The sequence below is a fragment of the Pseudomonas sp. HPB0071 genome, from assembly GCF_000478505.2.
GTDB classification, from domain to species: domain Bacteria; phylum Pseudomonadota; class Gammaproteobacteria; order Pseudomonadales; family Pseudomonadaceae; genus Chryseomonas; species Chryseomonas luteola.
The window spans coordinates 56,560-114,230 of record NZ_KI517369.1 but is presented as its reverse complement, the minus strand read 5'-3'; the positions used below and the strand labels follow the sequence as shown (position 1 = coordinate 114,230).

Sequence of the window (57,671 nt, the reverse complement as noted above, 5' to 3'; positions counted from 1 at the left end):
ACGCTTGGCTTTACGCTCAGCTACCTCTTCTTGCATATCAAGCATGCGGGCAAACATGAGGTAGCTGATCTGCTCAATCACGGTCAGGGGGTTGGTAATTCCGCCCGTCCAGAATTTTTCCCACAGTTTGTCAATGTCGTTACGAATCGTGCCAGTGAGCATGAGGTCTCTCAGTACTGCTTAAAAGTTAAGATTAGCCGCCAGGTCACGCATTGGAGCCTGGCTGGCGGTCAGGACGAATAAATGGCCTAAGTACAGCCACCAGCTCATCCACGTTGTCCGGGGTAAACACGCCATCGACCCCCTCATGGGACACACTGGTAAAGGGTGCCTCGTACAGGGTGTCAATCACGATTGTGCCGTGTTGAGCGATATAGTTTTTGAGTAGGTTCATAAAGCGAACCTGCTTGGCCGTTAGGGTCGGATGCGCGTGCAAGAACTGGGTAAAGTGCTTTTCAACCGCCTGGGGCTCGACACCAATAATCTCACGCACGGTGAGGTGCAGCTGGTCCGCTGTACGGCCATAGAATTCATTAAGGATGTCTAGCCGTACGCCTGGATGGCTGGTCAGAATGGTAGAGGTCAGGGTTTCCAACTCAACCCCAGCAATGGGCTCGCCTTTATGAATCTTTTGCAGGGTGGGGTTGGCGGCCAGCATGGCCTCAAGAATTTCCTTAAGGCGGCGCCGGTAGGCCATCGCCTCGTTAGCTCCGGCAATTTTAATCTTGCGCTCGACAACTTCTACCCCCGTATCGCCCGTTTTGGTAGTGGGCATGGCAAAGGCGCCGCCTCCCATTCCGGCCTGGCGATACTTCATGATGCCTCGCAGCTCCTTACGGGCGTATTCCAGCTTTTCGATACTGGGATTATCCCAGAAGTCAGCGCTGCGTACCTCGGCAATCACCTTGTCCTTTAGGCGTACTGCCTGGATATTGATGGCTAGCCGGTCCAGCTCAGCGAGCAGCAGTGTTTTCCCATCATCAAACGAGCTGGACTTTTCCACCAGGCTGCGCTCAATGCCTGCAATCAACCTGTCGAGCATGGTCGCATGCTTGTCGTGAAGCACACGCGCCGACATCAACGGGGCAATGGTATTGGCCAAGAGATGCTGGGTGTTGGCATCCAGCTTTTTCAAAAGGTCGGTCTGCTGTAGCTGATGCACAATGCGCAGCTCACGTCTGACCGCAATGCTCTTTTCCGGCAGGTCGCTAACGTCGGCGCGCAACAGTTCTGTAGCGGTGTCAAACGCTGCCGCGTGGTTATGCTGGAGCGCGGCCTTAGCCAGTTCCAGCCGCGCTTCAAAAGTGGTCTGCAGCAGCGACTTACTGGTGGACTCTTCGGCCTCCTGGTACTCCTCATTAAAAAAGGTGAAGTTGCTGTAGTGGTCAAAGATCAGAAATTCGGTCTTGTGTTTGTCCGCTCCAAAGAGATGCGGACGCAAACGCGTGCCTCGCCCAATCATCTGCCAGAACTTCACCCACGACTTTACTGACTTGGCAAATACCAGGTTCACGACCTCAGGCACATCAATGCCAGTGTCAAGCATGTCGACCGAAATTGCGATCCGAAAGTCGTTGTCGGGCTTTTTGAACTCTTTGATAAGGCTGTCCACATGCGGGACTTTGTTGTGAATGACCTTGCACACCTTGGCCCCATATTGCGGATAGAGCTTGCAAAACATCTTTTCCAGGTGCTCGGCATGATCCTGACGCTGCGCAAAGATGATGGTTTTGCCAACCAACGTACCGGTCTCATCTTTGATCCCGTTATCGATCAGGTTTTCCAGGATGATCTGGTCGGTGCTTTCGCTAAAGATACGTCGGCCAATGTCCTTGCCGGCAATGGTCGTGCGCTTGGCCTCCTCCTCACCTAGGTCCTCCTCTAGCTGACGCTTCTGCTCATCTGACAGGTCTTTATAGTGGATACCCTCACGCAGAAACTCAGTGGTGAGGTCTTTGACGCGAAATGGCACCAGGTAGGGCGGCTCATTATTGATGGCCGCGTCCAGGCCAAATTCGAACGTAGGGTCTGTGGCTTCGCAATCAAAAATATCAAAGGTGTTACGGCTGATAAACTTGACCGGCGTGGCGGTAAGACCTACCTGCAGGGCATCAAAGTAGTCGAATAGATCGCGGTACTTGTTGTAAATACTGCGATGGCTTTCATCCGCAATAATCAGATCGAAAAAGCCTACGTCCAGTTGCGCAAACCGATTTAGCATACCCGGATAGGTAGCAATGTAGACCCGCGCTGTTTGATCAATCTTGTTGGTTTCGCCAATCACGCAGCGCGGCTCACTGGGCAGGTTTTGCTTAAACGCCTCATCGGCCTGGATACGCAGCTCCTTGCGGTCGCACAGGAACAGCACGCGTTTGGCCCATCCTGTTCTAAGCAGGAGCTCGGCCAGCGCAATAGCCACGCGGGTCTTGCCTGTGCCGGTGGCTTGGATTATCAATGCTTTTCGGCGTTGATCTTGAAAATGCTTAGCAACCGTCTTGATTGCCTCAATCTGATAGGCACGATCGGCAATCCCCAGGTCCGGGTTAAACCGCTCCAGTTCAGCCTGGCGGTATTTTCGCTGGTAGATCAGGTACTCCAGGCTATCTTTGCTGTAAAAGCCATAGACAGGGCGATAGGTATTGTACTGTTTATCGTCCCAGATAAAGGTTTCATAGCCGTTGGTGTAAAAGATGACTGGCCGTTGGTGGCCCATCTGTTCAAAGCCGTCTGCATAGAGGCGTGCCTGCTCGCGGCCGGCCTGCAAGCTGACGTTTCCAGACTTTTTGGCTTCAACCACGGCCAAGGGCTCACCGTTGCTGCCCCACAGCACGTAGTCGGCGTAGCCCTTACCCGACACGTTATCCGGAAATGTTACTTCGACTTCCTGGCCTACCTGAGCCTTATCGTTGATATCCCATCCAGCCTGCAAGAGCATGGCGTCGATCAGCAGCGCGCGTGTCTTGGCCTCACTCCACTGAAGGCTGTTGGCAACCTGCTGGCTTTTCTGCTGGCGCTTGTGCTGATCAGGTTCAGACGGAGCCGTCAGCGCGCTTAGGTTACGAATACGTTCCTGTTCAAGCTTTTCCAGCACCCGCTGGAGCTCTTCTTGCTGCGCCTGCAACTCCTTTTCGTAGCTGGAAACAGACCTTTGTAGCTGGCTTACCGCAGCGAACGGATCTTTAACTTCAACAAAGTCAGAGATCTCATTTGTGGCCGCCCCGTAGTAGTTAACAGCCATATACTTGGCCAGTTCGTAAGCGGTTTTGAGTGCAAGCTTGGCGCTGTGCACATCCCCTTCCCCGCCATGAGCCGTGTCGTTGCCCTGAATACGTAGGAAATTGATCTGATAGACCAGCGATTTGCTAACGCAGTTGGTAAACACTGCATCTTTAACGAGTTCGTATAGCGTGGCCTGGGGGAGCCGCGGGAGCGACTCCTCCGTATAAATGGACTTTGTTAGCTCCTCGGCAAAGCTACGCAGCCGCGTGAGTGCACTGCCGGGATCAATAAACAAGACAGCCTCGGCCAGGCCACCTAGATTGGCCAGCACCTCGTTGCCTGGACGGAGAAACTCAAAGTTTTGTGATTTCATATGTGCGATCCTGTTCATAGTGATCCCATAGCCAGGATCGTGCCAGGTTTATTCAATACCGTATTTATCGAGCCAGTTACTAAGCGTCTGCTGGCTTTTTAAGCCAAGAAGAGCGGCCGCCCGGGTTTTGTTTTGCCCGGTAGTGGTGAGGGCTTTACGCAAGTAGTGTCTTGCGACTTTAGAGATTATTTGTTGTAAATCAATGCCTTGAGAGACATCAAAAGACATAACGTCCGTCTCGCGCTGGGGCAGAGTAAACAGCGCTTGTTCAAGATCTCCCGCAGAAATCAGGTCCCCCTGACACCAGAGCGCGGCGCGTAGCAGCGTAGAGTGTAGCTCCCGGACGTTTCCTCGCCAGGAGTGCTCAAGGATAAGATTTTTTGCTTCAGCGGAAATTTTCTTACCGTGCAGACTGCTGTCTTGCGCTCCGATACTGGCCAGTATTGCATCCGCCAACATCAGCAGATCGCCTTCCCGCTCGCGAAGGGCGGGCAAGTGCAACACGCCTACGGCAATTCGGTAAAATAAATCCTCCCGGAAGCGCCCTCGAGAGACCTCCAGCATTAGGTTTCGATGGGTAGCCGTAATCAGGCGCACATCTACCTTTTGCTCACGCGCCCCCCCTACAGGAACAAAGGTGCCCTCCTGCAGCACCCTTAATAGGCGAACCTGGACATCAGGGCTTAATTCGCCAAACTCATCAAGAAATAAAGTGCCGCCATGGGCTTGTTCAAATACGCCCAAACGATCAGCAATAGCCCCGGTAAAGGCGCCTTTTTTATGGCCAAACAGAACTGAATCAATCAGATCTGAGGGGATGGCTCCGCAATTAAGGGCTACAAACGGCTCTTTGTTTCGAGAACTGGCATTATGGATCGCTCGAGCAAAAAGTTCTTTACCCGTACCCGTCTCGCCAAAGATCAGCACCGGCACCTGTTTTTGCGCAAGGATATGAGCCTGGGATTTAAGCATTAGCATACGCGGGCATTGAGTGATTATGCTGGCGAAAGCGGCATCTACCGGCACGTCCTGCTCAGCCAACCAGGCCAATTTGTCGCTGCTCACTTTACGGGCAGCTGGGACATACTCTGCTGCAATCTCAAACGGAACGTCGACCTGTTCAACGCCTTGCTCAAGCGAGGACTGATAGAACCGGGCTGGCCAACGTGTTTTACCTAGGAGAATCCAGACAGCTTGCATCGCAGGGGTCCCAGGGCTCAAGAGAATGGATAAGTGAGCACCTGAGTCAGTGAGTCGTTGTAAATGCTTGCTAGAGGCCTGATAGATCTCACCAAAGTGGACCGGGGAGGAGAGCGGCTCGAAGTGGCCTCTAATGGAAACACTAACCCTCTGGTTCAACCACTCAACAAACTGATGCAGACGCTCTAGAGGATAAGCACACAGTAGCTCGACCTGGTCAAAGTCTTCTGCACACAGCGTTGACAGTATTGGTCCATTCGCGCCGCCGTCCATAGCCTTTAGGTCGTTACCACCCACCCAACTGATCAATACTTTTTGCTGGCTTTGCACTGTCCTTAACCCCTAAAGATCCTTTCGTAAACGGCGCAACGCCTGTGTCTTACAGCGTTTGTCTAGTGAACTAATTATCGCTGCTTGACGGTTAGGTTGGGTATCTAATTTAGGTTTAGTCGGCCGATTTGTAAAAACCTTGCGCCCTTTCGTCGCCTTTAAACCCATGTATCCGTTAGACGATATCTTGCTTTCTACTTTCTGAAAGTAAGCCGCTACTGCGTGAAAATAGCATTGCTGGACATCTATACAGGCGATTACCTAAACGTGCTCTTGCTACTTCAGAAAAGGAGCAGGATGCCGATTTAAAACTTAGAACAGCTATTTATTCAGGTCATGAAATAAGCCAGATCTTTTTAGTGATTAGCCAAGCTCAACTGTTTTTCTGGCGCACTACAACCCATTCATGACAAGAATCAACAGCTTAAAACTTTTCTACGCTTAACTAGATACTCCTCAGACCTCCTATGAATAAAATGATCGTAAGTCCGTGGCTTTCTGTTTCTCCTAATGGGCCAGAAACATGTGCTCATGACAGCGGACTGGAATTGGTGCACCTGCGTCAGGGTGAAATGGATGGCGCTTGCGGTCCATACAGTCTGGTCATGGCGTTGATCATGCTAGGAGCCATGTCCCGTGACGATGCATGCAACCTTCATGGACATGATGGCCGTACCCGTGAAGGAAAGTTCAGAGAGAAACTTCTTGAGTTTGGTAGCTTGGTCAGTGGAGGTACGGATGACATGGATTTGTGCCGGCTGGCAGCTAACTTCAAAGGTTTTGGAATAACCTGTGAAGTGTTAGATATTGCGCGTCGTAGAAAGACAACAGTTAATCAGATCGCTCAGGCAATCGATCTCTTTAGCGTGCCTATCTTGAAAGTTGAATGGGATAAATGGAGCGCTCATTGGGTAGTGGTGGTTGGCTATCAAGGGTATCAGCTTGATGAGACCCAAGAGCTTCAGGTGACACATCTGCTCTGCTTGGACCCTGGTAGTGAGGCACCGCGTGTGTCCCTATGGAATGCGGTGATCGAAGCATTTGATGAGCAAGGTCAGGCCGTAAACGAAGGGCATTACTACTGCCGTCACTGGGGATCTACCGGTGTGGTTAGTAACTGCCGCATCTCATCAAGCCTGATCATCGAGCGCGATTTCTAAACGCTCAGTTCAGCGTCTCCTAAAGCAACCATCTCTGAAGGCTTACGGTAAAGTCATGGACCGCGACACGTTAATCAGACACGCCCAACTAGAAATCTTTAATCGCTACCAGATACTTGTAGATTGCTCGGCACTAGAAGAAAGCGTACTCAAGCAAGTTTTAGAGAAACGCGAGTCTATTGGCAACTTAAGTAATCTTACGTTTGCCCGTTGGTGCGATCAGGTGTTAGGTGAAGGAATTCGAGTGCCTGTAGCCCGATTTGATCCTTATATGTCCGGTCAGACCCGCTTGGGTAACCTCTTGCAGGTCTATCATAGCCTTCACTTCAAGCCCCAGCCGCAAGGCGAGTTCTTACAGAGACATAGGCACTGGTACAGAGGAGTACGCTCCTTTCTGCTAGCGGCGCTGGGTGAGGTCAAGGACGTAGAGGGACACATCTTTAACTACCAGGGCGCGAGCAACCGTGACTATCGCTCCTACCTCAGTAGCCACGTCCTTCAAGCCCTAGCAGGCCTCTCAGAGCTGGGCCTCAATAGTGTGGTTGAGCTGGAAGAAATAAGATCAGATTCTAAGCGCGCACGTGAGCCTGTGCCTAAGATCATCTTTTATCAGAGCAGGTTTTCCAGGCCCCACTCTTTTGATTACCCCATCATTAACTTTTCGATATCAGAAATGCCGTTTGATATCTTGACGTTAGCGGAGGGTGATAGTGATTTTGAGGAGCCGAGCGATCCTACTCTCAAATTCAGTTGCCAGATAAAAGTCTATAGCGAAGAAGAAACGAATAGGGATGATATTTTTCATCTCTCTTGTTTTCTTCACAAGCTTTTTTTAGCGTTAGCTAAATCTGCAGATCATGTAGCACGCGGGATTCTTCGTGAAAAGCTGATTTTGGCGTTGCTCCTCACTTGGACAGCTCCATGTATGGCGACCAGGGAGCGAACAGACTGCTATAAATCCATGCTTATAGCGCCTGAAAATCTAGATTTGGGAAAGTTTACGCAAGCTACACAAAACTGTGACGCTTCTGCCGGCGCAATCATTGCTCATTTATTTTCCTTTCTACAAAAAAATCCATAAGACAAAGGACTTATTATTTAAGAGGTCAGCCTCTGCATTCTGAGCAGCTACAGCGCAATAACCAAAGAGATGTACTGGAGCGTGATTTAAGTAAGCAATTACTTGGCAGACTGTACTAGAAGCCAAACAGACTCCATTATCCAATGCAATGGGTTATGTTGCTCTGAAACTGACCTTCACGTTAGCACGGCAGAACGACCCTGTTTATAACGCTAACACTAGTGAAACGGCCTTATGGAGTAATATTATAATAATATTACTCCAGCCATAGACTACTTCCAGTAACCATCAGCCACAGCTATAGTGAAAGGAATCAAATAATGCCGTTACAAAACCGGGTAACCCCCTCTGGAGACCTTGTAGCGACCCTAGCACGGGACACGCTGATGGGTAATCGGGGCCGGCTGCACAATACTAGTCAGCAGATTATGCGCAGCTTTGAGCTCAAGCGTTGGATTACCTGCGACCTGTCTTTTAACGGTATCAAACGTCAGCTGATGAGTCCTAATAGCTACACCGAACTCTTTTTTCTTGATGAAGCTACCGCCTACGCATCAGGACATCGCCCCTGCGCCGAATGTCGACGCGGGGCTTATCAATATTTTATTAAGATCTGGCAGCGTACCTTTCCAAATGAGCCTAAACCCACCGCACAGATAATCGATGCACGTCTTCACGCTTCGCGCCTTGACTGCAATAGACAGAAGCGTCTGTGGAAAGCCAGCCTCGGATCCTTGCCTGAGGGTACGATCATTCGCTACAAGCAGGACTATGTCCTTCTTTGGCAAAAAGACTCTGGATCTGGTCATTTGAGGGTTATCGCCTCCTTGAAGAAAGATTTCCGCCCGAACAGGAGGTAGAAGTTGTGACGCCTGAGCTTGTGGTCAAGCTGTTTGCGGCCGGTCTAAACGCCACGTTTGAGATAAAGCTCCCTGAGGATAAGTCTATCCCTCAAGGCTAGAAATAAGGCTAACGTTGCTTTTTAAGGCATCAAAAGCTTAGGCAGCATGACCGCTTTTGCTCAGCAAGCCCTTTACATACGAATATTTATTATTAGACGGAATATCGCGCCTACCACTTAACGTCTGTGATGACTGCGGGCGCAGTTAATTATCTTCTAACCGCGCCTGCATTAACATATAACTCTTGATTAGCTATTCAGCGCTTGATCAGCCTTAAGTGTTTAGGCATTTTTCAAAGTCGGCCATCTGCACCTCTCCAGCTGTCTGTAACATATCCCGTGCCAGTGCTCGGCGTTTATCTAATAGCTCATCAAGGGTAGATTCAAAGGTAGGCATCTGCGTGTCCCGGATAGTGGGGTAGTACACATACACGTCCTTTTCTTGCCCAATGCGGTAGGCCCGATCCGTAGCCTGGTCTTCCTTGGCAGGGTTCCAGCAGCGAGTGAAATGAATGACATGGTTGGCGGCTTGTACATTGACGCCAAAGCCTACCGCAACAGTGGATAGGATGATCACTGAGAAGCCTGCGGTGGCTTGAAAGCCGTCAATCAACCGCTGTCGACTCTGCGCGCTTTGGCTACTGGTGCTGGTCTCTCCGTTGATAATGGTAGGTTTGAACCCAAACCGTTGCGCAATGGCGTGTTGCAACTCGCGCTGGATGTCGCGAAGCTCAGTAAAGATAATGACCTTATCACCGTTTCCGGATCGCTCGATAGCATCCAATTGGCTTAGCAACCATTGCAGCTTTGGTGAATGCGTTCGCAGCTGCGGATCGGGCTGTACGCTATAGGGATGGGCGCATACCAGCTTGAGCGTGTGTAGGAGGCCAAGCATTCCGCTCTCACGTGCCTGCAGGTGCTCTTGCAGCTGCTGCTTTTGGTTAAAGTCGGCAATAGCCCCCAGGTAGAGTTTGCGCTGAAGCAGATGCATGGGCAGGCTGCGGCAGTGCAGGTCTTCAATCTTGGCCGGGAGGTCCTTGGCAACGTCCTGCTTGGTACGTCGCAGGGTTTGCGGCTCAATCAATGCACGCAGTTGCTCTAGTGCCGCGGTATCTCGCTTAGGAGCGGTCTCGATGGGGCGTTGGTAGCTATGGCCAAACTGATTCAGGCTTCCCAGCAAGCCGGGTTGAATGAAATCAAACAGGCACCAGAGGTCAATCAAGCTATTTTCTACAGGCGTACCTGTACAGGCTACGCGAAACCGCGCCGGAATAGCCTTGGCCGTCTGAGTGATCAACGCGGCAGGATTCTGCTTCAGAAAGCGCTGCGTTTGCCGATATATCTGTATTCCGGCGTAAACATTGAGCAGACGCACACTTTGCAGGGCCTCCCTGGCTAGCAATCCACAGGAGCCTTTCAGGTGAGGTGGAAGCCAGGACTGGAAGCCTAAACAGGAAAACACTCACGCACGAGGCATGGCCGGTTGCCCGATCAACCGCTGCTGACGGCTTTTTACCATTTCAGGGAATATTCATGAGCGCTTCAGGCAGTATCGACATGCAGGATGCAGGCACCTTTACCCAACGCTTCTTTCTAGTACGGACACCCTTGTCGGTAATCAGGAACAACCTTATTGCGGTGGGCTGGAACAGTGTCCGGTTCGAGACGTTTCCATCGCCAAAGGCGATCAAGCAGCAGATCAATACGGTCTACGGCAAACATCGCCGCAACCAGCAGGCAGCCTATTTCGCCGCGCTGAGAGCGGGTGACATCATTGTGGTCCCGCTGAGCAAAAGCATTGCCTTTGGAATAGTAGCGGATGAGCGCCTTCTCTTTGATGAAGAAGCCGCTCAAAACGGCGGCCTGGCGAATCAGCGTCGAGTCAGTTTTCTTCGTGCGCCTGACTCGAACAGGCTCCTACTGATCCCCCGAGAGGCCTTCAAAGAAAGGTTTGTTCGCAGGCTTCGTGCCCCCGGTCTTATAGTGAACGACCTGACTGATCTTGAGGAGACCATCCGGGAACACTTTCAGGCAGCCCAGGCGGGGCAGTACTGTTCTATGGCGGAAGAAATGGAAGCCAAACTGGACAGCAGGGTTCAGGAATTCAAGAAGGAGCTGCTCAAGCGTATACGAAGTGGCAATACACACCTTAAAGGTGGGGGTATTGGTCTTGAACTGCTGGTTAAGGAGCTTCTAGAAGTCTCGGGATACAGCGCTAGGATCCTAAGCAAACAGCATTTCAGGGGTCGGGCTGACGCAGACATTCATGCCTCTCGAACGGATGCCTTTACACAGGTCGTCCATCATCTGCTGATTCAGGTCAAGCATCATCAGGGCGAGACTGGCGTGTGGGGACTTGAGCAGCTCAAAAAGATAAGGGAGCTTGAGGGTGACCTGTATGGCGACTATCAGTTGATGCTGGTCACTTCGGGCAGGATACCTTCCAGCGTTAGCAGTTATGCCGCAGAGCATGATATCCAGTGCATGGATGGAGAAGGTCTTGTAGATCTGATCCACTCAAGTCTTGCCCGATTATCAGAGGAGACGCTGTATAGCCTGGGTATCAGTTCGATTCCTCAGCTGCTGGACTAATGCAATCGGCCGCCTGGTCGACGGGCGGCCTTTCACATCTGATGACGCCAGATCAAGGAGTCCGTAATACTCAGAAGCTCACTGCTTCATGAGCTCCTGACCAGGCAGCCTGCTCCTGGCGTGCGGGTGATCCGGATCGAACAGACATCATGCTCGGCCTGCCCTGGAAGCTATGGCGCTGGTATCCTGACCGCGCCCTGAACAGCTTACGGCAAATGTCATGCATACCATCAAATCCTGTCCTCATATATTCAGTACTGAAAACGATGAGATGCAGGAAAGGCGGATCCAGTATCTGGAATCAGCGTCTTGCAATGCGGTTTCAGGCCCCGCGCAGGGTATCAGATGAAAAGATCAATGATGGTGCTGTCAAAAGATGACGGCTCCGCTGGGCTGCATCCTTGAGTCATAACGCTACCGGGTGAGCGCACCGGTGCGACTCCATTGGCACAAAGCCCTCTTCCTGGCGGTGCCTCCAGTAATGCTGAACCCTCTGCAAGCTCCTGCAATGAAGGGAAACAGTGCAATGCCCGAGAAGTCGGTGCCATCGCTTGGCTTAAGTTCGCATGACGAAGTGGCCAGACGCCCGGTTAACATGGGCTGAACACAGTAATCCTTGGCAACGGAACCAGCTGGGCCAGGCAGTCGCATAGCATTTGAATGACCACTTCCGTTGAGCAGGCCGGGGACCATGGCGAGGTCCAGGCAGAAGGCTGAGCCACTATCTGCCTGGTCAAGGTGTTTGGCTGTTTCTTCCCCGGTGGCAGGGACTACGCCCGCCGTCCTGCTTCAGCTGCGCTGGGAAAGCGACCAGATGCTCGTTGGCAACGATTACTCATGTAGGCAGTCAGCAGCTCAAGCGTATGACAGCTACATTGAGGTCCTTCCGGCTGAGCGGCGACCAGCCGCGTTCCACTAGGTAGAGCTGTTCAGATGATCCACCTCTTTAGCTCTTCCCGGTTTACCACATAGATCTGTTGGGCGACCGCACTGGCCGCAATGCTATCGGTGCTTAGCTGGTAGCGCTTGAGAACATAAGGTACCAGTGCTCCTCGGGTCGGAATAACCAGACGACCCTTTTCCATACCAAAGTCGGCTTCGATAATCTCCTTTTGCTCATCGCTCAAGCGGGTGTCTGGAGCGATGATGACATTGAGTTCTGTATTCCAGCCTTCGTCCTCGCTCTGACCATGCTCGGTGGGGTCCATCAGATCCGGCTCGCCCCGAAAGCGGCTAAGCACAAAGTCACGGTAGCCCCTGTTCTTCTCACAGTAGGCCCGGACATGCCAACGCAGCCCATCATAGACCAGGGTATGAGGCGCCATGACCCGGATTTCTCGAGTCGGAGCCGACATGGACACATACTCGGTTTCCAGCCTCAGCCCTTCCCGGCAGGCCTTGAGGATGGGCCTGAGCACCTCGGGACGAATGGTCCGGTCGGGTACATCAAGCTGCTCGACGTGCGAATAAGCGACCGCCAGGCCGCTGATATGCGGCGCCTTCTCACGGTTTTGATTGACCATGTGCAGGTAGGCGCCAGCACTGCCATCAATAAACCTTGGCCTGAACGTTTTCGAGGGCTTGTAGCCCTTCAAATGCCGATCATATGTAAGGTTACCAGGCGCATGCTCGGTCAGGTAGGTATTGATATCCTTTGACGCCTGCTGCCGACTGATACCAAAGCTCTGCATCAGGTGCCCTGTGGTCAGGCGGCCCTCCCACCAGGCAATGGTTTCGATCAGTCGGTACCGCAGGGCCAGGTCCCAGCGGATCTGGTCCAGGGATTGTTGCCTTTTCATCACTTCCTCATCTGTACGAATTGTTTACCTGTGCATGTCTACACGATAGACGTGTCGCCTCAGGATACATATCGTTTGACTTAACGCAACGGCAGGAAGCAACATCTTGAGCAGTACAATGATGAAAAACAGCAACTCCACCTACGGCACCGGTAATCTTTTCATTGCGTTTGCACAGGCGGTGGCTGCACACGGCAGGGGTGAACAGGATCTGGCGCAGGCCATGGGTACCGCGGCGCTGGTGATGGACAATGGTGGAGACGAAGAACAGGTGATTGCTGCCCTGCTGCTTGGCCATGACCACAGGCATCAGCCCGCCCGTGTCTCGCGTATTCATCGTCAGTTTGGCAGCCGCGTGCTGCGCATTGTGCTGGAATGCGGTTTGCTTGTGCCCAGACAAGGCAATCCTGAGCCAGTGGACTCAGGCCTACTTATGGACCATCTGGCCGAAATGCAGCACGACTCCCTGCTGGTCAGTGTTTGCTCGGCCATTGACGGCGCGAACCGTTTGTTACATGCCCTTCATGCGGGCGATGCACGTTACAGGAGTGCCAACCACAGGCTGACCGCAGTTAGTTATTACGAGTCGCTTATCTGGGGTTTCTCAAAATATCCCCTGATACCGTACAAGGCACTTAGGGATGTTGTCACGCGGGTAATGCTCAAGGCAGGATAAATGACTCTGTCGCGCTTGCGCCCAGGTATTGGTTACTAGGTCAGCCATCAATCCTCCACGCTCAGTTAGCCAGGGTTTGATCAGAGGATGCCCTCTCCAGTGGATGCATCCCTATAGCCTGCTTTTATCGCCTGCAGGTATAACAGGCAGGGACATACCCAAGAAACCAGCATGGTATCTCGATCATGGAGCAGGAAGAGTCATCAGCAGGCATGGATGAGCCAGAATCATATGTCGTTACGTTACCTTTTAAAGCATCAAGCGCATAGCTGGGGTTTTCCCTATATCAGTACAAAGCATCAACTACATGCTCCAGATCGTGGAACACATGGACGCCATTTCCTGAAAGAAAGGAAGAGATATCCTTTACGTGCTGCTCACGAAAGGAAATTCTGGCAAAAGAGTCCCTTCCTTTAGCTGGGACAGGCTTGAATCTCACAAGAGGGTTATCGCCTGGCTTGAGAGCAAAGGAATCGGCTGGCAACCCTGTGCAGGGTATGCAAACCCTAACAACATGAACAGCTGCCTGGGGCAGATCCATACAGACATGCCTTATTATCGTTTCCTGCCAGACTACATCGATGGAACAGTTTCTGGAAAACCCGAACGGTAGCATGCGCCTGCCAAATACTGGTTTGCCTGGCTACCGTTGAGGGATGCCATGAAAAATACTGGGCACCATGAACCCGGGTTCTGGAAGCATAACGCACTGAACCGGTAAATCTTGCAGGCAGGCTTGAGCACCAAGCCAACAGGTTGTTTCCAGAGGAGGTACAAACTCCTCCATAGATGGGTGAGCCTGAGGCAAGCAGCCCTCGGATCGGCTATGGGCTGCTAACGATGAAGGAAATAGATGTCCTGCCTGTCCGTGGCAGGACGCATTCGAGTAGCTGACGAGGCGCTCTGTCCTTTTGCTTCAGGCGTTTAAGGCTCTTTTACAGCACCGCCTGAACGGAAAGTACATCAGCCATCAGGGCAGGCGAGAGGCTGGAACAGTCGGGTGGACTATTCAGATCATAGCCAATCATGAACAGGGCAGCTTCCAGGGCTCGTAGTGGATCATTGGGTGCTCCCACCTTCTGAAATTTACTGTCCTTCGCCTGGGGATGATCCAGGACGGCATGAAGCAACCAGCTGGCCTTGCAATTCCACAGTGCATGATCGCTACCTGAACACAAGCGCGGGAACGTTAGCAAGCCGCTGCTGGGGTCACGGCGCTTGGCCGAACCTTTACCGCTTTCCTTTGCTGCTGCCCAGGGAAACTGCAGGGCTTCTGGAACTGTCTGGAGTTTATGCGCTTCGCAGTACTTGACTACAATCCAGCCCAGCGCGGCGGCAACGCGGCTGTCATAGATGATGAAGTCAGTGCACAGGAGCGAATATACCTTTGTCATGCCAGCATTGAAGCGAAGCCCGGCGTCAAGCAACAGGGCATTGGTCAGATCGCCTGCATCAAGTGCATCCCGGGTTTTCAGCAGCACATCGGCAAGACCTGCCTGGTTCGCCTTGAGCCAGTTGGCATTGTGAGCCGTTACCCCGCCCCACCGCATGACGTCCAGGGCCGCCTGCAACATGTCTGCATCCTGATGAAGTCCCGCCTGAAGCGACAGGCGCAGCGCCGCAAGCGCATGGCCATTTCCCTCAGGGGTATGGCCCTTCGAATAGCCTAAACGCTTATTTTCCGGGTGAGGCCAGTAATATGTCTCAAAGGCGTTATACAAACTGCTGCACGTCCAGTTCTTGCCGCTACGACGGTTGCGATAGGTATGTTGAAATAGATCGCTATCAAGCTGGCCGCCAAGCCAGTCGGTAAACTGCTGAACATGAAGGTTATCAAGGTATTGGCAACGGTTCATCTACTGCTCCTTCGCATGGCCTGTTCTAGGAAGATTTGCCGGCGAAGGTATTAACGCATAGCATGACGACAATTTTTGTCGCGGCGTAGAAATAATGCGTGCAGTCAAGCTAGACCACTATGATTACCATCATAAATTTACTGCGCTTGCACGTCGTGATCAACTTCGCCAGCAGCTTCCGCCTCCTGGCCGCATGACTTCAACCGAGGACCTTCACAAGGCCCTGCAGATAGCGCTTGAAGTAGACGAGCTCTGCCTTCGCACGACTCAACGTGACCTTGCCTGGCTGGCAAAGCAAGGTTATGCCTCACGTTTTGAAGTGCAGGGTAAGAAAAACGCTTACTGGTCTGCTGCTGGGCAGCTGATAACACTCAAGCTGTCTCCGAACGATGCAATGCATCTTCACATGATTTTCACTCATGCCGAACGCTTTGGCATGACAGAACAGGTAAAGCATTTACGCCTGTTACGTGAATATGCCGGGGAGGTCATGCGGCTGAAGCGTGACATTGCCTGGTCCAGGCGCGTGACCAGTGCAACCCGCTTTACTCTCCTGCGCCCTGCTGAGATCAGGCCTGGCATTCTTGAAAGGATTCAGCAGGCCTTGTTTGATAACAAGGCGCTCAGGGTAACCTATCGACCTCGAGAGGCTGATGGGCATCTCTGCGATTACTATCTTAAACCGCTTGCCTTGTCCTATCAGGACTCCAATATTTATCTGTCCTGCCTTGTCAGCAGAGAAAAATGGCACGGTGGATATATGCCGGATCCTGATAAACCACGCGGAAAACATGGAAGCAATGGTCCGAATGAACTCTGTGCTCTGACCCTGCATCGCATCGAGGCGGTAGATGACTGCGTAGACATCATCCCGGACCCAGCTGACTATGATGTCAACTCACAGGCTGCCCGAAAGGATCTGTTTACCCTTTATAGCCTGGAACCTGTTGCGCTCAAGTTGCGTATTCGCGACCAGTTGTATATCCGGCTTTCTGAAAATCCACTCTGTGACAACCAGGTGATAGAACCTGCCGGCAATAAGTGGTGGAATCTTACGTGCGCCATTCAGGACAGCCAGGGACTACGTCTCTTTCTGCTTGCCAATGCTGATTGTATAGAAGTTGTAGCTCCTTCTGATCTTCGCGCCCATGTCAGGAATAGCCTTCAGGCTGCTGTAGCGTTATACGTTGATGAGTAAGTGCCTTGTCATGATTGCGACATGATCTGACGCCAGGGCGCGGTATGCTCACCTTCGTCAGGGCAGTTCAGAGATCTCACCTGACCTTGTTTGGCCTCTGTTACAGATAGGCAGGGTTTCCCTTTTAACAGGCAAGGAAGTAGGTCTGTGAAAATGCCAAGCTTTGAAATGCTAGTCGAAAGTTATAAGAAAAAGCCCTATCAGAGCATACGGTTTACAAGAGGTGTGCATCCCAATGTCCTTGCCTACAAGTACTACTGGTGGGTATTTCACCGTGACAGTCCTTGCGAGGGAGAAACCTTTCTTGGCGAAACCTATCAGTTAGCCACTGCTGCAGCGCATGAACTGATGGGGCTGTTACATAAGGCTGGCGAACCCTATTGGCTCTACAACAAAAGGCTTAGGCGTCTGCCATCAGCTGGATCTCCTCCCTGGAATACTGATGCGCCTCAATGGAAAGATGCGGAGTGGGCCCCTGCCTATCCCGATGACCCTGATCCGCCCTATCAGGGGCACAAATAAGCGCTGAATGCTTAGCAAGACGTCTAGAAAAGACCAGAATAAAGGAGCTACCGATGGACAATGTGGTGCTGAGCATGCTTTTGCGAGACGTTGTTTCGTTAGTAGAGGCCGCTGGAGAGCGTATCATCGAGGAATGGCAACGCACCGACGGACCACGTGGCGGCGGGGACAAGGCGGCAGTGGATGAGGAAATCGAGCAAAGCCTTCGCACAGCACTGCTTCAATTGTTGAATGTCGACTTCTGGGGTGAGGAAACAGGCTCAGACCTGACAGGTAATCAATACTGCTGGGTAGTTGATCCGCATGATGGGACGAGCGATTTTCTGCAGGGCCTGATGGGGAGCTCTGTCTCGGTTGCACTCTTGCGTGATCAGGTTCCGGTACTGGGGGTCGTCTATGCCCCAATAAGTCCTGACCGTGGAAGGGACTGCATTGCCTGGGCAGAGGGCCTCCCCTACCTGCTGCGTAACGGCCAGCCTGTTCAGACGGATCTCTCCGAAAAGGAACTGGACCGCCAGAGCATTGTTTTTGTCAGCGCAGCGGCGGCCGGCAAACCTTACGCCAATCTGGAACTCTGCGCACCTGCCCGCTTTATAGCCCTTTCAAGCGTGGCCTATCGACTGGCACGCGTTGCCGCTGGTGATGGGATCTGCGGTGTATCTCTTGTTGCACTGTCTGCACATGACGTGGCGGGTGCTCATGCCCTGTTACGCGGTGCTTGCGGAGTACTGCTTGATCATCGGGGAGAAGAGCTGACCTACCGAAACATGTATATGGTTTCCCTGATGTGCTTTGGCGGGGCGCCTGATGTCTGTGCTGAGCTGGCCGAGCGCCCATGGCCAAGCATCCATTCTGCAGCGACAGAGCCTTCTCGGCGAATCAGCCAGCCGCCCCGCTATCCAGAGCTTTCGAGTATGCGCCGGGCACAGGGCTGTCTTGCAGGGTTGCTGGCTGGCGACAACCTGGGTGCGCAGGTCGAGTTTATGGATGCCGCATCGGTGGCGCAGCGTATCAAGCGCAGGCCTCTATTAATGGAGGATGGTGGCACCTGGAATATTCTGGCAGGTCAGCCACGGATGACGGCGAACTTGCCCTGGCTCTGGCGCGTAGCATAATGGCCTCTGGTGGCACCTATAACTGCGAAGCGGCTGCCGTGGCCTATGTTGACTGGCTATACTCAAGTCCCTTTGACATGGGGGGCACTACGCGTCAGGCATTAACCGGTCCGCTGCGCTATCCCGAGCTATCTGCAAGTGATGCCTGTAGCAAAGCTGCCTCCCTTACCAGTCAGGCTAATGGCGCCCTTATGCGTGTGGCCCCTATTGGTATCGCCGCACATGCAGCCCCAACGCTTGCCGCTTCCTGGGCGCGTCAGGATGCTGTCCTGACTCACCCGCACCCCGTTTGCCTAGAGGCTAACGCAGCCTATGCCGCCGCGATTGCAGCTGGCATTGGTTCGGGCAGACGCCAGGACATGATCGAGGCGGCCTTGGGTGTACTGGGCAATGGTAAGTCAGCGCAGACCGTGCGCGGCTGCCTTGAAGCAGCCCTTGAGGGTCACCTGCCAGAAGAATACCAGCAGCAAATGGGCTGGGTTTTGATTGCACTACAGAATGCCTTTTATCATCTTGGCGCAGGAGACAAGGCAGGGCATGCCATTGTTGAGACAATCAGACGCGGCGGGGACACCGATACCAATGCCTGTATTGTTGGTGCGCTGGTAGGCGCCGTGGATGGACTTGAGGGGCTGGAAAACGCGTGGCTGCAAAAGTTACAGAGCTGTCGTTCCCATAATGAAAGCGTCAAGCCTAGACCCATACGTTTCTGGCCGGACGATATTTTCATCCTGGCAAAGGCCCTGGTTACAGGGTCAACCCCTCCTTCCTGAAACGCAAAGGAGTTGGTGTTCCGTTGTACTAAAAGGACATCAGCCGCGGCCCATAGAGGTTATGAGCCAGACATCCCATGTAGGGCAGCGGGACCTCAATGAGTGCTGGTAGAGGCCCCATGCACTCTAAAGATTAGCGACCTCTTTAAAGGAGGTTGTAAGTAACAGCTGACCCTCTGCATAGTCACAGAGGCCTGCGCTGATCAGTATTCTGGTAACAGGAACTCTTCTTCTAAAGACAGTATCCCCTATCTTTTTCTGATAGACCGTGAGTGCTACATATCCCTCAACACACTCCAGCGGAAGCTCACCATGTCCAAGTCTGGAGTTCATGGCATTTCCCACAGGCGCCCTACCGCCTCTTTCCTTGAGTAGCCTTATGGTTTCAATAAAAACGGTCCAGGGTAGAAAGGGCAATGCGCCCAGATTGGAAACGTCCACCCCTTCGTTGTTAAGGGTTACGGTAAAAGCCTCACCATTTAAGTTTCTTGCTTGAAATGTATGGCCAGAGCCAAACAGGGCCCGAATATGTTGTACGACTGTTTCTTCCCACATACAGCGTTCCCCTCTAAAGCAGATCAAACGAATTCGGATATCCGACTAAACCTGGGCAACGGCCTTACCTGCCTTCATTAAGCGGCAAAACGTATTGACCAATTCCATCTCCTGAGGTGTTTTGCAGCGAATGGCTGCAAGATCCGGACTGGCTACAATGCAGGTCAGTGACCTGGCCCGACTGATGGCTACATTGAGTCGATTCCTGGAATACAGGAAATCAATATCACGTGGCAGGCAGTCCTCGTTTGACGTAGCCATCGACACAATCACGATCTCGGCTTCCTGTCCCTGAAACCTGTCAACAGTACCCACCCGGGCATTGAGTGGTAAAAGTCGCTTCAACAGCTCAACCTGCAGATTGTAGGGCGCCACAACCAGGATATTTTCTGCACCGATCTGCCAGGACTTGCCCTGCCTGTCCTGAAAGGACCGCCCGAGAAAATGATGGTAGAGCTCCTGGACAGCCTGAGCTTCCTCCGTTGAGCTTTGGCTATTTCCATCATGCCTTACTGCATGAAAGTAGAGACCTGTTGCTGGAATCTCAGGATGATTGGCACAGGGCAGAATTTGCTGGTTTTCGGTTCCCGGCGCAGAGGTCAATCTGCCTTCGTACACTACCTCGGAAATGAACCGGCAAACGTCAGGGTGCATTCGCCACGACTGTGCCAGGAAGATGCCCTGTTCAGCTGGTATGGTCGCACTGCCATTAAGCAGATAATCCAGTGTTGAATCACCCGAGCGGCCTGGGTGTACCCCTCTGACAGGCTGCGAGAGCTGCATCTGATCGCCCATCAGCACTATATTTCTGGCCGACATGCCCATCGCTATAAAGTTGGCCAAACTGACCTGACCCGCCTCGTCAATAAAGAGGTAATCAAGAGTCTGAGTCATCTGCGGGTCAGCAAAAAGCCAGACTGTTCCAGCTACTAATCCTGTCTTTAGCTCCAGCCATCGCTTGATAAGAACAGCCGCATTATCCATGGAGCTGACATGCTGGCTTTCAAACCGCGTTTCATCGTTTCCTCCCGTTGATTTTTTCAGCCCGGTAAAGGAGAAGCGTGCCTCCTGGACACGGCTTTCGACCGCTGCCAGCAGGTTATGAATCGCATGATGTGAGTTGGAGGCGATCCCTATCCGTTTACCAGCCATCAGCAGGTCAAGGATGAGATGAGAGCCGGTAAAGGTCTTGCCAGCGCCGGGCGGCCCCTGGATAAAAAGGGTGCTTTCATCCAGATTGTGTACTACACCCTTTATGGCTGCCATGAACGGCAAATTCTTGTCCAACAAGGGTTGGCCTGCCTGTATTCCCTTGACTCGCGGATGCCTGCGCCCTAGAAAGTCAGCAAGGGCACGAAACGCAGACTGGCCCTCCAAAACCGCATCTGCATAACGGAACAGCGCCTGTTGCAAGGTTTTGCTGTTGATCGGGGCACCAGGCCCTATATCAAAGACTTCAGGCGGCGGGTTGGCCTTTGGGCACCGAAACGTAGCCAGGCGGTTATTGCTGTCCAGCTCATGCAGCCTGATCGACTTTAATGTCTCAACAATAATCCCTGTCGAACCTGCGCGCAGTTTTGTCTCCTGTTCTGGAAAGCGATAGCGATACAGATGGTTATTGCCTAACGGAGCCGGCAGTGTGTCCACGTACTCAAGCCCTGCCAGGCTTTCAGCATCGTCAATCAGCTCGTCAGACGTCATGTCCTGACGCCTGAACATGTCCCACCAGACGGGCTTGTCCATGCGTCGGTAAAAGTCCAGGAGCTGGTAGATCAGGACCATTTGCAAGGCAGCGGCATCCAACAGGCTTTCGTCATCGGGCAGTGCCCCCAGCAGGCGCTGGCGATAGCTCTCAAGCCTGCGCTCATGCTCTGTCATTTCCTGGCTTATCTGAGATGATAAAGTCTTTTCCTCCTGCGGAGTCGCCTGCTGAAAGTCCGTTGTGCCAGGTTGTCCAAGGCCAAGCAACCAGTTACGCAGTTTATAAGTAGAACGGACATCGTCTTCGTTGTAACGCTCGATTTTCTCAAGAAGATCAGCGTCCTGGGAGAGCTTCCAGTTCTCATAGAACACAATGCTTGCGCCTGCCGTGGTCACTTCGCCGTCACGGGGCGGCATGTAGAACCGCTCGATGGCCTTGATGGAGTAGCTGGACGCCGAGACACGTACGGCTTCCCTGACTACCTTGTACAGGTCCACCAGCTTTCCATTGCGCAGCAGCCAGTCCACCTGCGCTTCGCGTGTGCCATGCTGGGCCATAAGGCGCTTCAAGGCACTCTCCTCATAACTGGCATAGTGATACACATGGGCACGCGGGTACTGCTCAAGGTGCTGCGTTACAAAATCGATAAAGGCTTCAAAGGCCTGCTTTTCCTCATGTCTGGAATGAGCCCAGAAGGACTTGAAGTATTGATTTCCCGCCTGGTCTATATACAGGCCAAAAAGGTACTCCAGACCACCGGGCTCAAGCGGGTTACCTTCCATGTCAAAGAACAGGTCGCCTTCAGCCGGCCGGGGAAGACGCCCAAGTCCTCGCCCAGCCTCCTGCGCCAGCAGTTCATATACCGGTATGCCTGTTATGCGCTCCTGAACCTGGAGACGAGCCTGTTGGCGAAGCCTTGCCAGGGACTCGGTGCTGACCCCGGGAACCCTTGAATATTCGGGTATTTCACCAAGCTGCTCTGTGGTCCTGATACCGGCCAGACGTAGTTTTCGTATTTGCGAGCGACTGATACTGGCCACACTGGAAAGATGGTCGTCCTGATTCCTCTGTTCGCGGCAACGCGTACTCCAATGGCATAAAGGGCAGTGATCACAAGGCTCTGGATAGGTGACCGGCGGCTTACCGGCAGAAACAAAACGTTCAAAGCGGCCTAGTATGCTGTCCAGGTAGTCGGCATACTCCCTGACCAAAAACGAGGTTTCCTCCAGCGAAGCACTTCCTAGAACAAGATGCATCAGGCGGGGCGTATACCCCTGTGCCCGGGCCAACAAGCGCGAGTAGAAGGCCAGCTGAACAATAAACTTTCCCTTGGGCAGCCTTGCCAGTTTTGTATCAATTACTTCATAGCTGTAATCACCCAAAACAGAGGGCTGCGGCACTTTCTTCAGAAAATCAGCATGGCCAATGTAAACGCCATCCTGCAGGGTTCCCTGAAAAATGATATCTGCGCCACGCTGCATTGCCGTATGGGTAAGCCTGACCTTGTCTACTAGGGTTTTTGCCCCCAAGGCAGGAACATCGATGACGCTGGTATACTGCTGCCTGAGGCGAGCAAGAAATGCCGCCTCATGAGAAAGGCCGCGCTCCTGAATCAGCCTGATCTCATCACTGTCTAAGGTCCGGGCAAGCGGAGTCTCGAGACTGATCAAATCAGTGGCGGTAAGATGCTGACATTCCAGAAAGAAACAAATATCGGAGGCCGAGTACAACCAGGTACCGTTGAGTACTTGCATGGAAGTCCCTTTCTGGAAAAATTGACAGTGCTACCGGCGTGCATCACACGAACAGCCGGTTCGATAGCCACTGGATTACCAGCTTATCGGCCAACCGCGTGATAGCTTTAGCGGAACAGCAGCTACCCTTGTCGCCAGACCAGACAACGCTTCCCCGGGCTTTGTTGCGGTACTGGAGCTGTTACAGGTTAGCGTTGCCCAGACGCCTGCCGTAACCTGTAACAGGGTTTGCCGCGGCTAGATCCTCTCGAGTCCATAACTGATCTGGGAGCCTGCCAGCTCAAAGAACAACTCACCCTCGCTGTCCTGCGGCTCGCGTAGTGCAGAACTCCAGAAGGTGGAAAGCTCCTGCGCGCTTTCACAGACCTGCTGCACAAAGGGGTGCTCCTGTCTGAGCGCCTCCAGCTCATCTCGATGAAACCCCGGCATGAATAGCATGCTGAGACGCTGCTTTTCTGTTGTCGAAATTTCAGTGACCTGGGTGCTGTGTTTGCCCAGCCATCCCATAATGGCACGGATGTCCTTGTGCTCCCTTGCATCCCTGACGCTCAGTTGCGCTATTTTCACTGCCTGGGGCTCTATCACTACCCTACAGGCGATATAGCGGTCACCTTCTTCCAGGCGCGCGCTTGCATTTGCCAGTGCCAGCTCCGGTGTAGGACTTGCATAAACCGCATGCCGTCGGGAGGGCATATTGATCGGCCGTAACCATTCCCAGAGGTTGTCTATCACATAAGGGACATTACTAGGAATGCGTACCGTGTCATACCGATAGTACTGCTTGTTTGCATCCCCCAGCCTGCTTTCAGGTACTGCTCTGAAAAGCGCCATGCCAGATATCCTTGCAGGTGATTGATAAATAGAAACAAAGTAGTTTACTGCGCTATTACCCTTTACCTTCTGCTGGCAGAGCAAAGCCGCCCTGCCGGCACAATCTAACTTTTTATATATGCTAAAACCTTCTCCTTTCTCCGGACTACAGCGCTGCACCCCCAGGACAGCCAGTATTCAGCAGGAGGGCACTGGTCCTGTGTGAACTCATAGCACAGGCAAAACTTCGCCAGCCGTTGGCCTTGGCCAGAAATAGCCCGGAAGACCAGTTTGCAACAGTCCAGCATTTTGAGATAAGGCATCCAGTAATAAATGCAACATCAGATGGACAACGAATGTTCATAGAGACACTAATGAAAACGGCAGGGCTTATCGATACTGGTCAGGTATACAAGTCAATAATCGGATCATATGGCTTTGCAGCCAGTCAGCGTTTCGGTTTATTCCGACATGTTTTGACGCAATGATCTGGCAGGCTTGGAGCTCCTGCAGTAAAGGAAACCTGACATGTCAGTACGTCGTCCTGCCAGTAGTGTTACGTCTCGTGCTTCTGGTCCGCATAATCCTGATGCCTGTGCCTTGTCGATCAAGTGGGCGTTTCAACTCATGCTTGACCTCAATGGGTACCGCCATCTGTTTCAGCCCCACGGGCTGAATGATGATGAGCTTGCTCATGAACTGGGACTGGGCAGGCTTGTTGACTCCTGTCAGTACTCCCCGCCGCTGGCGCTACGCGAACTTGAACAAGAGCGAAAGGCCTTTGATTTGGCCTACCCTGCCCCCGATTTTCCAACACAGTTGCGTAGCAACCTGACAGCGTTAGGTGAGCTGCTTGAGCTGGACGAGACTGAACTAAAGATCCTGGGACTTTGTGCCCTTCTGCATACCGATCCGATTTTTCAAAGCGCAGCCAACCAGCTGGGAGCCATGGGCTACCAGTCAATGCTAAAGGTAATCGCAACCCTGACAGGTACTTCCCTTCAGGTCCTGCACTCCTGTTTTTCTCTGGAGAATCGTTTGTGCCGGACTGGCCTAATCGAGATCAACACTCAAAGCGTTTCTTCCGGTTTCATGCATGCCGCTCACCTGAGCAATCGCCTGATCTTTACCAGTACGGACCTGCTCAATCAACTGCGATACCATGATGGCCTCCCTGTTGACCTCTTCAAGCATACCTTTCGGCTGAGCCGCTCCGCCAGGCTATGTATTGAAGACTATGTCCACATTCAGAAACCCCTTGCGCTGGCCATATCGTACCTTGAAAAGGCGCTGGCCAAAGGGCAGACGGGCGTTAACGTCCTGATTTATGGTCCGCCGGGTACCGGCAAGACCGAGCTTGCCCGCCTACTGGCCAGGGAAGTGGATACCAGGCTGTACGAAGTTGCCTGTACTGACAGTCATGGTGATCCCATCAATGCCTACCAGCGCCTATGTGCGCTGCGTACTGCTACCTCTGTATTGGGTCAGCGTCGTGCGCTGCTGCTTCTGGACGAGATTGAAGATCTGTTTATCGAACAGCGCCCTCCGTTCTCCAGCCAGCATGCGGTGCACAAGAGCTGGATCAACCAGATGCTTGAGGAAAACAGTGTGCCTTGCTTCTGGCTGACCAACAGCATTAGCCAGCTCGATTCTGCCTATATACGGCGCTATGACCTGATTATCGAACTGTCCGCTCCGCCCAGGACCCAGCGGGAACGCATCGTGCGTGCCGGCAGCCATGATCGTCTGAGTGATGCGCTGATTCAACGGCTGGCTGAACACAAGAACATGACACCTGCAGTTATCGAACGTGCCTATCGGGTCGCCAGTAGCCTGGAGTTGCGAGACGGCGAGTATCTTGATCAGGCAGTTGAGGTTCTGGTGGGGGCAACACTCAAGGCGCAGGGGCACCCTGCTCTTGCGCATAACGCTGGCTACTCGCTGCCAGACTTCTATTCACCAGCGCTTATCAACGCTGATGTTTCGGTGGACCGTCTGCTGGAGGGGTTACGTCTACATCCTGAGGCTCGTCTTTGCTTTTATGGCCCGCCCGGCACAGGCAAAACCGCCTTTTGCCGGTGGCTGGCACAGGAGCTCAACAAGCCTCTGCTCGTACGACGCGTCTCGGATATCGTTTCGCCGTATGTGGGGATGACCGAGCAGAACCTGGCACACGTATTTGAGCAGGCGCATGCCGATGAGGCCATTTTGTTCCTCGACGAAGTGGACAGCTTCCTGCAGGATCGCCACAAGGCTCGGCACAGCTGGGAGATCACTGCCGTCAATGAGATGCTGATGCAAATGGAGGTCTATCAGGGACTCTTCATTGCCTCAACCAACCTGATGGGTGATTTCGATGAAGCCGCCCTGCGCCGGTTCGATCTGAAAGTCCACTTTGGTTACCTTAAGCAGGAGCAGGTAGAAAACCTGTTCAACAAGCATCTGAAAGCCCTGGGCCTTGAGGATTCGGATCAGACAGCGGTCCTGTGCCTGCGTCATCAGCCCTTTCTGACGCCGGGTGATTTTGCCACAGTGTTGCGTCAGGCCCGCTTCAGTCCACTCGCTACGGCCGAAGACCTTGCACGTGCTCTCCTTGCAGAGGTCAAGCACAAGCGCCACCTGCCCCAGCACCCGATCGGCTTTGTCTATTGAATGGACTCTGGGGCATTTAGCTCTTTGCCGCCAATGATTACTTTATCCAAATCTTGTATATCTGGCATTTATCAGGCGCGTCGGTGGACCACCTTAAACGACTAGCCTGAACCTACTATGAATAAATTCAAAATTTGTCGTGGGTTAATACCAGGATCTGCCAACTCATAAAAGGAGTTGCCGTATACAATGGAAAATCATACGTATCTGATAACGCTCATTCGGCAGACTTGGTTCAGAAACCGCTACCTTTCGTTTATTGTGGAAACAACGACACCAATTAGTAATGCAAGACACCTTGCCAAGGTACAGGTCATTGGCCTGGAATCATTTGATCCCAAACGCATAAATGATTATATGGTGTTTTCTATATCTAAAATTCAACAAGGCACTTTGAAAGAGGCTGACATCGAGTTCAGGATTATGGGTGTAGGATGTTTACACCCCGGGCGGTTAAAAACTATCCGTTGGAAATAACCACTCCTGAAAAGCCCTCAGCGTAAGGGCTTAAATGAATACACTCAGGATAAGGGTGTCAAAGAGTCTATATATACTATGCGGCTAGAGGCTGGGAGATTTCAAATTAACTTCGTGTTGTGATGGCTGGGCCAGCCATTAGAGGTCAGGTATTTCAGCATACCACCACAAGCATGTTTAAAAGCCAGGCATAGCCGGTTCAAAAGGATGATGACTCAATCAGGGGCAGGTGCCTGTATACGGGTAAGAGGTCTGATCGCTTTTGAGCTTAAGACCTCATGGCTTGTCTGACCTGTACCAGGGCTATTGAACCTGCCAAAATAACATGCACACTTCGCCCTGCTCTCCATCTCCAAAGCACGTTATAGCATCAGGCGTGGACCAGAATGGCATTGCTTCAAACCAGTAAGCCCATGTCTTTTGCAGATATTGCTCTGCATCGCTGCACATCAGCAGTAACTGCACTTTACGTACGCCTGTGCCCTCGGCACGCTGAAGCTTTTCCCGATCAGCAATAATTTTGGCGCGCCATTTGTCCTGGGTGTATCCATGAACCAACGAGGTTTCTACCAACCAGGGAGTGCCTTCCTTCCCATAGATGATCAGGTCACCTAACAATGCAAGCTCGTGCTGCTCAAACACCGTTCTATAAGCGGGCTTGGGTTGGCATTCAAATCCCTTGGCAGTGAAAGCGCTGAATTGCTCCCAGTTGAACCAGTCCTCAAATGAACATCCTGTGCCAGCAAAGCGTGTGATATCACGGGCCTTAGGCTGGAAGTGGTCATGCAGGAGTTGAGCAAGATATTCCAATGTCACTGATAAATTCTCTTCACTAGGTCAAGATAAAATACAGCAGGCTTCAAACAACAGGGACGGTAGATACCCTTACGCAGCAGAAGCATCGTTCTTATCGTTTTGGCTGCAAGGTAAGTGTTGCTTTTTTACAAAATACCTCAAGGCGCGTGGCCTGACGCTGCTCCAGATCTTTGTGCCGGCACGCAGGGCAGCTCATAAACATGTCGATGCCTGGGCGCACAATATCGCTCGAGCCCAGTGTAGTGGTACACCAACCGCAGTTAGGGCAGATGAACGTAAGGGGCGGTAAGGGCCTGGGCATCATTACTCCTTCGCGGCAACTTGCCGCCTCTTATGACTACTGCTTAGTTGCTACCACTGCCCACTACCAATGATGAACGGCAGAAATGAGAACTTCCGGTGGAGGACACGAGTCTGTCGACAGAGCGTTTACCCTTGACACGACTTTTATCCTGTCGGTATAGCTCGCTAGATTTTATGCGAGCCTCTATTAAGGAACTGTACCTCAACTCGTCGATTACGCTCATCACCTGGGTCAATTCCTGGCAAAGGCTGAGAATCGCCAAAACCAGCCACGATCACCTGTTTTGCCTGCGCTTCATCGAGTAAAGCAATCAATAGCTTACGAGCCTCCCGCGCTCGGGCTGCAGATAATGTAAAGTTGTCGTCATAAACCGTGCAGAATTTTGAGAAGTCCGTAACAGGTCTTGAGACCTGTATATTGTCAGTATGGCCTTCTACAAATACCTGAGCCTGTCCAGAGCCGCGAATGAAATCGGCTACCTTAGCGCCCAGATGGGATAATGCTTGACGTGCCTCTTCGGTAACACAGGCGCTACCACGAGCAAAGATGCGGTCACGTAATGTAATCTTTGAACCAGCTAAGTCAAAAGAGACCAACTCAGCCTCACCATCTTGCTCCATGGTGCGCTGCATGCCCTTGAGCATATCGGCCATGCGCTGCTGTTCCGCCTGAGCGCCCTGGTTTTTCTCCTGTTCGCGCTTGATATCGGCAAATTTATTTTGTAATACCGAAAGTACTAAAAGCAGCATCACCACAGCCATAACGCCTGCCATTAGGTCTGAGATCGATACCCATTCGTTTGGTTTTTCCTTCATACCAAGGATTCCTGGGCGGACTCGGCAAGCCCACCTCGCACTGGTGTAGTCTGCACGACCCTGCTAACTAAGGTAGGCATTCTTACCAATGAATCGAGGGCTTCGCTGTAGCGGACATCAGCACTAAAGATGCTTGCGATCTCGTCTATCTTTTTCGGTATGATCTCAAAGCTTGCTGTCAGGGTATGGCATACCGCATCCAGACGGTGAGGAAGTTCCTGTAAGGTTTTTGATGAGGCCTCAAACGTTTTGACAAGCCCTTTCATCTGCAGGGTGCTCGTACTGATGCTGCGTAACCCTGCCTGTATATCCTCTCCTAGCTTTGTCAGCTGCCCTTTCATTTCCTCGGCCATAGCGCTGACTCCCTTGCTGGTCTGATCAAGCCCTCCTAAAGCCTTGTCTTGGTTGGTAAACGCAGCCTGCATCCCCTCTTGCATCTTTCCAAGAACATGATTGAGCGTTTCCCCTAATGATTTAACGTTTTCGGAGATATCACCTGCCGCCCCCGAAAGGGTCTTTGACATTTGGGAGACACTACGTTCAAGGCCAAGCTTCATGTCGTCTACCGCGATGCCAAGCTTTGTGCTCATATCTTGAGTACTTTCGGAGATGTCCTGCGTTGCCGTTGAAAGCTCCAGCCCCATTTGAGATATTGTAATATTGAGACTCGACGCAATGGCATCAAGGGTACCCTTGAGCTCATGTTCCAGGGTGCTTACTGCGCCTTTGAGTCCATCAGACGACGTGGCTACCTGAGCTGCTGCGTCCTGCATGGTTGAAGCAGCATCACTGAGCTTGGCGATGTTCTCACCGCTCTGCTGTGTAAAGTTCTCAAGTTGCGCCTGCGTGCCTGCACTCAGTTCAATCATTTGATTGGTCTGATCAGCATGTTGCTGAAGCAAGGCTATCTGTTGACTTGCTTGTTCGACTAATTTCTCAAGAGCAGCGCCATGCTGGCCAAACTGCTGGCTGAAAGTTTCAAAATGCCGCACCCATTGCTCATTTCGCCGATCAGCCAATTGGCTATTAGCATGTGCTACTCTGGTCCATTCAGCCTTGAAGCTCTCTGTCTGCACATTCAGGGTTGCCACTATCAACTTGGATGCTGCGCGAATCGAATCCTGAAGCTTGTCCTCACTGGCTTGTTTCGCTTGCTCGCGCAGGGTCCGATACTGGCCTAGTTCTGCCTTGATCTTCCTGATACACCAGTTCAACCGTCGCTCTTCAAAGCCGTTGCCAGACTCCCACAGCTTGAGCAGGATGTACGCAATAATCCCCCAGGTTGAGGTCTTAAATTTAGTGCCCAGCCCCTGCATCATGGCCATCAGGTTTTGCATGGAATCATCCATCGCACCCACGGAATTGCCACTGCTCTGCAGGATGGTCGAGGCCTTATCCAGCGCCAGGCCCAATCCAAGGAAAGTCCCTAGCAAGCCAATAATAAGCAACAGCCCAGGCATCATAGCCGCAACTTTTTCACCGCGAGTGGCAACGGCCTGGCTCAGCTCATTCACTGAGCCATGTTCGATGTCTAATCCATTCTCAGCAGCGCCAGCAGCCCCTCCCTGCCATTTACGTTCCCATGCCGCCTCTCTGGCAGTAAACAACACCCAGAAAATGGCCACCGCTACGCCGGTAGTGATTATGCTGAAAAAAGTAACCTGAATCGCTTCGCTGGTAGGTACTAGAAAGTTGATGATTTCGGTGATCATACTGTGACCTCAACTTCCTTGAATGCAGTACCGCGAGCCTTGCACTCATCCTTAAAAATGTTGGCAAAGTCGGTGATAAGCTCTTTCTCATGCTCTTCGAGTGTTTCCCATTGGCGGCCTTGTTGAGCGCACTCAATGAGTAATACCCCTACCTCTGCACCAAACTCGGCAAGGTATTCGCGATCTTCAGCAATCAGCGTTTCCTCGTCTTTTTCTAACAATTGCAGAAACCCTTCGGCCGCATATACATAGTTGCGTTTCTCACGGCTGGCTTTAGCCAATGTTTCAAGAATAGTGGAGTTTGCTTTCGTGCTCGCATTCAACTCGGCTACCTGTTCCTCTTCCCCAGGAGTAAGCGACTCGATTTCACGGCTCATTTCGAAGCGGCGTAACACTACCTTGTCTATGGCCAACGACTTGTTCAATTCAGCCCAGCGCGCATCGAGGTTTTCTACATCTACCGCCCATGCAATGATCATTTCTTCAAAGATGAATGGCACCACGGGCTTGCCGAACAGCTTGGTAGTTAGCGCGTCCAGCCGCTCGGTTTGCTCTCCGCTAAGCCGGGGCACATCAGCGAGCAGGCCTTGCGATACCTCAATGATGAAAAATAAGTCCGGGTCAATCTGCTCAAGGGTTTTCAGCTCATCAATCACCCTCTCATAGGCGCCTAGCAGTTTCTGGGCAGCGCGAATGCGTAAGTAATGCTCGAAGTCGTTGATGTGTTCATCATTTACAGCAGTATTGACCTGAGCTCTTACCAGTAAATAATCATTAATCAATTTTGATACACGTAGCGTATATCGCTCAGCGTCAGAGGCCCCGCGCGAGGCTATGGCTTGGTCAAAGGCTGCGGAGTTTGCTTTAGCTTGCGCCATTTCAGCTTCATCCAGCCATTTTTCCTTAATTTGGCGGGCCATTTTCACCACCCACTCCACACCGTGTTTCAGGTATTGGACCAGAGGCTGTTGGTCCAGCTTTTCAATAAATGCCAATGCACGATCCATCAGCAATGCGAAACTCTTAGCCCATGGATGAGGCAAGGCTACTGCCGCCGCCTGTAGTAGGCTACGAGCCTTGCTGATGTAGGGTTTTACGGTGCGCCAGATCGCCTGTACATCGCCCACAAACGTCTCGGCTTCATCGGCTAGCCAACCTATGGTTTTCGCAGCTACCTCTTTAGCCTTTTTCATGATACCTGGTACGGCCTCAACCACTTTTGCAACCGTGCCCACCACACCGCTCACCAACGAACTAAACCATCCCATGGATAGATCCTCAATTGACGCCCAGAAGCTTTCTGGCGACGTCGGTTTTAACGTGATTATGAGCTCGCTGATCACTGGCAAGATCGGCAAGCGTTGCTTTGACCTGGTTTATGGCCTCTTCCAGGTGCACTAATTGCAATTCAGGGGAACCGTTACCAGCGAACGCCTTCGGCAGTGCTAAACGTATGCAAGTTCGTATATCGCGACCGGAAAACCCGTCGCTCAAACCGACAACAGCATCCAGAACAGCCTCTCGCTTTTGGAGGGGGATACCCGGCACCATTAAACGCGACCAGATAGCTTGGCGCTCTAATGCTGCTGGTAATTCAAATTTGACGTGTTGAGTGATACGGCTAATAAATGCGCTATCATAGTTCCTGGCAAAATTCGTAGCGAACACTACCAGCCCTTCGTGCTTTTCCAGTTCAATCAGTAATGTTGAACGCATGGCGTTAACTTCATTGTCGACTCCCTGGGTCACAGACGACAGGCGTTTGCCAAGTAGCGTATCTGCTTCGTCAAAGAACAACACGGCGCCTTCGTCCGTAGCATGCTTGAATAGCTGGACAATGTTTTTAGCCGTGTCGCCCATGAACTTGCTCTCAAGATCAGCAATGCTGATGCTGATCAATGGTTTACCTAGACTCCCGGCCAAAGCTTCTGCGGTCAACGTTTTCCCAGTCCCTGGAGGTCCGTAGAAATTCAGCACCACACCCTTGCCAGTCGGATCTACCGAAGCAAAACCCCACTCTATATAGATAGTGCGGTAGTGCTGGATTTTGATAAGCGCTTCATCTAACTGCTGTTTTACCAGAGGGCCCTGCACGATATCCGGTAAAGTGACACGCGCCGCTTTTGCCGCCCAGCTTGCAGGTAATATAGGCATGGCATCTTCAGAAGAGACCTTTTCTAAGCTCTCCCTAAGTTGCTGCCGTGCACGACTATAAAGATGGTCTTTTGAAGGCGACATGTGGCTTATCCTTTCCACCAAGGCCGCTCATTACCTACCTTGGCTATTGAGAAATGGCATATGGGCTCATGCTTGAAGCCGAGCCGTTCTACACCGACCGAGGATTTATCGGTAACAATTAAATAATCTTTAACAGTAGTTCTGCTGCTCAATCCTAAAAGCGCACTAGCGTTTCTCTGTAGGCTCAACAAAGAAGGATCGCACTACAAGCTGGCGTTGAACTGGTTTTCAGCTATCTATAAACCTGTCGGAGCGGTGACAAAGTCAGCGCTTAGTCTTCAGCCAGCTGGATAGATGCGTGAGTACGTCAAGTTTCCTGTAAGAGCAGTAGAAACAAGGCTAACGCCTAGGGCCGGGCACATAAAAGCCAACGGCCATGGAAGCGGTTGGCTCTGTATCCTTTGGGCAGGCGTTTTAACTGGCGCCATTGCTATTCGCTGAAGATTAAGAGCGCGCCGGTGGCCTTTGGATCCTTGCCCTCCTCCTCGTCCTGCCTCTGCAGACGACGCATCACCGACAGGAAGGCTTCCATGGGCTGTGCCCCACCCAACAGGATGCGCTGCCCGGTCTTGTTATCCACGACAAAGGTGGCCGGCGTGCCATTGGCGCCGTTGCTCTTGGCCAGCGCCACTGACTGCTGGAGCTTGTCCATGTGCCGACGCTCGGTCATGCACTGCTTGAAGGCACCTGAGTTAGCGCCCAGCCGAGTCGCCAGGCCATTAAGGTCTACTTCCTGCCCGGGCTGCTTGTAGAGCTGATCCAGCATGACCCAGAACGCCTGATTGCCCTTTACCTCGGAGACACACTCCAGGGCATGGGCCTGCACCTGTGAGGTCGACGAGAGGATGGGCATGTTTTTGTATTCCCAGTTCACTGCTCCACCCGAAGCGTCGACGATCTGCTTGGGCGTTTCATGAAAGCGCTTGCAGTAGCCGCACTGGGTATCGGCGAATTCCACCAGCGTAAAACGAGCCTTGGTGCTGCCATAGATATGCTGGCCTGCCTTTCGCCCTTCTAGGCTGTCAGACGCCGCCTGATAGCCCTCAAACATCTGCTGGCGCGCCTGATCGGCTTCACGGGTACGGATATCCGCCAGGGTGGTCTCGATCGAGGCCTGCAAGCGCTCGGGCGAGGTGGCTGACTGTACGGTTTGCGCCAGTTCATCCATTCTCTTTTGCGTCTGGTAAGACTGATAAAACATACCGCCTACAACTGTTGCGCACGTTACAGCAAGTGCAATGACTACACGTTTGCTCGAATTCTTGTCACCCATTTTAAAACTCCCGTTTTAATATATAGTGGCGCCTTGATGTAACTTTGCTATACATGAGGAACAGCCATTGGCGTATTTATCCGTGACCACACTTACCAAACTATGTATTCTGGGCGTTAAGCAAATGTAACAAATAATTACGATCAATCAGGGCATGAGAAGTGCGTCGCAAAGCGCTGGCAGAATATTAACAACAATAATCAGATAGCATCCCATCGCATATCCTGCTGCGCCCGTTCCCAGTAATCCGCTAATTAAACTTCCAATACCTTTTTGACAGCACCGGCCAAGATCAGCGCCCAGCTGTTTGCCCTGAAGAAAACCCCATGCTCCCATAACAACGCAATTAAACAGTGAGCAGGCCAGGAAGAGATCAAGAAATGACCGACTTATATCCAGCCAATAAACCGTACCACAGGTTAAAGCGGTTAAGGCAAACATAACTGATGGGACAATCGATTTAGTTTGAAACCGCATGAATGCCTTCCTTGCCAGCCACTAGCAGATAGGTTGGGAAGGAAAAAACATTGGCTTTGTATCCCTGTTGGACAGGAATTGCGACCAGCCAGCCATTAGGCAGGAGTTCAAGTAGCGATTGAAAGACAGCCGTATCAAGACAATCAACCGGGTGCCCCGTCATATCAAGCAGTGATCGGGTAAGTGTGTGTCGTGGCTTGAGTTCAACTATATCCGGGCGGCCATTGGCAAGATGGGACTGGACAAATGAGAAAGTGGGAAAGCTGCCGGATAAATGCGATGAGTAAGCACATAGCAAGGAAATACGCGCCGTATCCTCAACACCTTTTTGACTATGCCCATTGAAATACGAGACCAGCACTCTTAGTTCATCCAGCTCAAGCGTGGAAAGAAGATGGTTGATTACATATCTTTTGCGAGTAGGTAGTGCTTCAAGCAAGTTTTTAGCTGCAACGTGCATAACAAGTCCCTCCGGAAGTAAATCTACTTTCATGGTACAGGGAAATCTCAGAATGCAAGTCCGGCTGGATAATTAAGGAAAAACCTTGTCCTGAAATAGAATTGGAGCCGCTGGTCAGATTATTAGGTTCGCTAGATATCAATCTGCCTCCGGGAAAGTCGACCATCGGTCATTGAATTCAGATCCCAGAAGTCCAGGCCGAAGTCTGACTCTATACCTTCCGACATAATTCATATCTTGCTCGCGGTTTTTTGCAAACACACCATGCGGCACCTTTTCATCCTCAAATAACCGCTTGCGCAGATTAGAGTCGATAACCAGTTCCTCCTGAGGGTGTTCAAGATAAGCACAAAAGGTTTTGGAGAGTTCTATCCAATAGTGCGGCATAACGATATGGCCCGTACTTACCTGAACTCAATGGCCCTGTATTAGCTGGAAGGAATAGTTTGCCTTCCTTAATAAATACTGCACGCAGGCAGAAAAGCCATCACAATCCAGATCCCCCGATGTACTCAAGATCACAGAGTTGCAATTCCAGAAGTTGTGCATGACGGCTGTAAACCATATATGGAACCTACCAGTCGGCAAAACGATTAGATATATTCAGGAAGGCACAAGAGCGGCTGTAAGTTCCTTGAGTTTCTTGATCCGACTTCTTGCCTCGGTAATCAGCAGTTGCCGGCGGCGCATGATCTCATAATCGTTTTCTGCTTCTTCGATATTCTCCTTTTCCCAGGCGTGGCATCGGGAAAGTGATGCATTGCTATATCGAGTCTTTCCGGCAGGTTTGGAAATATGTTTACTTACCCAGAGCTTTTTACCAGCCTGACCCAGTTTTAGGGAGAAGGGACTGTAATACCAGATAATCGTTAAGGTGTTTTTCAGTACGCGTACGCGTGACCCCATTTTAGGAAACTGATTGTTTCGCTCCTGTTCGCGCCTGGCAACTGTCCAGAAGTACTCGCAGGTTTCCTTGGCCTGAAGAATGTTGAGGGCATTGAGTCGCTCAATCTGCTCCTCCAGGCCCGCCACTGCCTGCTCGGTCAGCTCAAGGATGTCCCCTGCATTAAGATCCAGATCCGCAATGCGTGTATCACCCCACGCCAGCTCTTGAAGCTCGGCCGTTGTGTAGTGCTTTGTCATCGTTGGAACCTCGCTATTTGACATGGCAATCAATGATCTTGAGGGTCACGGTTCGGGAGGCGTAAGCCGGTACATTTTTTGTCGAGGGAAACGGCGCCTAGCGTGTGGATACCCAAACGACCGTTATCTCGTTCTTATCTTATGGGATACCTAATCGTCGAAAACCGGGCCTTATAAAGATCGTCCTCAACTGGGTTGCTTCAAGGTATCCAACATACATGTGCGTTAATCCAGGGTGAGGTATCCAGCCTCGGAAAAACACATCCCTTTGATGACGTGGTATCCAACATACATGTGGGCTAAAGCGTGCCTAGGTATCCAGTCTGACGACAGCACCGCCTTTAATGGATCACTATCCAACGTACATGTGTGTTAGGCCCTGCGCTGGTATCCAGTCATCGTCAAGCTGTGTCCCCCTGGCTACCTCGACAGCTATCCATGCATGCCGCTAGCACCGTCTACCTGTTATGAGAAGGGAGGCCTATCCCTCCCTTCTCATGTGCTCAGACCGTGACTACATCCTTGGGGAGACATCTAGAGCTGGCGCGTAGACCGGTCCCTTTTTCATCTTTAGCCAGACCGGAGTTCGCTCGTCCATAACCGTGTCATGCAGCCTTTTACGGGCGATATCGTTAGGACAGCTGGAGCTCGTCACGGACGTGTTGTAGAAGACAACAAACGGGGTTCCACAATCGGGGCAAACCTCCAGGGAAACCTCCCGGGCGATGTAGGCAAGCGCCAGGGAATAAGCCTCGTTTATGGTAAGGATGCGTGGTAGTTTTTCGGACTGATTGTAGTGCCAGTTGATAGAGGCCAGATAAATATCATAGGCGTCTATAACATCATAGACATCAAATTCTCCGCACTTCTTACCATTCAAAGCGGCGTAAGGAAGAATAAAAAATGCAGCGTTTTTGCGCTCCGTTGAATTCTTGATGATGGTTTGCACACCCTTTTGAAGCTTTCCCTTGCGATCTTCAAGCGGAAGTCCAAGTTCATCCCGTATTTTACGCAGGGTCTTTTTGCTGAGCGACGTCTCAAGCTCAATAAAGCGAGTCACAAACTTTCGCATCAGCATAGTTCTGGCAAGAGTCAGTTTGCGCCCGGCTGCCATACTTTGATAGTGAGTGGTGTTTGAATTATCGCCTTTGTTGTCAGTCATGTCAGATTTCCAGGGAAGAGTTAAAGCACTGAAGTTGGATTCGGCTCAACGCCTCTTTAGATAGATCTGCTCTACCGATGCCGTTAATCAATTGTGAGTCAAACCTGAGTTCAAGTTTTCCGGCAGTGGTATGCGCAACCAGATGCCGGATCTGGGCATCAGATAGCTTTCTGACATATTCGATATGTTCCTTCTTTACTCCATACCGAATACGGGTCACTCCGATACTTTGCCGGTGTGAGCAAAGTTTCACCGATAGCCAGAACCTGTATGCCAAGTCCTGAAACTCATTAAGAGTTGCGCTCGGTTGCGGGCTCGCAACAGGTAATACTTTTTTAAAATCTGTAATTGCATGGCTACAGGTAAAATGCAATACCACTGGATCAGCAAGTAACCTTATGTTCTGCTGGGCCAATTGGGCCAGCCATGAATATTCTTTAGCCTGGATCTTGAACTCTTTGCGCGTCTCCGCGCATCCATCCATGGCGCTGCGGTATAAATAGGACCAGACGTCACAATTAAGATCTGCCGTGTCCTTACAACTTACATTAGCAAAACCACTTTCGTAGTTATTGAAACTGCTCATTGCTCGCAAACTCCACCTATGACGTAGGATATGTTCTTGCATATAGCCAGTACTCTTGAACCGTAGTTTCTGGCCAGTGCTTCGTTTTTTATGTTGTGGTACCTACCGATACCCAATTCCAAGTCACCAGGAGCAGATCTGATTCTCTCGCTTAGTATGGATGCACCTGTTCTCAAGCCATTTTCAGCACTTAACAACGACTTCGGATCATTTATGCGATCGGAATTCCAGTACAGGTTTACCTGCATGATTCCGACATCAACTGATCTTGCACTTCTTAAAAGGTCAGTCAGGAGATGCTCTGCTTCTTCCAACGTTTTTGCATAATACGCTTTGGTTGCAGTTCGTATGGTATACGGCCACGGGCTTATACCTTCCGAAGAAGAATAGGCCGACTCAGCAAGTGCAACAGAGTAGAGCAGATTGACAGGCAAGCCATGCTCTCTTGCTATTTCACCAAACAGTGAATTATCAAGATCTGCATGAGCATGAGTTACGGATAGCGCTCCGAGGGCGAATGCCAATAGTGCAACCTTTTTCATATCTTCCCCGCTTGCTAAGTTTTAGCTTTGTCTGAACTACATATCCATTTTCCACAAAAATTCCATTATGCAAGTGCCGCATTCAGAGTGACGCTAAATCTTGCGCAGAGAAGACTATTCGGCTGCGAGTCCGAATATTGCGCTCATTGGTTTTCTGTAATCAATCCCTATAGACAAACGGGCAGGTACAACTTGCGGGAGTCTATGTAATAGAGACAGCTAATATCAGGCCGATATCAGAGTGAAGGCAAATTCACTGAGATCGGAGAGATATTGCTCTGGTGAATAGCAAACATTCGTTTGAACATTTGCATAAAGCATAAGCTGGTAGAGACTACGAGCTGGGTACAGAAATAATATTGACGCTTAATGGGCTGCTTCTTTAACGAGGCCAGCTACCTCAGGAATGAAATGTAGACTACTTTTTATGGATTGAGCAACTGTCTGGATGAAATCATTTTCACGCAGACACCAACCTTAACGATGTCATCCTCAGGGCTACGGTCATGACACAGATCGATGCGGAACAAAAGCTTGTCACAAAACGTGGCTTCATAAGGACATGGTTGCTGGCGCAGCTGGTGTTTTTGGTGATCGCTTTTTTGTCCTTTAGGCTGATCGCCATGTCAGATACCAGGAGTCTCTCCTACGATGCCTTTTTGTTTGCGGCTCTAATTGTCTTCCCACCAACCAGTTTCATGGGCTTATGGGGCTATAAGGCAGCTTTAGGCGGAGGGACATCAAAGGTCATATTTGGCCTTCTTTCAGTTGCTTCTATAGGTGGAGTGGTATTTTTTTCGGATCTGGTACCTGTTTCTGTAACGTCAGGCATCTGGTTAGCTGTGGCTTTGCCTGTTTTCTTAATTACAAGGCTGGTCAAGCTAATCAAGGACACTGAGAACGCATTTGCAGCAAGGCGAGCTGAAAGGGCGAAACCTCGAGTCTATGCCGATGAGGAAAATACTAATGAATACGTCTGGCTCACACCAAACAGTCCGAATTGCAAGAGTTTTGCTTTGAGAGAGCTCGATGATTTACATGACTATATGGAACAACAGGTTTTACATGAGGCCAACCCGTTACATCCCCATCCTACTAAGCTTTGAGAAGCCCGCCCTAGGGCGGGCTTATGGTCAGATCTAACTAATCTGTAATGCTATCTGGGTGGAATGTTCTATTCAGCCGAGACGCATGCTGCAGCACGCTACGCTCAAGATCCGGGTTTTGCGTAGCTTTGCCGATAAGTTCATAGGTCTTTTCAATTGCCTGTCCTATAGTCGCTTGCTCGGCTGGAGACAGGTCCGTAAAGCTCCTGTGCCCTAACGCTTCGGCCGCAGCTTGCTTGTCAGTCTCAATACGCTGCTCTCGTAAATCACCATTCTTGTAATTATCAATCGTATCACCTACGAACCCGGTTGCTTTAAGTAACGGACTCGGCAGAGGTATATCCTTTAGCTGGCCAGCTAAGCCAATAGCCTGATTAGCAAGGGTAAAGTGATCAGCATACTCATGGGCCATCGATTCGCTAAGACCTTCCCCAAGGGCCTGCTGATATTTGCGCTCCCGCATTATTTCACCAGAACGGGCCAACTCCTCTGGTGTAATTCTGGAACTATCGCCCTTCGCCGCTTCAGCCAGTTGACCAGCCATTACAGCAGCTGCCTGCTCGTTAGACATGGAGCTAGTAATCCCCTCTCCCATCATCCCTCTTGCTATAAAGGCACCGCCTTTGAGCAAATCACCTTTCCAGCCGTCTGGGAGCTTGAAGCGCGATAGATCCTCTCCTGCTTCAGCGGCAGTCCTAACCTCCTTGAGCTGCTGATCATCCATTCCACTCAAATAGCTAATTATTCCCTGCGCTGCGTCTCTTGCTATACCTGTAGCCGAAGCTGCAGTCGTACTCGCTACGCCATCGATCAATGAGCCAGCAGCCTGGGGTGCACCCATCGTACTGAGTGCAGATGTTAGCTCAGGTGCATTATTCACGCTCTCAGCAGTCTGCATCAGTCGCTCTGTTTGTAGCTGAGTACCCCAGCTAGAACCTTGTGAGCGCGCTTCAGAAAGGCCTGTCTCGTGGTGTTGGCCTACGGGACCACTGTTGCCATTGAGTCTTCCCATACCTTGGGTGTAGCTGGGACCTGCGGCTGCGCCAGCAGCCGCCTGATTTCGATTGACCATAGCGGGGCCTTGTATTCCCTCGGCCTCTTCACGTACGCCACCCGGAATACCTGCCGCTCTGTCGACCAAGCCGACATTAGCCTCATGAGACATTTCCGGGGCCCCTTGTAGATCTCGGCCCAGTGTCATACCTGTAGCCGCGGCGACTGTATCCATCGCTGAGCGGTATGTGCTGGTATCGTTTCCGAAAGTATTTTGGTCAGTCATGAGCACAAGAGATGCAGCGACCCGAGCCTTACGTTCATCCATGCGATAGGGACCGTCATTGGAAGTGTACCTATCCATCAGCTTGCTAACCTTGGAGCGAAGCTCAGGATGGTACTGGGCAAACTCAGTGAGCATCCGGGCTGCACCATCGTTTTGCGACATCTGATTGGACAGATCATTAATGGTTAATCCGGTATTCGACCCAAAGCTCTCAGCCATGGAAGAGGTGCGAGCATAGGCTTCATTGGCACTTACTGCTTCGGAAGCAGCATTTTGGAGGGACTGAGCGCGTTCAGATCCAAGTGCGTGAGACAGAGTTTGGGTACTCATACTGCTAATGCCATGGCTTAGTGCGTCGCTCAGCGACGCCCGGCTGCTTTCACTAAAGCCGGCCTGCTTCAGGTACTTATCACCGTCCGCTTTACTGTATTGGACTTGATTAGTGTCGGAGTCCAATAGGCTTCCAGATATAGCTGCTTTTCCACTTACTCCACTGCTGTCCTCATTTTCTCCTTGACTACGCTTCCCTTTACCTACTGATGGGAATGACAATCCTAATGCACCGCCTCCAGCTGCTGTCATGGCTATCGTTCCAGTCACAGCAGCCGTTTGCGATGCTCCAATATTATGATCTCTCATATAACTCGCCGCGGCGCTCCGGATTGCCTGCGCCTCACTGCTATTGCTGCTCATCACCGTGCGACCGATCTGCTCTGAAAGCGAGCTCATCTGCTGCTGCGAGACGTTATCGGTAAACGAGTTGGAAAGCGTGCGGGTAAACTGCTCGCGCTTGTCGTTGGCATAGCTTTGCGCCGAAGAGGCAGCGCTGCTGAGCCTTGCATCAAAAGCAAGATTCGGGAGCAGGCTGTCGGCACCGGTTCCTGCGGTCCCACCTACGTTCGTGTTGCTGTTCATGGCCAGGTTGTTCAGAGCCGGGCCATTGCTGACCGCATCGGGCGTCGTGATCTTCTCGTTGATGTGGTCCGCGCCGTTCATACGCTGGGTAAGCGAGGACCATGCAAACGTCGATCCTGTAATCAGCATCATGGTCAGTACCGGTGTGGCGGCGGCCAGCATCCCGCCAGTTGCCAGCCAGTTGCCCAGGATCTCGTCCGTTTTGTACAGGCCTATAAACGAGTCCAGCGCGATTGGCGTACCGCTGCCTGTACCGGCTAATTCTTCGAGCTTGGATGTAGACACGATGTACAAATACAGATTGATGATGGAAAGGATTGGCATCCACAGCTGGATCCAGACCAGCATCAGCAGGTACTTGCCGACAAGGGATTGGCCGAACCTACCGATAACCATCAGGAAGGCCATGAAGGGAACAATCGCATACACCAGACCCTCGATGAGCGACATCATGGGTCGGACCATACTTAGAAACATGGACTGCTCGGCCGCCCATTGCGTGTTTCGCTGCATCAGGGCCTGTCCAATCATGATTGCGCTGGAAAAGTCGCGCATGTCCTGATAGCGGCCCTGAGCAGCCTGAAGATAGACGTTATCCAGTACCGCGGCCATGACGTATTTCTGTGCATCTACCGCCGCTGCGCCTCCAGTTGCCAGTGAGCCAAAGTTATTGGAAAGCTTGGTGTAGAGATCATCATCACCATAGAGCTTGATTCCCGCAGACTCCGCCAGGGCCAGCTTGACCTTATCCGTAGCAAACGCCTCGTCGGTGCGCTGGATAAGCAGCGTATAGGCCGCCGAGCAGGTCATGGTCGTGCCCAGAGGATTTCCAGCGTCCAGAAACAGCAGGGTGTGGTGGATGCTGGACTTGTATTGCATGGCCTGCATGGCGGGCTGTGTCAGCAGCGCATCCAGGGTATAGCGGTTGGTATCAATCCCCTTGAGGGTGCATTCCTTGATGTAGTTGTACCAGGAGCGGCGAAAGTTGACCGTGCCCGTGCTTGTCCCGCTTTGCATGTTGGCAACTGACTGATCACCCAGGGCCTCGTTGATCGCCTGAAACACCTTGGGCTCGGAAACCTTGCGGCGCACATCGTTGATGCTCTTGAGGGCATCGGCAAAGTAGGTCTCGGTAATGCCCGGAACGATGGGATTGAACGCTTCCGTTATTCGAGTCAGGCCGTAACCGAGCTTTGAGGGCAAGGTAGCTAAGGCCACCATAAACGGCACATTATCAACCGGCCTTACCGCACCGGTATAAGCATCCTCGATCACTATCGTGCCTTTTGGGGCGAAGAGAAGCATCCAGATCATGACACCAACCAGAGGTTGATGAAAATCAACGCCTCCCTTTGCACCAGCCGTCAATGTCTGCCAGGCCATAATGAGTACACCCAGCAGCATCCCGATCGATACGATCTGAATGAAGTCGTCCTCACCGGAGATCATGGCCACGCCGTTGAGAATCTGCTCCAGAAAGGCGCTGTCGCCAATTGAGTACAAGTCGAATTCAAACATTATTTCTGCCCCCCACCGGTGATGGTGACCTGTTCCTGCATTGCATAACCGCTCTTCTCGACCAGGCCCAGCGTGGTCTCGGAACGGGCCAGCATCTGGCCGAGATCGCCGTAGTCACCGCGTAGCGCATCGGCTTCACGGTCCAGCTCGGCCAGCGAGTCACGTAACTGCTCGCGGGCCAGGTTGGCGTGGGAACTCTGACTGGTGGCAACCGCCGTGTAGGCCGTTGTGATCATGCGGCGTGCAGCATCCCGGATCATGGAAAGTGCCATGGCGCCAGCGGATTCCTCGGCAAACTCTCGAGCGGTCAGGCTGCTGACGGTAGAAAGGCGGCTGAGCATTGAACCGGCAGAGCCTGCGTTGGCTGATACAGCCTGTTCCTGCGTCGTGGCGGCCATACCCTCGGTGCCGGTGGCATATTTCATGATCAGGCCGTCCGAGGTTGAGCCATTGCCCAGGTAGGCTTCCTTGATCTTGGTTCTGAGGCCAATCAGGGTAATGGTCTTAGTGGGGCTGGTGCTGCTGATCGCACAGTTCTCGGTATCACCGCCGCAGTCGTATACCTTGACGGTACCGCCCTCAATGAGGTCCCTGAGCTTGACCATGTTGCCGGGCAGGGAACGGGCGATGTTGGTGTCATCATCACTGCCCTCCCCCACAATCACTGTGCCAGTCATGGACATGATGGCTTCAAGCAGGTCTGTATCCAGTGAGCCACTGGTGCCGCTTGTAGTGGTGGCAAACCACAGGTCAACCCGGTTACGTCTGAGCTCCTTCCAGACAATATTGCCCATCTGCTTTTCATACTCGGCCGGGTTGGACTGCTTGAGCGAGGCGCGAGAGCTGACGCCATCAGTCTCGCTCCAGGTCGCGAAGTAGTCCGTCATGGCACCGGTAATGGTGGCGCTGGTACGCACGTCGTTGTCCAGCTTGAACCCCATGGCCCCTACCGAGTCATTTACGACACCCTGCGCCAGCTGGCAGGAGTTGCCCATCATCTGGTTGAGGTTCTGGATGCGGGATTGAAGCTCGGAGAGCAGTTCAGCGCCGTCCGGAAAGACATTGGATAGTGCCAGCTGGAAGGCATAGCCGGTCGCATTGGCCGCAACACTTCGCAGGAGCTGGACGAACTGGTCGGCGTTGATAAAGGAGAACGATCCGCCAAACAGGTCCACACCACCACAGCCGGCCTTCCAGCTGGGAATCTGGAGGTTGGCAAAGTTGGTATTCATGATCGGACTCTTGGCGATATAGCGGCCGCCAGCCAGTGCACCCCGCGTCTGGGTTTCGAAAATGCCAGGATCAGTCGTGTTGGTCATCTGGTTGAACAGGTTGTCCATCTGGTCCTGCAATCCGCCTGCCTGAGCCGCACATGGCAGGAGACCTGCAAGCGAGATCGACAGAGCCAGCGCTGCTGGCGAGAGCCTTTTTTTCATGGAAGTTCTCCTCCGCCCACACGGGCGCTGCCAAGGGATTGGTCTATGTGCTGAAGCAGTTCGGAAGGGGGAATAAAACCGCTCTCATCGCCCTCGACTAAACCAGCGGGGAGCAGCTCGCTCAGGTTGTCATCAAGGTTGCGCAAGGGTCGGGTGCGATTAAGCGTGCGCTGGTCAATCCAGCCCTTGCTGGCCGCCGCCAGCGTGATGCGATGCTCGATATCCCCCAGCGCCAGCGCGCCCTGGGCGATGGGCGCAAAGTCACCGTCGGGGCTTGCCAGATATATCGCCGGCAGCTGGCGCACCCCCAGTATCCGGGCATGGCCGGCGTCAGGCTTGAAGGTTGGAAAAGGACTACCGGGCAGGTCCTTGCCGTCTATAGAAACAGGCGTCACGGTAAAACGGCTTTCCAGCATGCGCAGTACCGGAATCTGTGTTTCGCACAGGTCACAATCCGAGGCGTAGAAGAAAAACACGCCGACCTTTTGCGCCAGCTCATCAAGCACCTGCGCCTTGGCCTCCCCTGCCTGCTTGTCCAGTGCCTGAGCCGCGTAGGTCGCATTGGGACGGCGGGCGTTTTCATCCAGTAGGGGATCACCCTGCACCGCCAGTTGGGTTACGTCCGCAAACTGGGAGCTACGATCCATGGCGTAGCGCTGGAGCATCATGAATGCCCGTACATTCTCGACGGTGGGGTTATCCCAGGCAACGTCTTTGTACTTGGGCAGATTCTTTCTAAACCATTCCGCACTAAAGGCTTGTGGCGGTGCCGGGGTAGCCTGTGCTGGCGCCTCGGTTATGGTCTGAACTGTCTGAGATTGGGGTTCAAGAGGCGGAGGCGCGGGTGCTTCTTCTGGTGGCTCGGGAGGGTCTTCGTAAAAGAACCAGCCACGCTGCTTTTGTGCCCAAAAAGAGTGAGGGTCGGTGGTGTCGGCCGGAGCGTTGGAAGCAACCACACTGGCCAGCAAAAGAACCGGAACAAAGGCGTGTCGTTTCATGGCGTGCGCATCGTAGTGGCGGTATGTCGATACTACGATGCAAGCCCACTGGCCAAACCTCGTGGTTGATACCCGCGCGGGTACCAACCACGAGGTTTGGGTGCAAATAATTTACTGGAAAGACCAAGGGGATCATTTCGAACGGAAAAATCGGCTGATTTGCTGCAGTACCCGGCTAGATAGCTCGTAAACACTCGGCAATTGCCAAGGTGTCTTTTCCAGTGCTGAGCAGATGATCAAATAGGTTAGGAGAATGGAGCCTGGCACTATTGCAAGCTGGTTCTTCAAGTAGGCCATGCAGAGACAGTTGCCCAAAACAAAAAGAGCAAACAAAAGCATTGGAGTTTTGCTGACAAGAAGGAAAACACGTTGCCTAGTCATGGTCTCGCCCTCAATAGATTGAGCCTGGGATACTAAAACAAGGCTGGACATAGCTATGCCCGTGGTGGATACCCGCGCGGGCACCTTTGAGGAGAAGCCGACCAGCGGTACGCATTAAAGTGCGCTGTTATCCCAACGTTTATTGCTCAAAGGGGCGATCAAAACTGAGCATGCGGGACAGCATCATCACTACTGACATGACCAATCCAGCAATAGCATAGCCAATCCAGCTTCCTGCCTTCTCATTATCCAGATACAGCCCATAGATCAGGTAAGAAAACGTACAGCTGAAGAACACTGATGCCATTAACGCGGCTACCCAGACGGTACGGCGATTGACTGCTAGTTTTGCTATCACTACGCCTACCAGCACAGCACCGGTGATCAAGCTTAAGCAAAATGCAGCAAGGTACAGGTCTGCAACGGTGATATCGGGCATACCCACCTCATCAGGCGCTCAGTGACTTTGAACGGTATAGATCTGTCAGGCGGAACCCAGTCTTGACCAGTTTGACCAGATTCAGAAGCGTAGGTGTGATCACTAGCAGCTTCTTGGCCCGCGTCAGCGCCACGTATTGCAGGTTCACTTCCCCTAGCATCTCCTGCATGGGAATCTCATCATCTGTGAGGTCAGGAAAGTCGTCGCAGAGATAAACCTGATCCCATTCCAACCCCTTGCTCTTGTGAGCCGTGGTTATGACCATTTGCGCCTGCTGTCCACCCTTCACGAGCTGACTATTGAGTATGGCAAGGCTGTCGGGAAGATTGGGGTAACTGTCCACAACCTTGATCGCTCGCAGCATCTCAACGTCACGGGCTTCCTGCGCCACTATCTGGTAAGCGGTGTAATCCGGGTAGTCTTCAAGCAGGCGCTTGTTCTGGATGTTTTGCGGTTCGTCCTTTGAAAGCCAGTACACATCCAGGATGCCCTTGAAATCGTAGGCGTCAAAACCGCCAACTAACTCAATGCTCATGCCACGAGAAGAGAAGAACAGGGCGGCTTCAATCACGCCCATCACCGTGCGCGCAATAAAGGCAAAGGGCGGCTTTGAATCGCTTAGCTTGAACTCGGACGAGACCACAATGCGATCCTCCCCTCCCAGCCCCACAAGCGGTACATCCTCACCCTTGTAGCGCAGGAGCACATTGGCCATGGCCGCGACATTGGGACCAAAGCGAAAACTGTTGGTTAGCCGCAACTGCTCGGCGTCGCGCAACTGGGGATGGCTCAGGGCATCAATAGCGCCCCGGAACTGATAGATCTGCTGGTGTTCGTCCCCTACGGTAATGACACGCGCCTTGGTCTGGCTGAACACGATATCGGTGGTCAGCTCGTTGCTGTCCTGCCCTTCGTCAAAGAGGATCACGCTGTACTGGGCAGACAGATCCGGACGGGAGAGCTGGTACTGCTTCAGATACACATCGTGCACCGCAATTTGCTTGCTGTACGGGTCCTGCATCTCATTCCATAACGCTTCGGCCACCTTGATTGCAGCGCTGGCCAGCCGCGGATCGTCCTTCTTTTTGGACTTTTTCGACTTCATCTCTTGTGCACGCCGGTAGTGCGCCTGCGTAATGAATTGATCAGCGCTGTTCATGAAACAGGAAACGGTGGCAATGGCGGCGGCAGCGACTTGATAGTTACACTCAAAGTCTCGGGCCACCTCGACGGGCCGCAGATTGCCCTTGAGCTTGTGCTGGAGTGCTTTTCCATATCCGGTAAAGGCCATCTGGTGCGTGGTTTTGCATGTGACGTTACGGGGAAACTTCTTGGTGGCTTCATCACGAATGGCGCGGTTGTAGGCCAGATAAAGCATCTGCTCACTGGGATTGGCCCTGGCAAAGGCTACCAGTGTCGACGTCTTGCCAGTACCAGCATAGGCACGGACCACCAGCTTTTTTGCCTTCGAGGCAATAATGGGTTCCTGCTCGTGAGTGGGCGTGAAGGCCATAAGGTGTCCTTGAGTGTCGATGCCAGATACAACCAGCATCTCACAGGACTTCCGGGATGCAAGTCCGGAAGTCCTAACTACATTCAGTATCAGGAATTTTTCTTGCGAGATAGGCGCAGTTCTGCAAACAAAGAGGCCATGCTTCTTTAGCTAAGAGTAGCCTGCCTTAGCACTTTTAATGTTACCTGTGCTCCAACTGCAGGATATCTGTTAAAGCTAGATAGTAATGACTAAGAAACCAAAACTCCCGATTACGCCTATGGAAGTCATTGCTTGGTTCATCGCCGCTGGATTCATTTACATGTACTACCTGGTTTACACCGGTCAGTACTAATACAATCAATCAAGGTAACCATCGGCATGGTAGTAAGGCCGATTATAAGAGTCATCGCTGACAAGGACTTTCTTTGAAGCCTGGGCTCTACAGGTTTCATGTGTTGTGTTTAAACCGCTATCCGAGCCTTGTTCTTGCAACGTCGAAAGTACTTTTCCAGGACTGACCCATTATCTAATCACCCTTGAGCTCATGGTCTGCAGGTGGGCTTGCGTCAACGTCAATGATGCCTTCTCTGACAAGCAGCAACGAAATACCTATCAAACCGAGCCCCTCAACCTGCAGCATGGAATCAGTTGGATCAAAAGCAATACAGCCACCACCAATCAAACAGAACATTGCGCCCAGATAAAACAACACGTTTGAAATCCTTGCTGGCGTGGCAGCTGTACACCTGACAGGTTTAAATTCGACGTTCCGCGCAGTTGGTACTGACGACGCCGATTGATGATAGCATTATGATACCATCACTATAATTTAGAAATCTTTTTTCGGCAAAACTAACGCCTCTCGTGTGAGCACTGCTTGACAGTACAGTGCAGCTTGTAGATTTACGCAGTTCTATCCCTAATTGCGCCTCTCGAACTGAGCGAGTTGATCACGTCCATTGTGCTTCGCCTGATATAGGGCTTGATCGCTGCACTTAAGCCATAGCTGGGTATCTGTCATAGTCTGATCATATGGGGCGACACCAATGCTTAGCGTAACGACAGGAAGATGGTTCTGCTCTTCCAAAACCTTTCGCAAACACTGCTGTAACCGAGCCAACGCCAGTCTGGCCTGGGCGCAGTCAGCTGCCTTGAAAAGAACAGCAAACTCATCTCCTCCAACTCTTCCTGCAATATCAGAAGCACGGCAGTTTGCTTTTAGCACGTCACTAAACACGCGAATTACTTCGTCGCCGATCAGGTGCCCTTGGGTATCATTGATGGACTTGAAGCGGTCGATATCAATCAATGCAAGTACTGCGCTTCTGTTTCCCTGCTGTAAGGCAACAAACTCCGCTTCGAGTGATTCTTTCCAAGCGCCTTGATTAAGAACACCAGTAAGACTATCAAGGCGACTAGCATCTCTTAGGGCGCGCTTATGCCGTGCAAGCTTACCTGCCAGGCGATAGGCAGCCCCACCAACAGCCATGGGGTAGATAGCCAGCATTGGAAGGCACGCATAGACCTGCAGATGGCTCGTCTCAGGAAAAAACTTCAATCCCAAGGTTGCCCAGCCAATGATCAAGCCAGTGAACTGTACGAGAAGGCCTCTCCATAGGAACCTCGGCCCTCCTACGGCAATAGAGTTCATACAGTACATCGATATCATCATGGTGGTTGGTAAGGCGTTAAGTCCCATCGCCGCAACCCAAAATCCACCCACCAAGCCTCGATCAACAGGTTGCGTCGTTCAACAACGTAGGGCACATCAACGCGGCTCGCCAAAAGAAATGCAAGGTGCGGCCAGATGTAAGCATTGAACACTAACAGTGCCCATACCCATGCCGGTACTGATAAAGGTGTCAAAGCCGGAGCTATCGCCCAAAAACCGACGCCTGATCCAATCAGTCGCGGCAGGTACATCCGCTTGGCAAACGACCCTTTTTTTGGCGAATTGAACATTAAAAATGTCTTCGGAGGAGTGGAAAGTAGACAGCAAAGCTTACTGTTACTGTGCTAATAATCAGCTTTTGTGGGACAGGCGGCTTTTGAAGCTTACTGAGCTGTAGCAGCATATAAGGTGTACATCCTTTAGCATATTTACAGGCCCATCACAGACCGAGTTGGCCAACCTTTGGCGTTCATCCATCTCTTATATAGAACCCCTTCGGCGCAAGCAGGAGCGGGTCTTGGTACTTCTCAAAAAGCATGGAGCGACCCCTGAATCTGCCCTTCTAGAGACGGAGTGGGTTTGCGTCTCGATAAATAGCCGCACGGAGAGATCAGGGGAACAATCCTTCAGGGTCTATTCAAGGGCGCGCCACTCGAACAGTTAAGTATTCAACAGCTTCAAAACCTTATCGAGCATGCACCCGGAGAAGAGACACAAAGCCTTCTTGAAGCCTACCTTTCCTTTCGCGATGCTCACAGTAGCGCCAACCAGGAGTCACAGCATGTCGATTAAGGACACTATTGCTAAGATGGACGAAAAGCTGGTTGCAGAGTTGATGGAAGCCGCGCAACTAGCCCTCAACGATGATGAGACCTGCAAGCGGGTTGCCGAGGACATGCAGGTACCCTTCTGGCGCATACAGGCATTGGCCTATGTAGCAATCGAGGTATCAGGAAGCACGGGTAACGATTTAGAAATCATGACGCAGCGTCAGCTACAAAGATTTACTTCAGCTATTGAGCCCTGACTTCAATTTGACTGCTCCCCGCCCTGAAGGACGGGGATTCCCAATTCACTGCGAACAGGACACAGGCTCTTGACCTCTGCCGCTTACATTCGCTCCAAGGGCTAACACGGCCAGCCCGGCCGCTTTGATATTAAGTGCGGCATTCACGTCGCGGTCATGTTCTGCCTTGCATTGAGGGCAAACCCACGAGCGGACACTAAGCGGCATCAGGTCCATTACAAACCCACAGCCAGAACAACGCTTTGAGCTGGGAAACCAGCGGTCTATGGCGACCACTTGCCTGCCTGCCCAGGCGCCCTTGTATTGCAGCTGACGGACCAGTTCACCCCAACCCGCGTCGGCGATGGCTTTGCTCAGTCTGGGATTTCTGATCATGTTTTTTACAGTAAGGTTTTCGACACAGACCACTTGGTTTTCGTTAATCAGTCTGCGTGACAGCTTGTGCAAGCCGTCGAGTCGGCAATCAGCGATCCTGGCGTGAATCCTCGCAACCTTCTGGCGGGCCTTGGCTCGATTGGCAGAGCCAAGCTTTTTACGGCTCAGACGGCGCTGCGCCAATGCCAGCCGGGAGGCGTATTTGGCTGTATGGCGAGCATTGGCAACCGGCTCGCCTTCGGAGGGTACAAACAGCTCTTTCAAGCCCATGTCGATGCCGATGATTTTCGGCGTGACCGGCAAGACTTGTGGCTCAAATTCACACAGGCACGATACGAAGTATCGCCCAGCTGCATCCCTTGAAACCGTTATGGTAGAAGGGGCAGACGGAAGGGCACGACTCCAGCGGATATTCAGCGGCTCGCTGCTTTTCGCCAGAAACAGCTCGCCGTCCCGGTACTTGAATGCTGAGGCGGTGAATTCAGCCGATTGATGGTTTCGCTTTTTCTTGAAGGTAGGGTACCTGGCCCGCCCTTCAAAAAAGTTCTTGAACGCACTCTGTTGGTGGCGCAGGGATTGTTGAAGAGGAACGCAGGAAACCTCATTCAGGAACGCCAGTTCTGGCTGTTTCTTGAGTGCAGTCAGGTAGGCACTAGCCGCGGAGTAGCCGATTTTCTGCTGTTCCTTATGGAACGCATCGGTTCGCCAGCGCAGCAGGGTGTTATAGACCAAACGCACGCAGCCAAACGTCTTTGCAAGCAGCTCTGCTTGTTCAGGCGTTGGGTAGAACCGGTATCTGTAGGCGCGTTTAGTCATGCCTTACAACATACAAAACTTGATGTGAGATAGAAATTGGTCATCAGCAGGAAGCGATAAAAGGGCACGCTTTGCGCACCGCGCTATCCCTTCCCGCACTAGAAGTACGGGGTATCTCGCGCAAAACTGATGATGTCCGCTAGATTGAATTGAACAGGACTCGCCTACTCGACCGATACTGTGTTTTCGCCCTATGCCCTTATAGATCAAGGTTGAACACATGTCGCGCTACGGCCTGACAGGAATCAATCTAGTGAGGTATCTACCGGCCAATAACTGCCGCTCATGGCCGTCCGCATTCGGCTAGAAGCCGGCCGCTCAATGCCGGAAAATAGACTCAGCACTGTATGCGGCATGACTAAAGATTTTGCTGAGCCCATTGCGCGATCGTCGATGTTTGAGTGCCGTGGGCCGCGTTGTAGGTGTGCTCCTTTTTCCAAGCCACGCCCCTGCCCTCTGCGAATACGGCTCGGTATTTGCGCATTGCATCACTTGGGTTGTTGGCAAGCTCAGTTCTTAGGTAAGGCACTGACCACTGCTCACGCCGCATCGTACGTCCTACGAGGTTTTCGACAGTGTTGGCGAGTTGCCTGTAAGTAACAGTATCGCCTGCACAGAAGATAATCGGGTCGCCCACCGGCTCGGCCACGATACGCGCGGTCAGCCGTCCGATGTCTTCAGGGGTGGTCACCGTGACAGCCGTCTCCCAATCACCAAGTGCACGTACGGTGCTGTTCTCAATATCGACTACGCCCAAGGCAGGCTCAAAGAGAAAACTCGTGAACATGCCGGTGGAAATAATCTGCCATTGCAGCCGGGTCTGGGCGCGAAGCATCTGGCGCACATCCAATTGCTCATCGAAGAGCGGCTGCGGGCTTCCATAGCCGATCACGTCGTAGTCCACACCAAATTGCCACGGAATGTAGCGCACGAGGCTCGACTGCAAGGCGGCCTCCGTGAGCTTTACCTGAATGCCTGGCCCTGCAGCGAAACCAAGGCAACTGACCAGCGTATCGAATCGGCTGAACTGACTTGCAAGGGCTTCGGTTGAGTCGTCAGCTGCGTCCCCGTAAATGATTTCGATGCCAAGTTTTTCGAGCCATTCGGCCAGCTCAACTTTGTCCGTGTCATGGCTGTTCTCATAAACCGGCCTCAGCATCACCGAAACTTTCATGGCCGTGAGAGTGACTAGCGACTTAAGTACCGATTTGCCAAGCTCGCCAGTGCCGAGTACCAGTACATTTCGAGTTTCAGCAGGGTTGAGCGGTTGCATCGCGATCTCCATAAGTGAGTGAATGTGACGTTTATCCTGTCACTCTTGACCCACATTCAGAAGAAGGCACACGCGTGATACTGCATGACGGCATGACCGAAGAAGAGGTGATTCGACACTCCCAGGCCGCGTGCGACGCGCTCAGCGCCGAGGATGACAGCCTCAAGCGCGAAGTACTGACGCACGCTGGCAATCGATGGTCGTTGGGAATCGTGCACGTGCTAGGGGTAGCGGGAACATTGCGTCACGCCGAGATAGCCCGCCGCTTGGAGGGTGTTACGCAACGCATGCTGACGCGCAGCCTTAGGCAGCTGGAGCGTGATGGTCTGATCTCGCGGTTTGACTACAACGAAGTGCCGCCGAGGGTCGAATATTGTCTTACGCCAATCGGTAAGAGCTTTCTGGCGAGGATGGTGCCGCTGTGGGCCTGGCTGATTGAAAACGCGGAGAACTTTCGCACAGCCCGCGGGCGTTTTGATGCAGGCCATTCAAGCGATTAGTCCGTTTGTATAAAGATTTCCCAGCTAGCCTCGTCTGGCGTTCGACAACAATCGGCCAAAAGCAGTCGTAAACTTGGAGGATGATTAGTTGCTACAGACATTCCTGGATCTGCTCTTGCTGTTCCGGCCCGGATGAATGGAGCGCATTTGGGATGAATGTCGTAGCAGCTCCCAAATGGTGCTGATGTGAACCTCGAAGATCAAGGTGCAACTTGGCAAACAGCCTCCAGGTTCACTCCGTCAGGGCCTAGTAAATACGCCGCGTAATAATTGGAGTGGTAATGGGGTCGGATGCCAGGCGCTCCATTATCCTTTCCGCCAGCTGCTATGGCGACCGCATAGAACGCCTCGACTGCCTCACGACTCTGCGCAATCAGAGCCATGTGCGCCCCGTGACTGGGGACAGGCGCAGCATGCAACCAAAAAAACGGTTTTCCTTCAGAGCCGAACCCCAGTCGTCGAGGTGCCGAACCCGGTGGATTGGCCTCGATAGTCATCAGCAACTCAATCCCAAGTGGCCTGAGCGCGGCTTCGTAAAAGGCTTTAGCATGCGAGATATCTGAAACACCGAGTCCTACATGATCGATTACCGACCCAACGAAGTTGCTCATTAAGTATCTCCATAAAACGTCGAATGATTGACAAGATGGTAGAGCACGCCATTGGCAGAGCAAGGTCACTCTGTGCTCCTTTTAAACCTGAGATGCACCACCGTCAGCAAACAACTCAGTCCCATTGACATAGCTCGATGCATCGCTCGCCAGGAAGAGCGCAGCCTGACCGATCTCGTGTGCCTGGCCGATCCGACCGAGAGTGCTCTTCTCGCTGAGTGCATTGATCACCTCCTGAGCATTCTCACCAAGCACATTGCGCAGAGACGGGGTGTCCACGGGGCCGGGGCTGAGCAGGTTGATGCGTACACCAGAGCCTTTGACATCCAGAATCCAGCTGCGCACCAGCGAGCGGAGCGCGGCCTTGGTGGCTCCGTAGACACTCAAACCAGGACCGGGGTTTATCGAGGCGGTAGAGCCAATGATGACAACGCTGCTCCCCTTACCCATCAACGGCAGCGCGCCTTGAACGGTAAAGGTTGTGCCTTTGACATTGGTCGTAAAGAGCCGATCAAAGCCTGCTTCGGTGATCGCGCCCAAGGGCTCGATTTCACCCGTCCCGGCATTGGCGATCAACACATCGACCCGGCCATGCACCGCGCTGATGTGGCTGAACAGCTCGGCCAGCTCGGCAGGGTTCGAAATGTCCGCGCAGACGGCGGAGGCGTTGTCCCCGAGCTTTTTAACGGCTTCGTCGAGCGGAAGCTGGTGACGCCCGGTGATGACCAGCCTGGCGCCCTGACTGGCGAACGCTTCAGCAATGGCGAAGCCGAGGCCCGAAGAACCGCCAGTGACCAGAACCACCTTGTTTTCAAAAAGCATGAGAAATACCTGTGAGAGTGAATATATAGTGAACACTACATAGGTAAATAACCAGGCGCAACTTATTTAGTGACTGCTACAAAACTTGCCTAGCAATCCTTGATTGAAATCTCTTTTAGTGATCGCTACATTAATCACATCGACTGTACGAGATCGCCATGAACGAAAAACCCCGTCAGCGCCGCCCCGCCTTCGACCGCGAGCAAGGAATAGCCATCGCACAGGCGCTGTTTCATCAGCGCGGCTTCGATGCAGTCAGCCTGACCGACCTGACAGAGGCCATGAACATCAAGCCGCCGAGCTTTTACGCCGCTTATGGCAGCAAGGCCGAGCTGTTCGAGCGTGCGATGCATCGCTACGCCGATGAAAACGCGCTGCCTATGGACAAGCTGCTGGGATCGGGTCGACCACCCGCAGAAGCGCTGACCGCACTGCTGGTTGCCGCTGCTCGCCAGTACGGACGAGACCGGACTTTGCGTGGCTGCCTGATCACCGAGGGCATGCGGGCGGACGATCCTACCGCCCGCAACATGGCCGAGAAACTGAGCGACGCCGGAATCCAGGCCGTCCGCCGTTACCTTGACCAGGTTCGCCCGGACGCCGCTCAGGTCCTGGCTGACTACGTGCTTATCACCCTGCGGGGCCTGTCGGCGGCGGCATGCAGTGGCATGTCTTCCATGCGCTTGGTGGAAGCGGCGCAGCTTGCCGGCAAGCTGATTTCCCTTGAATTCGAGGCTAGCGACAGCGCTACGAACCCCTGAGCAACGCCGCATTGCCACTTCCCATGGGAACTCAGCGATCAGTGATGGTCGTTCCGGCAATGCTCTCGGCAAATCCACCACCGAAAATGCGTGCAGGCGTTTCAAAACCCGGCTTGCGCTCACCGCTCAACACACGGCGCGCCGCTTCGATGGCAGCCAATGGCGTGTAGGAGTAACCGTTAACCGTCTCGATCATGGATCGTGCAATGCTTCCATCCGATGCTATGACTTCTGCCACCGCGCGAGCCCGATGGGCGTCCCGCTCATAGGCACTGGGACCATCAGGCAGTTGTGATACGTCGCCCTCGGGAAAGGCGTCGCCTGAGATATGCACGAACATCGCGATGTTTGGAATGCCTGTCGAATGCCAACCCGTCACCAGATCACCGAAAGACAACGGTTGACACGTCACGGGTCCTTCACCGAAATCAAACTGTCGTGGCTGTGCATCAGGCGTTGCAAGCAGCTCACCGTTGATCCGCGCAAGCAGACCTGCTCCGATGATTTCGCTGACACTCATCGCCGAACCACGCGACATGGACCCAGGCACCTGTAACGCAATGCTCAGCGCGCGGGGGCTCGCTACCCGCTGAGCCACATGCATGGCCAGGCAGTCCGTGGGGACAACGTCCCAGCCGACACCAGGCAGAAGCATCACGCCCGCCTCGGCAGCTTGAGCACCCAGCCGTTCTGCAAGACGATAGACATTGATCTCGGCCGTGATGTCCAGGTAGTCGACGCCAGCCTTAATGCACGCTCGCATCAGATGCTCGGCGGTTTGCGCGAAGGGGCCAGCAAAGTTCAACAACACGCCTACGCCATCCAGCGCCTCTGCGGCCTGAGCCTCTGCTGCAAATACGCGGTAAGGGACATTCAGCTGCGCCGCCAGATGCGCGAGCCGATCATTATTACGCCCGGCTATTTCGATATTGAGACCGAGCCCTTTCGCGCGCTCGGCGGCCATTCGCCCGGTGTAACCCGTCGCGCCATAGATCATTAATGTCTTCATTGCGCGTGCTGCCAACTTTTGTAGACGAACTCCACACTGTAACCATCCGGGTCCAGCACGTTCGCAGCATAGTAATTCGGGTCGTAATGCAGCCGGGCACCCGGCGCGCCATTGTCGACAGCGCCCTGACTCATCGCGGCAGCATAGGCGGCCTCTACTTCGGCCTTGCTGCTTGCCACGAAACCTACATGAGCCGCTCGCCCCTCGACCACACCCTCGCGCAGCCAGAAGAACATCCGGCCATTGGCGCCGAAGCCTTTGAGATCAGGATGGCCTGGCGGACCATCCTTGCCGTCGTAGTCCAGACGCGCGGTAATGCCTAGCGGCGTCAGGGCCTCTTCGTAGAAGCGGATGGAGCGTTTGATGTCACTGACCGACAGAAAGATATGATCCAGCATGTCAAAGCCCTCGCTTGTTCAAATGGTGTAGCCGCCCGCCACTTCGATGGTCTGGGCATTGATCCATGCGCCGTCTTCGGACAACAGCATGGCAATGACGCGCGCCACATCTTCAGGCTCGCCCACCCTGCCCAGCGCCGTTTGCGCTGCCAGCAGTGCTTCGAACTCATCGTTGAGCCCCCCGCCCAATTCGGTCCGGATTGCTCCAGGTGAAACTGCGTTGGCCCGTATACGCCGATCACCGAACTCCTTGGCCATATAGCGCGTAAGCACCTCCAGCCCACCTTTAAACGCCGCATATGGCGCCACCCCGGCAGTGGCCACTCGGGTGGTGGCGCTGGTCAGGTTGACGATACTGGCGTTTTCTTCCAGCAACGGCAGAAGTGCCTGGGTCAGGAAGAACGGACCTTTCAGGTGAACATTGAACAAACCGTCGAACTGTGCTTCGCTGACCGTCTGCAATGGGTTGAACAGGCCATACCCCGCATTGTTGACCAAGCCAGCAAGCGTGCTGATGCCCCAGACGCCCCTTAAGGTCATCACGACCGCTTCTCGAAACGCTTCGAA

50 protein-coding genes and 1 pseudogene (2 of these 51 only partly in view) are annotated in these 57,671 nt (G+C 52.6%); 15 read left to right on the top strand and 36 right to left on the bottom strand.

Annotation, left to right across the window (positions count from 1 at the left end; genetic code table 11):
• The 3 genes in view from HMPREF1487_RS23370 to HMPREF1487_RS23360 are tightly spaced (at most 48 nt apart) and all read right to left on the bottom strand, a layout consistent with a single transcriptional unit that may run on beyond the window.
• Positions 1–162, bottom strand: the start of a protein-coding gene (locus HMPREF1487_RS23370) for a type I restriction-modification system subunit M (RefSeq protein WP_010799245.1). The gene continues 1,443 nt to the left of window position 1, outside the view; the window shows 162 of its 1,605 coding nt (coding positions 1–162); the start codon lies at positions 160–162; the stop codon falls past the left edge of the window.
• Positions 163–205: 43 nt separating this feature from the next.
• A complete protein-coding gene (locus HMPREF1487_RS23365) occupies positions 206–3,592 on the bottom strand; it encodes a DEAD/DEAH box helicase family protein (protein WP_010799244.1) in 3,387 nt (1,128 codons plus the stop codon).
• A gap of 48 nt (positions 3,593–3,640) precedes the next feature.
• Positions 3,641–5,122 (bottom strand): sigma-54 interaction domain-containing protein, encoded by a 1,482-nt coding sequence (locus HMPREF1487_RS23360; protein ID WP_010799243.1) that lies wholly within the window; start codon positions 5,120–5,122, stop codon positions 3,641–3,643.
• 467 nt (positions 5,123–5,589) lie between these two features.
• Between HMPREF1487_RS23360 and HMPREF1487_RS23355 the strand changes: the two genes are divergently transcribed.
• The 3 genes from HMPREF1487_RS23355 (at position 5,590) to HMPREF1487_RS23345 (ending at position 8,223) form a co-directional block, all read left to right on the top strand.
• A complete protein-coding gene (locus HMPREF1487_RS23355; RefSeq protein WP_010799242.1) occupies positions 5,590–6,282 on the top strand; it encodes a hypothetical protein in 693 nt (230 codons plus the stop codon).
• Positions 6,283–6,337: 55 nt separating this feature from the next.
• On the top strand, positions 6,338–7,363 hold the full coding sequence (locus HMPREF1487_RS23350; RefSeq protein ID WP_010799241.1) for a hypothetical protein: 1,026 nt from the start codon (positions 6,338–6,340) through the stop codon (positions 7,361–7,363).
• 320 nt (positions 7,364–7,683) lie between these two features.
• Positions 7,684–8,223: a hypothetical protein gene (locus HMPREF1487_RS23345; RefSeq protein WP_010799240.1), complete on the top strand. Its 540-nt coding sequence runs from the start codon at positions 7,684–7,686 to the stop codon at positions 8,221–8,223.
• A gap of 315 nt (positions 8,224–8,538) precedes the next feature.
• On the opposite strand, the pseudogene HMPREF1487_RS23340 reads toward HMPREF1487_RS23345, so the two are convergent.
• Positions 8,539–9,576: pseudogene (locus HMPREF1487_RS23340) on the bottom strand (DEAD/DEAH box helicase); the annotation flags it as partial.
• Positions 9,577–9,797: 221 nt separating this feature from the next.
• Between HMPREF1487_RS23340 and HMPREF1487_RS23335 the strand changes: the two are divergent.
• Positions 9,798–10,856 carry a restriction endonuclease gene (locus HMPREF1487_RS23335; RefSeq protein ID WP_010799238.1) on the top strand — a complete coding sequence of 353 codons (1,059 nt, stop codon included), beginning with the start codon at positions 9,798–9,800 and terminating at the stop codon, positions 10,854–10,856.
• 929 nt (positions 10,857–11,785) lie between these two features.
• Here the strand turns inward: HMPREF1487_RS23335 and HMPREF1487_RS23330 are convergent.
• Positions 11,786–12,655: a BrxR family helix-turn-helix transcriptional regulator gene (locus HMPREF1487_RS23330; protein ID WP_010799236.1), complete on the bottom strand. Its 870-nt coding sequence runs from the start codon at positions 12,653–12,655 to the stop codon at positions 11,786–11,788.
• A 106-nt stretch (positions 12,656–12,761) separates the two neighbouring features.
• On the opposite strand from HMPREF1487_RS23330, the gene HMPREF1487_RS26455 reads away from it, so the two are divergent.
• Positions 12,762–13,331 carry an HD domain-containing protein gene (locus tag HMPREF1487_RS26455; protein WP_150345621.1) on the top strand — a complete coding sequence of 190 codons (570 nt, stop codon included), beginning with the start codon at positions 12,762–12,764 and terminating at the stop codon, positions 13,329–13,331.
• A 935-nt stretch (positions 13,332–14,266) separates the two neighbouring features.
• Here the strand turns inward: HMPREF1487_RS26455 and HMPREF1487_RS23320 are convergent.
• On the bottom strand, positions 14,267–15,187 hold the full coding sequence (locus HMPREF1487_RS23320) for a hypothetical protein (RefSeq protein ID WP_010799233.1): 921 nt from the start codon (positions 15,185–15,187) through the stop codon (positions 14,267–14,269).
• Positions 15,188–15,281: 94 nt separating this feature from the next.
• Between HMPREF1487_RS23320 and HMPREF1487_RS23315 the strand changes: the two genes are divergently transcribed.
• From HMPREF1487_RS23315 to HMPREF1487_RS23300, 4 genes are all read left to right on the top strand, one after another.
• Entirely contained in the window at positions 15,282–16,385 is a 1,104-nt protein-coding gene (locus HMPREF1487_RS23315) for a helix-turn-helix transcriptional regulator (protein ID WP_010799232.1), read from the top strand.
• A gap of 147 nt (positions 16,386–16,532) precedes the next feature.
• The gene (locus HMPREF1487_RS23310) at positions 16,533–16,907 is read left to right on the top strand and encodes a hypothetical protein (RefSeq protein ID WP_154982411.1); all 375 of its coding nucleotides are present in this window, start codon (positions 16,533–16,535) and stop codon (positions 16,905–16,907) included.
• Between the two features lie 53 nt (positions 16,908–16,960).
• Positions 16,961–18,022: an inositol monophosphatase family protein gene (locus HMPREF1487_RS23305; RefSeq protein WP_010799230.1), complete on the top strand. Its 1,062-nt coding sequence runs from the start codon at positions 16,961–16,963 to the stop codon at positions 18,020–18,022.
• A complete protein-coding gene (locus tag HMPREF1487_RS23300) occupies positions 17,935–18,795 on the top strand; it encodes an ADP-ribosylglycohydrolase family protein (RefSeq protein WP_313323260.1) in 861 nt (286 codons plus the stop codon). Before HMPREF1487_RS23305 ends, HMPREF1487_RS23300 begins: the two co-directional genes overlap by 88 nt.
• A 126-nt stretch (positions 18,796–18,921) precedes the next feature.
• On the opposite strand, the gene HMPREF1487_RS23295 is transcribed toward HMPREF1487_RS23300, so the two are convergent.
• From HMPREF1487_RS23295 to HMPREF1487_RS23285, 3 genes are all read right to left on the bottom strand, one after another.
• Complete coding sequence (locus tag HMPREF1487_RS23295; protein ID WP_010799228.1) at positions 18,922–19,350, bottom strand: hypothetical protein; 429 nt, start codon at positions 19,348–19,350, stop codon at positions 18,922–18,924.
• Between the two features lie 45 nt (positions 19,351–19,395).
• A complete protein-coding gene (locus HMPREF1487_RS23290; protein WP_010799227.1) occupies positions 19,396–22,806 on the bottom strand; it encodes a TM0106 family RecB-like putative nuclease in 3,411 nt (1,136 codons plus the stop codon).
• A 237-nt stretch (positions 22,807–23,043) separates the two neighbouring features.
• Complete coding sequence (locus HMPREF1487_RS23285) at positions 23,044–23,637, bottom strand: hypothetical protein (RefSeq protein ID WP_010799226.1); 594 nt, start codon at positions 23,635–23,637, stop codon at positions 23,044–23,046.
• Between the two features lie 507 nt (positions 23,638–24,144).
• Here HMPREF1487_RS23285 and HMPREF1487_RS23280 point away from each other — a divergent pair.
• Positions 24,145–26,268, top strand: coding sequence for an AAA family ATPase (locus HMPREF1487_RS23280; protein ID WP_010799225.1), 2,124 nt, complete (start codon positions 24,145–24,147; stop codon positions 26,266–26,268).
• A 189-nt stretch (positions 26,269–26,457) separates the two neighbouring features.
• On the top strand, positions 26,458–26,745 hold the full coding sequence (locus tag HMPREF1487_RS23275) for a hypothetical protein (RefSeq protein ID WP_010799224.1): 288 nt from the start codon (positions 26,458–26,460) through the stop codon (positions 26,743–26,745).
• Positions 26,746–27,048: 303 nt separating this feature from the next.
• On the opposite strand, the gene HMPREF1487_RS23270 is transcribed toward HMPREF1487_RS23275, so the two are convergent.
• From HMPREF1487_RS23270 to HMPREF1487_RS23210, 12 genes are all read right to left on the bottom strand, one after another.
• Entirely contained in the window at positions 27,049–27,561 is a 513-nt protein-coding gene (locus HMPREF1487_RS23270) for a hypothetical protein (protein WP_010799223.1), read from the bottom strand.
• A 468-nt stretch (positions 27,562–28,029) separates the two neighbouring features.
• Positions 28,030–28,680 carry an OmpA/MotB family protein gene (locus HMPREF1487_RS23265; protein ID WP_010799221.1) on the bottom strand — a complete coding sequence of 217 codons (651 nt, stop codon included), beginning with the start codon at positions 28,678–28,680 and terminating at the stop codon, positions 28,030–28,032.
• Complete coding sequence (locus HMPREF1487_RS26450) at positions 28,677–30,392, bottom strand: hypothetical protein (protein WP_010799220.1); 1,716 nt, start codon at positions 30,390–30,392, stop codon at positions 28,677–28,679. Before HMPREF1487_RS26450 ends, HMPREF1487_RS23265 begins: the two co-directional genes overlap by 4 nt.
• A complete protein-coding gene (locus HMPREF1487_RS23255) occupies positions 30,389–31,735 on the bottom strand; it encodes a hypothetical protein (RefSeq protein WP_154982410.1) in 1,347 nt (448 codons plus the stop codon). Before HMPREF1487_RS23255 ends, HMPREF1487_RS26450 begins: the two co-directional genes overlap by 4 nt.
• Positions 31,671–32,630 carry an ATP-binding protein gene (locus tag HMPREF1487_RS23250; RefSeq protein WP_010799218.1) on the bottom strand — a complete coding sequence of 320 codons (960 nt, stop codon included), beginning with the start codon at positions 32,628–32,630 and terminating at the stop codon, positions 31,671–31,673. The genes HMPREF1487_RS23255 and HMPREF1487_RS23250 overlap by 65 nt, the downstream gene beginning before the upstream one ends.
• 430 nt (positions 32,631–33,060) lie before the next feature.
• Positions 33,061–33,903: a DsbA family protein gene (locus HMPREF1487_RS23245; protein WP_010799217.1), complete on the bottom strand. Its 843-nt coding sequence runs from the start codon at positions 33,901–33,903 to the stop codon at positions 33,061–33,063.
• Positions 33,904–34,050: 147 nt separating this feature from the next.
• A complete protein-coding gene (locus HMPREF1487_RS23240) occupies positions 34,051–34,380 on the bottom strand; it encodes a hypothetical protein (RefSeq protein ID WP_010799216.1) in 330 nt (109 codons plus the stop codon).
• The gene (locus HMPREF1487_RS23235) at positions 34,364–34,840 is read right to left on the bottom strand and encodes a hypothetical protein (protein ID WP_010799215.1); all 477 of its coding nucleotides are present in this window, start codon (positions 34,838–34,840) and stop codon (positions 34,364–34,366) included. Before HMPREF1487_RS23235 ends, HMPREF1487_RS23240 begins: the two co-directional genes overlap by 17 nt.
• 603 nt (positions 34,841–35,443) lie before the next feature.
• Positions 35,444–35,983 carry a conjugative transfer protein MobI(A/C) gene (gene mobI, locus HMPREF1487_RS23225; protein WP_010799213.1) on the bottom strand — a complete coding sequence of 180 codons (540 nt, stop codon included), beginning with the start codon at positions 35,981–35,983 and terminating at the stop codon, positions 35,444–35,446.
• A 514-nt stretch (positions 35,984–36,497) separates the two neighbouring features.
• Positions 36,498–37,145, bottom strand: coding sequence for a FlhC family transcriptional regulator (locus HMPREF1487_RS23220; protein ID WP_010799212.1), 648 nt, complete (start codon positions 37,143–37,145; stop codon positions 36,498–36,500).
• A gap of 1 nt (position 37,146) precedes the next feature.
• Positions 37,147–37,731: a hypothetical protein gene (locus tag HMPREF1487_RS23215; RefSeq protein WP_010799211.1), complete on the bottom strand. Its 585-nt coding sequence runs from the start codon at positions 37,729–37,731 to the stop codon at positions 37,147–37,149.
• Entirely contained in the window at positions 37,728–38,273 is a 546-nt protein-coding gene (locus HMPREF1487_RS23210; RefSeq protein ID WP_010799210.1) for a lysozyme family protein, read from the bottom strand. The genes HMPREF1487_RS23215 and HMPREF1487_RS23210 overlap by 4 nt, the downstream gene beginning before the upstream one ends.
• Before the next feature lie 506 nt (positions 38,274–38,779).
• On the opposite strand from HMPREF1487_RS23210, the gene HMPREF1487_RS23205 reads away from it, so the two are divergent.
• The gene (locus HMPREF1487_RS23205) at positions 38,780–39,379 is read left to right on the top strand and encodes a hypothetical protein (protein WP_010799209.1); all 600 of its coding nucleotides are present in this window, start codon (positions 38,780–38,782) and stop codon (positions 39,377–39,379) included.
• 37 nt (positions 39,380–39,416) lie between these two features.
• Here the strand turns inward: HMPREF1487_RS23205 and HMPREF1487_RS26445 are convergent, their stop codons facing one another.
• The 8 genes from HMPREF1487_RS26445 to HMPREF1487_RS28115 form a co-directional block, all read right to left on the bottom strand.
• Positions 39,417–43,091, bottom strand: a complete 3,675-nt coding sequence (locus HMPREF1487_RS26445) for a conjugal transfer protein TraG N-terminal domain-containing protein (RefSeq protein WP_010799208.1) — start codon at positions 43,089–43,091, stop codon at positions 39,417–39,419.
• Positions 43,091–44,527 carry a conjugal transfer protein TraH gene (locus HMPREF1487_RS23195; protein ID WP_010799207.1) on the bottom strand — a complete coding sequence of 479 codons (1,437 nt, stop codon included), beginning with the start codon at positions 44,525–44,527 and terminating at the stop codon, positions 43,091–43,093. Before HMPREF1487_RS23195 ends, HMPREF1487_RS26445 begins: the two co-directional genes overlap by 1 nt.
• The gene (gene traF, locus HMPREF1487_RS23190; protein WP_010799206.1) at positions 44,524–45,525 is read right to left on the bottom strand and encodes a conjugal transfer protein TraF; all 1,002 of its coding nucleotides are present in this window, start codon (positions 45,523–45,525) and stop codon (positions 44,524–44,526) included. Before traF ends, HMPREF1487_RS23195 begins: the two co-directional genes overlap by 4 nt.
• 520 nt (positions 45,526–46,045) lie before the next feature.
• Positions 46,046–46,345: a hypothetical protein gene (locus tag HMPREF1487_RS23180; RefSeq protein WP_010799204.1), complete on the bottom strand. Its 300-nt coding sequence runs from the start codon at positions 46,343–46,345 to the stop codon at positions 46,046–46,048.
• A gap of 10 nt (positions 46,346–46,355) precedes the next feature.
• Positions 46,356–47,858, bottom strand: a complete 1,503-nt coding sequence (locus HMPREF1487_RS23175; RefSeq protein WP_010799203.1) for a 3'-5' exonuclease — start codon at positions 47,856–47,858, stop codon at positions 46,356–46,358.
• 508 nt (positions 47,859–48,366) lie between these two features.
• Complete coding sequence (locus tag HMPREF1487_RS23170) at positions 48,367–48,552, bottom strand: hypothetical protein (protein WP_010799202.1); 186 nt, start codon at positions 48,550–48,552, stop codon at positions 48,367–48,369.
• A gap of 207 nt (positions 48,553–48,759) precedes the next feature.
• Positions 48,760–49,425: a GGDEF domain-containing protein gene (locus HMPREF1487_RS28120; protein WP_256205774.1), complete on the bottom strand. Its 666-nt coding sequence runs from the start codon at positions 49,423–49,425 to the stop codon at positions 48,760–48,762.
• A gap of 83 nt (positions 49,426–49,508) precedes the next feature.
• Positions 49,509–49,802 (bottom strand): MASE2 domain-containing protein, encoded by a 294-nt coding sequence (locus tag HMPREF1487_RS28115; RefSeq protein WP_010799200.1) that lies wholly within the window; start codon positions 49,800–49,802, stop codon positions 49,509–49,511.
• A gap of 491 nt (positions 49,803–50,293) precedes the next feature.
• Between HMPREF1487_RS28115 and HMPREF1487_RS23160 the strand changes: the two genes are divergently transcribed.
• Entirely contained in the window at positions 50,294–50,539 is a 246-nt protein-coding gene (locus HMPREF1487_RS23160; protein WP_010799199.1) for a hypothetical protein, read from the top strand.
• 45 nt (positions 50,540–50,584) lie between these two features.
• On the opposite strand, the gene HMPREF1487_RS23155 is transcribed toward HMPREF1487_RS23160, so the two are convergent.
• Both HMPREF1487_RS23155 and HMPREF1487_RS23150 read right to left on the bottom strand, forming a co-directional pair.
• Positions 50,585–51,730: an RNA-guided endonuclease InsQ/TnpB family protein gene (locus HMPREF1487_RS23155; protein WP_010799198.1), complete on the bottom strand. Its 1,146-nt coding sequence runs from the start codon at positions 51,728–51,730 to the stop codon at positions 50,585–50,587.
• Positions 51,731–52,088: 358 nt separating this feature from the next.
• A complete protein-coding gene (locus HMPREF1487_RS23150) occupies positions 52,089–53,003 on the bottom strand; it encodes an aromatic alcohol reductase (RefSeq protein ID WP_010799197.1) in 915 nt (304 codons plus the stop codon).
• Positions 53,004–53,095: 92 nt separating this feature from the next.
• On the opposite strand from HMPREF1487_RS23150, the gene HMPREF1487_RS23145 reads away from it, so the two are divergent.
• Entirely contained in the window at positions 53,096–53,503 is a 408-nt protein-coding gene (locus tag HMPREF1487_RS23145; protein WP_037031270.1) for a winged helix-turn-helix transcriptional regulator, read from the top strand.
• A gap of 200 nt (positions 53,504–53,703) precedes the next feature.
• On the opposite strand, the gene HMPREF1487_RS23140 is transcribed toward HMPREF1487_RS23145, so the two are convergent.
• A complete protein-coding gene (locus tag HMPREF1487_RS23140) occupies positions 53,704–54,114 on the bottom strand; it encodes a VOC family protein (RefSeq protein ID WP_010799195.1) in 411 nt (136 codons plus the stop codon).
• An 81-nt stretch (positions 54,115–54,195) separates the two neighbouring features.
• Complete coding sequence (locus tag HMPREF1487_RS23135) at positions 54,196–54,936, bottom strand: SDR family NAD(P)-dependent oxidoreductase (protein ID WP_010799194.1); 741 nt, start codon at positions 54,934–54,936, stop codon at positions 54,196–54,198.
• A 158-nt stretch (positions 54,937–55,094) separates the two neighbouring features.
• On the opposite strand from HMPREF1487_RS23135, the gene HMPREF1487_RS23130 reads away from it, so the two are divergent.
• On the top strand, positions 55,095–55,697 hold the full coding sequence (locus HMPREF1487_RS23130) for a TetR/AcrR family transcriptional regulator (protein WP_010799193.1): 603 nt from the start codon (positions 55,095–55,097) through the stop codon (positions 55,695–55,697).
• Between the two features lie 31 nt (positions 55,698–55,728).
• Here HMPREF1487_RS23130 and HMPREF1487_RS23125 read toward each other — a convergent pair whose 3' ends face one another.
• The 3 genes in view from HMPREF1487_RS23125 to HMPREF1487_RS23115 are tightly spaced (at most 18 nt apart) and all read right to left on the bottom strand, a layout consistent with a single transcriptional unit that may run on beyond the window.
• Positions 55,729–56,706, bottom strand: coding sequence for a saccharopine dehydrogenase family protein (locus tag HMPREF1487_RS23125; RefSeq protein WP_010799192.1), 978 nt, complete (start codon positions 56,704–56,706; stop codon positions 55,729–55,731).
• On the bottom strand, positions 56,703–57,104 hold the full coding sequence (locus HMPREF1487_RS23120) for a VOC family protein (RefSeq protein WP_010799191.1): 402 nt from the start codon (positions 57,102–57,104) through the stop codon (positions 56,703–56,705). The genes HMPREF1487_RS23125 and HMPREF1487_RS23120 overlap by 4 nt, the downstream gene beginning before the upstream one ends.
• A gap of 18 nt (positions 57,105–57,122) precedes the next feature.
• A protein-coding gene (locus HMPREF1487_RS23115) for an SDR family NAD(P)-dependent oxidoreductase (protein WP_010799190.1) crosses the window boundary here: on the bottom strand, positions 57,123–57,671 show its 3' portion. It continues 195 nt past the right edge of the window; only the last 549 of its 744 coding nucleotides appear in the window; its start codon lies off the right edge, out of view; it ends in the stop codon at positions 57,123–57,125.

What these genes read in the sequence shown, in the direction of transcription:
- HMPREF1487_RS23365 (WP_010799244.1), bottom strand. Translation starts at nt 3,592, where the DNA reads ATGAAATCACAAAACTTTGAGTTTCTCCGTCCAGGCAACGAGGTGCTG.
- HMPREF1487_RS23355 (WP_010799242.1), top strand. Translation starts at nt 5,590, where the DNA reads ATGAATAAAATGATCGTAAGTCCGTGGCTTTCTGTTTCTCCTAATGGG.
- HMPREF1487_RS23350 (WP_010799241.1), top strand. Translation starts at nt 6,338, where the DNA reads ATGGACCGCGACACGTTAATCAGACACGCCCAACTAGAAATCTTTAAT.
- HMPREF1487_RS23345 (WP_010799240.1), top strand. Translation starts at nt 7,684, where the DNA reads ATGCCGTTACAAAACCGGGTAACCCCCTCTGGAGACCTTGTAGCGACC.
- HMPREF1487_RS23335 (WP_010799238.1), top strand. Translation starts at nt 9,798, where the DNA reads ATGAGCGCTTCAGGCAGTATCGACATGCAGGATGCAGGCACCTTTACC.
- HMPREF1487_RS23330 (WP_010799236.1), bottom strand. Translation starts at nt 12,655, where the DNA reads ATGAAAAGGCAACAATCCCTGGACCAGATCCGCTGGGACCTGGCCCTG.
- HMPREF1487_RS23320 (WP_010799233.1), bottom strand. Translation starts at nt 15,187, where the DNA reads ATGAACCGTTGCCAATACCTTGATAACCTTCATGTTCAGCAGTTTACC.
- HMPREF1487_RS23315 (WP_010799232.1), top strand. Translation starts at nt 15,282, where the DNA reads ATGCGTGCAGTCAAGCTAGACCACTATGATTACCATCATAAATTTACT.
- HMPREF1487_RS23305 (WP_010799230.1), top strand. Translation starts at nt 16,961, where the DNA reads ATGGACAATGTGGTGCTGAGCATGCTTTTGCGAGACGTTGTTTCGTTA.
- HMPREF1487_RS23295 (WP_010799228.1), bottom strand. Translation starts at nt 19,350, where the DNA reads ATGTGGGAAGAAACAGTCGTACAACATATTCGGGCCCTGTTTGGCTCT.
- HMPREF1487_RS23290 (WP_010799227.1), bottom strand. Translation starts at nt 22,806, where the DNA reads ATGCAAGTACTCAACGGTACCTGGTTGTACTCGGCCTCCGATATTTGT.
- HMPREF1487_RS23285 (WP_010799226.1), bottom strand. Translation starts at nt 23,637, where the DNA reads ATGGCGCTTTTCAGAGCAGTACCTGAAAGCAGGCTGGGGGATGCAAAC.
- HMPREF1487_RS23280 (WP_010799225.1), top strand. Translation starts at nt 24,145, where the DNA reads ATGTCAGTACGTCGTCCTGCCAGTAGTGTTACGTCTCGTGCTTCTGGT.
- HMPREF1487_RS23275 (WP_010799224.1), top strand. Translation starts at nt 26,458, where the DNA reads ATGGAAAATCATACGTATCTGATAACGCTCATTCGGCAGACTTGGTTC.
- HMPREF1487_RS23265 (WP_010799221.1), bottom strand. Translation starts at nt 28,680, where the DNA reads ATGAAGGAAAAACCAAACGAATGGGTATCGATCTCAGACCTAATGGCA.
- HMPREF1487_RS26450 (WP_010799220.1), bottom strand. Translation starts at nt 30,392, where the DNA reads ATGATCACCGAAATCATCAACTTTCTAGTACCTACCAGCGAAGCGATT.
- HMPREF1487_RS23250 (WP_010799218.1), bottom strand. Translation starts at nt 32,630, where the DNA reads ATGTCGCCTTCAAAAGACCATCTTTATAGTCGTGCACGGCAGCAACTT.
- HMPREF1487_RS23245 (WP_010799217.1), bottom strand. Translation starts at nt 33,903, where the DNA reads ATGGGTGACAAGAATTCGAGCAAACGTGTAGTCATTGCACTTGCTGTA.
- HMPREF1487_RS23240 (WP_010799216.1), bottom strand. Translation starts at nt 34,380, where the DNA reads ATGCGGTTTCAAACTAAATCGATTGTCCCATCAGTTATGTTTGCCTTA.
- HMPREF1487_RS23235 (WP_010799215.1), bottom strand. Translation starts at nt 34,840, where the DNA reads ATGCACGTTGCAGCTAAAAACTTGCTTGAAGCACTACCTACTCGCAAA.
- mobI (WP_010799213.1), bottom strand. Translation starts at nt 35,983, where the DNA reads ATGACAAAGCACTACACAACGGCCGAGCTTCAAGAGCTGGCGTGGGGT.
- HMPREF1487_RS23220 (WP_010799212.1), bottom strand. Translation starts at nt 37,145, where the DNA reads ATGACTGACAACAAAGGCGATAATTCAAACACCACTCACTATCAAAGT.
- HMPREF1487_RS23215 (WP_010799211.1), bottom strand. Translation starts at nt 37,731, where the DNA reads ATGAGCAGTTTCAATAACTACGAAAGTGGTTTTGCTAATGTAAGTTGT.
- HMPREF1487_RS23210 (WP_010799210.1), bottom strand. Translation starts at nt 38,273, where the DNA reads ATGAAAAAGGTTGCACTATTGGCATTCGCCCTCGGAGCGCTATCCGTA.
- HMPREF1487_RS23205 (WP_010799209.1), top strand. Translation starts at nt 38,780, where the DNA reads ATGACACAGATCGATGCGGAACAAAAGCTTGTCACAAAACGTGGCTTC.
- HMPREF1487_RS26445 (WP_010799208.1), bottom strand. Translation starts at nt 43,091, where the DNA reads ATGTTTGAATTCGACTTGTACTCAATTGGCGACAGCGCCTTTCTGGAG.
- HMPREF1487_RS23195 (WP_010799207.1), bottom strand. Translation starts at nt 44,527, where the DNA reads ATGAAAAAAAGGCTCTCGCCAGCAGCGCTGGCTCTGTCGATCTCGCTT.
- traF (WP_010799206.1), bottom strand. Translation starts at nt 45,525, where the DNA reads ATGAAACGACACGCCTTTGTTCCGGTTCTTTTGCTGGCCAGTGTGGTT.
- HMPREF1487_RS23180 (WP_010799204.1), bottom strand. Translation starts at nt 46,345, where the DNA reads ATGCCCGATATCACCGTTGCAGACCTGTACCTTGCTGCATTTTGCTTA.
- HMPREF1487_RS23175 (WP_010799203.1), bottom strand. Translation starts at nt 47,858, where the DNA reads ATGGCCTTCACGCCCACTCACGAGCAGGAACCCATTATTGCCTCGAAG.
- HMPREF1487_RS28115 (WP_010799200.1), bottom strand. Translation starts at nt 49,802, where the DNA reads ATGTTCAATTCGCCAAAAAAAGGGTCGTTTGCCAAGCGGATGTACCTG.
- HMPREF1487_RS23160 (WP_010799199.1), top strand. Translation starts at nt 50,294, where the DNA reads ATGTCGATTAAGGACACTATTGCTAAGATGGACGAAAAGCTGGTTGCA.
- HMPREF1487_RS23155 (WP_010799198.1), bottom strand. Translation starts at nt 51,730, where the DNA reads ATGACTAAACGCGCCTACAGATACCGGTTCTACCCAACGCCTGAACAA.
- HMPREF1487_RS23150 (WP_010799197.1), bottom strand. Translation starts at nt 53,003, where the DNA reads ATGCAACCGCTCAACCCTGCTGAAACTCGAAATGTACTGGTACTCGGC.
- HMPREF1487_RS23145 (WP_037031270.1), top strand. Translation starts at nt 53,096, where the DNA reads ATGACCGAAGAAGAGGTGATTCGACACTCCCAGGCCGCGTGCGACGCG.
- HMPREF1487_RS23140 (WP_010799195.1), bottom strand. Translation starts at nt 54,114, where the DNA reads ATGAGCAACTTCGTTGGGTCGGTAATCGATCATGTAGGACTCGGTGTT.
- HMPREF1487_RS23135 (WP_010799194.1), bottom strand. Translation starts at nt 54,936, where the DNA reads ATGCTTTTTGAAAACAAGGTGGTTCTGGTCACTGGCGGTTCTTCGGGC.
- HMPREF1487_RS23130 (WP_010799193.1), top strand. Translation starts at nt 55,095, where the DNA reads ATGAACGAAAAACCCCGTCAGCGCCGCCCCGCCTTCGACCGCGAGCAA.
- HMPREF1487_RS23125 (WP_010799192.1), bottom strand. Translation starts at nt 56,706, where the DNA reads ATGAAGACATTAATGATCTATGGCGCGACGGGTTACACCGGGCGAATG.
- HMPREF1487_RS23120 (WP_010799191.1), bottom strand. Translation starts at nt 57,104, where the DNA reads ATGCTGGATCATATCTTTCTGTCGGTCAGTGACATCAAACGCTCCATC.